The sequence below is a fragment of the Rhodococcus sp. MS13 genome (genome assembly GCF_013277835.1).
In the GTDB taxonomy this organism is placed as follows: Bacteria; Actinomycetota; Actinomycetes; order Mycobacteriales; family Mycobacteriaceae; genus Rhodococcus_F; species Rhodococcus_F erythropolis.
In genome coordinates this window covers 518,621-576,054 of record NZ_VBTL01000002.1, presented here as the reverse complement: position 1 = coordinate 576,054, position 57,434 = coordinate 518,621, and the positions used below count along the sequence as shown (strand labels likewise).

The 57,434-nt window shown below is 62.5% G+C and carries 52 protein-coding genes (2 of these 52 running past the window's edge); 25 read left to right on the top strand and 27 right to left on the bottom strand.

What is annotated here, in order from left to right:
- Positions 1-75: the 3' portion of an NYN domain-containing protein gene (locus FEZ59_RS05025; RefSeq protein ID WP_003945733.1), read on the top strand. 633 nt of this gene lie to the left of the window's left edge; only the last 75 of its 708 coding nucleotides appear in the window; the start codon falls outside the window, past its left edge; its stop codon occupies positions 73-75.
- 10 nt (positions 76-85) lie between these two features.
- Entirely contained in the window at positions 86-3,007 is a 2,922-nt protein-coding gene (locus FEZ59_RS05020; protein WP_172932316.1) for an MMPL family transporter, read from the top strand.
- On the opposite strand, the gene FEZ59_RS05015 is transcribed toward FEZ59_RS05020, so the two are convergent.
- Both FEZ59_RS05015 and FEZ59_RS05010 read right to left on the bottom strand, forming a co-directional pair.
- Positions 2,982-4,829 carry a DUF2339 domain-containing protein gene (locus tag FEZ59_RS05015; protein ID WP_172932315.1) on the bottom strand — a complete coding sequence of 616 codons (1,848 nt, stop codon included), beginning with the start codon at positions 4,827-4,829 and terminating at the stop codon, positions 2,982-2,984. The genes FEZ59_RS05020 and FEZ59_RS05015 overlap by 26 nt on opposite strands.
- Positions 4,830-4,982: 153 nt before the next feature.
- On the bottom strand, positions 4,983-5,555 hold the full coding sequence (locus tag FEZ59_RS05010; RefSeq protein ID WP_019747106.1) for a TetR/AcrR family transcriptional regulator: 573 nt from the start codon (positions 5,553-5,555) through the stop codon (positions 4,983-4,985).
- 150 nt (positions 5,556-5,705) lie between these two features.
- Here FEZ59_RS05010 and FEZ59_RS05005 point away from each other — a divergent pair, with 150 nt between their 5' ends.
- A complete protein-coding gene (locus FEZ59_RS05005; protein WP_021333132.1) occupies positions 5,706-6,233 on the top strand; it encodes a cupin domain-containing protein in 528 nt (175 codons plus the stop codon).
- A gap of 35 nt (positions 6,234-6,268) precedes the next feature.
- A complete protein-coding gene (locus FEZ59_RS05000) occupies positions 6,269-6,721 on the top strand; it encodes a MaoC family dehydratase (protein ID WP_019747104.1) in 453 nt (150 codons plus the stop codon).
- A gap of 4 nt (positions 6,722-6,725) precedes the next feature.
- Here the strand turns inward: FEZ59_RS05000 and FEZ59_RS04995 are convergent, their stop codons facing one another.
- Genes FEZ59_RS04995 through FEZ59_RS04980 form a run of 4 tightly spaced genes read right to left on the bottom strand, consistent with a single transcriptional unit; the run spans position 6,726 to position 10,518 of the window.
- On the bottom strand, positions 6,726-7,445 hold the full coding sequence (locus FEZ59_RS04995) for a DUF1707 domain-containing protein (protein ID WP_042950911.1): 720 nt from the start codon (positions 7,443-7,445) through the stop codon (positions 6,726-6,728).
- Positions 7,446-7,462: 17 nt separating this feature from the next.
- Entirely contained in the window at positions 7,463-8,095 is a 633-nt protein-coding gene (locus FEZ59_RS04990; RefSeq protein WP_047269712.1) for a response regulator transcription factor, read from the bottom strand.
- 28 nt (positions 8,096-8,123) lie between these two features.
- Entirely contained in the window at positions 8,124-9,347 is a 1,224-nt protein-coding gene (locus FEZ59_RS04985) for a DUF5931 domain-containing protein (protein ID WP_020906401.1), read from the bottom strand.
- Entirely contained in the window at positions 9,340-10,518 is a 1,179-nt protein-coding gene (locus FEZ59_RS04980) for an AI-2E family transporter (RefSeq protein ID WP_019747101.1), read from the bottom strand. Before FEZ59_RS04980 ends, FEZ59_RS04985 begins: the two co-directional genes overlap by 8 nt.
- 192 nt (positions 10,519-10,710) lie before the next feature.
- On the opposite strand from FEZ59_RS04980, the gene FEZ59_RS04975 reads away from it, so the two are divergent.
- Both FEZ59_RS04975 and FEZ59_RS04970 read left to right on the top strand, forming a co-directional pair.
- A complete protein-coding gene (locus tag FEZ59_RS04975) occupies positions 10,711-12,189 on the top strand; it encodes an adenylate/guanylate cyclase domain-containing protein (RefSeq protein ID WP_003945952.1) in 1,479 nt (492 codons plus the stop codon).
- Between the two features lie 9 nt (positions 12,190-12,198).
- Positions 12,199-13,305 (top strand): TIGR00374 family protein, encoded by a 1,107-nt coding sequence (locus tag FEZ59_RS04970; protein WP_069147045.1) that lies wholly within the window; start codon positions 12,199-12,201, stop codon positions 13,303-13,305.
- Here FEZ59_RS04970 and FEZ59_RS04965 read toward each other — a convergent pair.
- Complete coding sequence (locus FEZ59_RS04965) at positions 13,302-13,982, bottom strand: FadR/GntR family transcriptional regulator (protein WP_007734477.1); 681 nt, start codon at positions 13,980-13,982, stop codon at positions 13,302-13,304. The genes FEZ59_RS04970 and FEZ59_RS04965 overlap by 4 nt on opposite strands.
- Before the next feature lie 163 nt (positions 13,983-14,145).
- On the opposite strand from FEZ59_RS04965, the gene FEZ59_RS04960 reads away from it, so the two are divergent.
- From FEZ59_RS04960 to FEZ59_RS04945, 4 genes are all read left to right on the top strand, one after another.
- The gene (locus tag FEZ59_RS04960; RefSeq protein ID WP_172932314.1) at positions 14,146-15,882 is read left to right on the top strand and encodes a 2-isopropylmalate synthase; all 1,737 of its coding nucleotides are present in this window, start codon (positions 14,146-14,148) and stop codon (positions 15,880-15,882) included.
- A gap of 78 nt (positions 15,883-15,960) precedes the next feature.
- On the top strand, positions 15,961-16,509 hold the full coding sequence (locus tag FEZ59_RS04955; RefSeq protein WP_019747097.1) for a YceI family protein: 549 nt from the start codon (positions 15,961-15,963) through the stop codon (positions 16,507-16,509).
- Positions 16,510-16,573: 64 nt separating this feature from the next.
- Positions 16,574-16,951, top strand: a complete 378-nt coding sequence (locus tag FEZ59_RS04950; protein WP_172932313.1) for a DUF3054 family protein — start codon at positions 16,574-16,576, stop codon at positions 16,949-16,951.
- Between the two features lie 57 nt (positions 16,952-17,008).
- Positions 17,009-18,481 carry an oligopeptide:H+ symporter gene (locus FEZ59_RS04945; protein ID WP_019747095.1) on the top strand — a complete coding sequence of 491 codons (1,473 nt, stop codon included), beginning with the start codon at positions 17,009-17,011 and terminating at the stop codon, positions 18,479-18,481.
- Between the two features lie 6 nt (positions 18,482-18,487).
- Here FEZ59_RS04945 and FEZ59_RS04940 read toward each other — a convergent pair whose 3' ends face one another.
- From FEZ59_RS04940 to FEZ59_RS04930, 3 genes are all read right to left on the bottom strand, one after another.
- A complete protein-coding gene (locus FEZ59_RS04940) occupies positions 18,488-19,225 on the bottom strand; it encodes a sulfite exporter TauE/SafE family protein (protein WP_003945554.1) in 738 nt (245 codons plus the stop codon).
- A 30-nt stretch (positions 19,226-19,255) separates the two neighbouring features.
- A complete protein-coding gene (locus FEZ59_RS04935; protein WP_020968573.1) occupies positions 19,256-20,935 on the bottom strand; it encodes an NTF2-like N-terminal transpeptidase domain-containing protein in 1,680 nt (559 codons plus the stop codon).
- Positions 20,936-21,042: 107 nt separating this feature from the next.
- Positions 21,043-22,860 (bottom strand): penicillin-binding transpeptidase domain-containing protein, encoded by a 1,818-nt coding sequence (locus tag FEZ59_RS04930; RefSeq protein WP_181447622.1) that lies wholly within the window; start codon positions 22,858-22,860, stop codon positions 21,043-21,045.
- 96 nt (positions 22,861-22,956) lie between these two features.
- Between FEZ59_RS04930 and FEZ59_RS04925 the strand changes: the two genes are divergently transcribed.
- The 4 genes from FEZ59_RS04925 to FEZ59_RS04910 all read left to right on the top strand — a co-directional run bounded on the left by FEZ59_RS04925 (position 22,957) and on the right by FEZ59_RS04910 (position 26,836).
- Positions 22,957-23,511, top strand: coding sequence for a hypothetical protein (locus FEZ59_RS04925; protein WP_020968571.1), 555 nt, complete (start codon positions 22,957-22,959; stop codon positions 23,509-23,511).
- 218 nt (positions 23,512-23,729) lie between these two features.
- The gene (locus tag FEZ59_RS04920; RefSeq protein WP_019747087.1) at positions 23,730-25,331 is read left to right on the top strand and encodes an ABC-F family ATP-binding cassette domain-containing protein; all 1,602 of its coding nucleotides are present in this window, start codon (positions 23,730-23,732) and stop codon (positions 25,329-25,331) included.
- Between the two features lie 51 nt (positions 25,332-25,382).
- On the top strand, positions 25,383-25,922 hold the full coding sequence (locus tag FEZ59_RS04915) for a hypothetical protein (protein WP_172932312.1): 540 nt from the start codon (positions 25,383-25,385) through the stop codon (positions 25,920-25,922).
- A gap of 143 nt (positions 25,923-26,065) precedes the next feature.
- Positions 26,066-26,836 (top strand): alpha/beta fold hydrolase, encoded by a 771-nt coding sequence (locus tag FEZ59_RS04910; protein ID WP_084326971.1) that lies wholly within the window; start codon positions 26,066-26,068, stop codon positions 26,834-26,836.
- Between the two features lie 18 nt (positions 26,837-26,854).
- On the opposite strand, the gene FEZ59_RS04905 is transcribed toward FEZ59_RS04910, so the two are convergent.
- Together FEZ59_RS04905 and FEZ59_RS04900 are read right to left on the bottom strand one after the other, a co-directional pair.
- Complete coding sequence (locus tag FEZ59_RS04905; RefSeq protein ID WP_242459693.1) at positions 26,855-28,873, bottom strand: heavy metal translocating P-type ATPase; 2,019 nt, start codon at positions 28,871-28,873, stop codon at positions 26,855-26,857.
- 157 nt (positions 28,874-29,030) lie between these two features.
- Positions 29,031-29,681 carry a DUF305 domain-containing protein gene (locus tag FEZ59_RS04900; protein ID WP_172932310.1) on the bottom strand — a complete coding sequence of 217 codons (651 nt, stop codon included), beginning with the start codon at positions 29,679-29,681 and terminating at the stop codon, positions 29,031-29,033.
- 215 nt (positions 29,682-29,896) lie between these two features.
- Between FEZ59_RS04900 and FEZ59_RS04895 the strand changes: the two genes are divergently transcribed.
- Together FEZ59_RS04895 and FEZ59_RS04890 are read left to right on the top strand one after the other, a co-directional pair.
- Entirely contained in the window at positions 29,897-30,610 is a 714-nt protein-coding gene (locus tag FEZ59_RS04895; protein WP_172932309.1) for a response regulator transcription factor, read from the top strand.
- Positions 30,607-31,728, top strand: coding sequence for an ATP-binding protein (locus FEZ59_RS04890; RefSeq protein ID WP_172932308.1), 1,122 nt, complete (start codon positions 30,607-30,609; stop codon positions 31,726-31,728). Before FEZ59_RS04895 ends, FEZ59_RS04890 begins: the two co-directional genes overlap by 4 nt.
- Here FEZ59_RS04890 and FEZ59_RS04885 read toward each other — a convergent pair.
- On the bottom strand, positions 31,712-32,002 hold the full coding sequence (locus FEZ59_RS04885; RefSeq protein WP_003945505.1) for a YiaA/YiaB family inner membrane protein: 291 nt from the start codon (positions 32,000-32,002) through the stop codon (positions 31,712-31,714). The two genes, FEZ59_RS04890 and FEZ59_RS04885, sit on opposite strands and share 17 nt — an antisense overlap.
- Positions 32,003-32,182: 180 nt before the next feature.
- Between FEZ59_RS04885 and FEZ59_RS04880 the strand changes: the two genes are divergently transcribed.
- Positions 32,183-33,391, top strand: coding sequence for a macrolide family glycosyltransferase (locus FEZ59_RS04880; RefSeq protein WP_172932307.1), 1,209 nt, complete (start codon positions 32,183-32,185; stop codon positions 33,389-33,391).
- Positions 33,392-33,397: 6 nt separating this feature from the next.
- Here FEZ59_RS04880 and FEZ59_RS04875 read toward each other — a convergent pair whose 3' ends face one another.
- Together FEZ59_RS04875 and FEZ59_RS04870 are read right to left on the bottom strand one after the other, a co-directional pair.
- Entirely contained in the window at positions 33,398-33,844 is a 447-nt protein-coding gene (locus FEZ59_RS04875; RefSeq protein WP_172932306.1) for a hypothetical protein, read from the bottom strand.
- A 57-nt stretch (positions 33,845-33,901) separates the two neighbouring features.
- Positions 33,902-35,308, bottom strand: a complete 1,407-nt coding sequence (locus FEZ59_RS04870; protein ID WP_021342999.1) for a PLP-dependent aminotransferase family protein — start codon at positions 35,306-35,308, stop codon at positions 33,902-33,904.
- 138 nt (positions 35,309-35,446) lie between these two features.
- Between FEZ59_RS04870 and FEZ59_RS04865 the strand changes: the two genes are divergently transcribed.
- Complete coding sequence (locus FEZ59_RS04865) at positions 35,447-36,667, top strand: pyridoxal phosphate-dependent aminotransferase (RefSeq protein WP_020968561.1); 1,221 nt, start codon at positions 35,447-35,449, stop codon at positions 36,665-36,667.
- Between the two features lie 83 nt (positions 36,668-36,750).
- On the opposite strand, the gene purQ is transcribed toward FEZ59_RS04865, so the two are convergent.
- Both purQ and purS read right to left on the bottom strand, forming a co-directional pair.
- Positions 36,751-37,428 carry a phosphoribosylformylglycinamidine synthase subunit PurQ gene (purQ, locus tag FEZ59_RS04860; protein WP_019747077.1) on the bottom strand — a complete coding sequence of 226 codons (678 nt, stop codon included), beginning with the start codon at positions 37,426-37,428 and terminating at the stop codon, positions 36,751-36,753.
- Positions 37,425-37,664: a phosphoribosylformylglycinamidine synthase subunit PurS gene (purS, locus tag FEZ59_RS04855; protein WP_003945817.1), complete on the bottom strand. Its 240-nt coding sequence runs from the start codon at positions 37,662-37,664 to the stop codon at positions 37,425-37,427. Before purS ends, purQ begins: the two co-directional genes overlap by 4 nt.
- Positions 37,665-37,829: 165 nt before the next feature.
- Here purS and FEZ59_RS04850 point away from each other — a divergent pair, with 165 nt between their 5' ends.
- On the top strand, positions 37,830-38,477 hold the full coding sequence (locus FEZ59_RS04850; protein ID WP_029254557.1) for an MBL fold metallo-hydrolase: 648 nt from the start codon (positions 37,830-37,832) through the stop codon (positions 38,475-38,477).
- A gap of 8 nt (positions 38,478-38,485) precedes the next feature.
- Here the strand turns inward: FEZ59_RS04850 and FEZ59_RS04845 are convergent, their stop codons facing one another.
- From FEZ59_RS04845 to FEZ59_RS04830, 4 genes are all read right to left on the bottom strand, one after another.
- Positions 38,486-39,847, bottom strand: coding sequence for an Ig-like domain-containing protein (locus tag FEZ59_RS04845; protein WP_172932305.1), 1,362 nt, complete (start codon positions 39,845-39,847; stop codon positions 38,486-38,488).
- 226 nt (positions 39,848-40,073) lie between these two features.
- A complete protein-coding gene (locus tag FEZ59_RS04840; RefSeq protein ID WP_019747074.1) occupies positions 40,074-40,778 on the bottom strand; it encodes a DUF2334 domain-containing protein in 705 nt (234 codons plus the stop codon).
- A 100-nt stretch (positions 40,779-40,878) separates the two neighbouring features.
- Positions 40,879-41,376 (bottom strand): glutathione peroxidase, encoded by a 498-nt coding sequence (locus tag FEZ59_RS04835; RefSeq protein WP_003945816.1) that lies wholly within the window; start codon positions 41,374-41,376, stop codon positions 40,879-40,881.
- An 80-nt stretch (positions 41,377-41,456) separates the two neighbouring features.
- Positions 41,457-42,395 carry an iron-siderophore ABC transporter substrate-binding protein gene (locus FEZ59_RS04830; protein ID WP_020906375.1) on the bottom strand — a complete coding sequence of 313 codons (939 nt, stop codon included), beginning with the start codon at positions 42,393-42,395 and terminating at the stop codon, positions 41,457-41,459.
- Positions 42,396-42,517: 122 nt separating this feature from the next.
- Between FEZ59_RS04830 and FEZ59_RS04825 the strand changes: the two genes are divergently transcribed.
- The 3 genes from FEZ59_RS04825 to FEZ59_RS04815 all read left to right on the top strand — a co-directional run bounded on the left by FEZ59_RS04825 (position 42,518) and on the right by FEZ59_RS04815 (position 46,127).
- Entirely contained in the window at positions 42,518-43,504 is a 987-nt protein-coding gene (locus tag FEZ59_RS04825; RefSeq protein ID WP_242459692.1) for a sucrase ferredoxin, read from the top strand.
- 125 nt (positions 43,505-43,629) lie between these two features.
- Positions 43,630-44,907 carry an acyl-CoA dehydrogenase family protein gene (locus FEZ59_RS04820; protein WP_172932304.1) on the top strand — a complete coding sequence of 426 codons (1,278 nt, stop codon included), beginning with the start codon at positions 43,630-43,632 and terminating at the stop codon, positions 44,905-44,907.
- Entirely contained in the window at positions 44,904-46,127 is a 1,224-nt protein-coding gene (locus tag FEZ59_RS04815) for an acyl-CoA dehydrogenase family protein (protein ID WP_172932303.1), read from the top strand. The genes FEZ59_RS04820 and FEZ59_RS04815 overlap by 4 nt, the downstream gene beginning before the upstream one ends.
- Positions 46,128-46,258: 131 nt before the next feature.
- Here FEZ59_RS04815 and FEZ59_RS04810 read toward each other — a convergent pair whose 3' ends face one another.
- Entirely contained in the window at positions 46,259-47,671 is a 1,413-nt protein-coding gene (locus FEZ59_RS04810; RefSeq protein WP_003945501.1) for a C4-dicarboxylate transporter DctA, read from the bottom strand.
- A gap of 119 nt (positions 47,672-47,790) precedes the next feature.
- Here FEZ59_RS04810 and FEZ59_RS04805 point away from each other — a divergent pair, with 119 nt between their 5' ends.
- Complete coding sequence (locus FEZ59_RS04805) at positions 47,791-49,377, top strand: sensor histidine kinase (RefSeq protein ID WP_019747069.1); 1,587 nt, start codon at positions 47,791-47,793, stop codon at positions 49,375-49,377.
- Complete coding sequence (locus FEZ59_RS04800; protein ID WP_003945570.1) at positions 49,374-50,063, top strand: response regulator; 690 nt, start codon at positions 49,374-49,376, stop codon at positions 50,061-50,063. The genes FEZ59_RS04805 and FEZ59_RS04800 overlap by 4 nt, the downstream gene beginning before the upstream one ends.
- A 12-nt stretch (positions 50,064-50,075) precedes the next feature.
- Here FEZ59_RS04800 and FEZ59_RS04795 read toward each other — a convergent pair whose 3' ends face one another.
- From FEZ59_RS04795 to FEZ59_RS04785, 3 genes are all read right to left on the bottom strand, one after another.
- Positions 50,076-52,190 (bottom strand): S9 family peptidase, encoded by a 2,115-nt coding sequence (locus FEZ59_RS04795; RefSeq protein ID WP_019747068.1) that lies wholly within the window; start codon positions 52,188-52,190, stop codon positions 50,076-50,078.
- On the bottom strand, positions 52,187-53,080 hold the full coding sequence (locus FEZ59_RS04790) for a phosphoribosylaminoimidazolesuccinocarboxamide synthase (RefSeq protein ID WP_019747067.1): 894 nt from the start codon (positions 53,078-53,080) through the stop codon (positions 52,187-52,189). The genes FEZ59_RS04795 and FEZ59_RS04790 overlap by 4 nt, the downstream gene beginning before the upstream one ends.
- Positions 53,081-53,235: 155 nt before the next feature.
- Positions 53,236-54,270, bottom strand: a complete 1,035-nt coding sequence (locus FEZ59_RS04785; protein ID WP_172932302.1) for an ABC transporter substrate-binding protein — start codon at positions 54,268-54,270, stop codon at positions 53,236-53,238.
- A 250-nt stretch (positions 54,271-54,520) separates the two neighbouring features.
- On the opposite strand from FEZ59_RS04785, the gene FEZ59_RS04780 reads away from it, so the two are divergent.
- Entirely contained in the window at positions 54,521-55,453 is a 933-nt protein-coding gene (locus FEZ59_RS04780; RefSeq protein WP_020906368.1) for a tyrosine-protein phosphatase, read from the top strand.
- A gap of 97 nt (positions 55,454-55,550) precedes the next feature.
- On the opposite strand, the gene FEZ59_RS04775 is transcribed toward FEZ59_RS04780, so the two are convergent.
- Complete coding sequence (locus tag FEZ59_RS04775) at positions 55,551-56,213, bottom strand: response regulator transcription factor (protein ID WP_019747064.1); 663 nt, start codon at positions 56,211-56,213, stop codon at positions 55,551-55,553.
- A protein-coding gene (locus FEZ59_RS04770) for a histidine kinase (RefSeq protein WP_020906367.1) crosses the window boundary here: on the bottom strand, positions 56,210-57,434 show its 3' portion. 53 nt of this gene lie beyond the right edge of the window; 1,225 of the gene's 1,278 nt are visible here — the last part of the coding sequence; its start codon lies beyond the right edge, outside the window; it ends in the stop codon at positions 56,210-56,212. The genes FEZ59_RS04775 and FEZ59_RS04770 overlap by 4 nt, the downstream gene beginning before the upstream one ends.

Below are 57,434 nucleotides of genomic sequence, written 5' to 3'. Positions count from 1 at the left end.
GACGAGGGCGCCTGGTTGCAGCCGTTCCGACCGCTTTCTGCCCTGCTCATCGGGCGAAAAAGTGTTGCCGAGTAGGAGTTGATCAGTGTTCGCCAGCTGGGGAAGCATCGTCTATCGAGCCCGCTTCACCGTCATCGCTGTCATGGTGGCGGGGCTCCTCGGGCTCGCTGCGTACGGCCTGAGCCTGCAGGATCATCTAAGCCAGAGCGGCTGGGACGATCCGGGGTCGGAATCGGTAGAGGCTGCAAAACTCGCTGACGGCACGTTCGGACGCAGCACGACGGGTGACGTTCTGGCGCTGTACACGGCGCCGGAGGGCAAGACCGTCGACGACCCCGAGTTCCAAGCGAAGGTCATCGACAATCTGCAGCGGCTCGTCGCCGACAACCCCGACCAGATCATGAAGATCAACGGCTCGTACTTCAAGGTCGACAACGGTCTCTCGGTGGCGGCCCTGGCGGACAAGACCAAGCAACACGCGGTCACCAGCATCGCGATCGCCGGCGACAACGACACCGCGGTGTCCAACAACTTCCGCGACGTCGAGTCGCAGTTCTACATCGACGGCGTCGACGTGCAACTCGCCGGCCTGCAACCTGTCGCGAATTCGCTCAACGACACGATGGCCAACGACATCAAGCGCATGGAAATGCTCGCAATTCCCGCCGTCGGTGTCCTGCTGTTCTTCGTCTTCGGTGGCGTCGTCGCTGCGGCCCTCCCGTTGATCGTCGGCGGTCTGACCGTCATCGGCGCCAACGGCATCATTCGACTGATCACCAACTTCACCGAGGTCAACGCGTTTGTTGCGCCCGTGGTCTCTCTGGTCGGCCTGGGTCTCGCGATCGACTACGGACTGTTCATCGTCAGCCGTTTCCGAGAAGAGATAGCCGAGGGGTACGACACCCCGACCGCAGTACGCCGAACGGTCATGACGGCGGGTAGAACGGTCATGTTCTCGGCGACCATGGTTGCCGTCAGCCTCGGCGGTCTGCTGTTGTTCCCGCAGGGCTTCCTCAAATCGGTGGCCTACGGCGCCATTGCTGCCGTCATGCTTGCCGCGATCTCGTCCATCACGATTCTTCCCGCGATTCTCGGCATTCTCGGCAAACGGATCGACGCGCTGACCTTCAAGAAGCTGCGCCAGACCAAGACCAACGAGGAAATCGAGAACGGTTTCTGGGGCAAGCTCACCCGCTGGGTCATGCAGCATCCGCTCAAGGTCGCGGTCCCGATCGTCGCGGCTCTACTGCTGATGATCATTCCGCTGACGGGCATCAAGTTCGGCGGTATCAACGAGACGTACCTGCCCCCGGACAGCCCCACGCGTGTCGCGCAGGCGCAGTTCGACGAACTCTTCCCGGGCAATCGCACCGAGCCCGTTCGACTCGTCATCGAGGGAGCGGACAACACCACTCTCGGTCAGATTTCCAAGACCGCAAACGCTGCGCCGGGTCTGGTCGAGAAGTTCACCCCGGAGGTCGCGACCAAGGACGGGGTCAACGTCCTCAAAGCCGGTCTGACCGAGCGCAACGAGGCACGTCCCACCATCGACTATCTGCGATCCGCGGATTGGCCCGAGGGCACAACTGTGCTCGTCGGCGGCACTCCGGCCATCGAGCAGGACAGCGTCGATGCGTTGCTCGACCGTCTGCCGCTGATGGTCGTATCGGTCATCCTGTTGACGACGCTGCTGATGTTCTTGACGTTCGGTTCGCTCGTCCTGCCCATCAAGGCTGCGTTGATGAGCGCGCTCGGCCTGGGTTCGACGCTCGGAATTTTGACCTGGATCTTCATCGACGGGCACGGTTCCGGCCTCTTGAACTTCACGCCGGGACCGATCATGTCTCCCGTCCTGGTGTTGATCATCGCGATCGTCTACGGCCTGTCGACCGACTACGAAGTGTTCCTGCTCTCCCGCATGGTCGAAGCGCGAGCGCAGGGCGCGAGTACTACCGAATCCATCCGAATCGGCACGGCACATACCGGCCGGATCATCACCGCTGCCGCACTGATTCTGATCGTGGTCACCGGTGCATTCGGCCTGTCCGATCTGGTGATGATGAAGTACATCTCGTACGGCATGATCTCCGCGCTGATCATCGACGCCACGCTGATCCGAATGTTCCTGGTCCCCGCGACCATGAAACTGCTCGGCGACGACTGCTGGTGGGCCCCGGCCTGGATGAAGCGGATCCAGCAGAAGATCGGGCTGGGTGAGCCGATCCTCGACAACGAACTTGTGCTCGCAAACGTCCCGCAGATCGCGCCCGTCGGTGCGATCGCCGGACCGGGTCAGCCGCGCAAGATCGAAGCGGCCTCGCGGGTCATGCCGCCGCCTGCCCCGGCTGCACAGCCGGAAAGCGGACCTCGTGTTCCCGATCCTCTCACCGAGCCCATTCCGCTCAGCGAAATGACGATCAAGGCACCGAACACGGATACACCTGCCGCGGAGAAGCCGGCACCGCGACGTCGTCTCGATATCGGGAGTGCAGCCAGCGCGCCCCAGAACTTGATCGAGGCACCGGTCCCCAATCCTTCGTACCGACCGCAACCGAACACCACCGACAAGCGGAGAAACCCGACGCCCACTGCGCCGGCCGAGCGTCCCATCGAGAGTTGGTTGTCGGACCTGCGGGCTCGGGAACAGACTCCCCCGGCCTCACGGCCGCTGCCGGTGGTCCGGACGCCTTCGCGTACTAACGGTTCGGCAAGCAGCGGTTCAGGTACCAACGGCTCGAGCCGGAATGGCTCTGCAAACGGTGCTACCAACGGTTCTGCAACAAATGGCGCTGCAACAAACGGTTCTGCAACAAACGGCTCGGCCCCGACCTCGGTGGAGGCGACCCCCCAGTCGCCGCCTCCACCGATCGCTCCGGAGCGTCGTCCCACCGAGCCCCGAGTCTCGGATGCCTCTGACGGCGACGACAACGCCACCGGCAGGCACCGACCTGACGACGCAGGCGCCATCAGTGTCAGCGAGCTCATCGCTCGCCAGAAGCGGAGCTGACCTGCTCCTGCTTGGCGAAGGCTCGTGCATAACGAGTCCCGACCAGCAGGAGCAGCAAGCCGACCACCAGGAAGGCAGCGCTGCGCACCAGCCCACTGAGCGTGGCCAGGTCGAAGAGGAACAGCTTGGCCACTGCCGCGCTGGTGAGAGCAAGACCAGCTCCGAGCAAAACGCGAGCGTGCTGACGGTTGTTCAGGCCGAGCACCAGCGCTGACGTGGCGGCAAGCATCCAGACGATGGTTGCAACGCTGTGCCCGGCAACAAATCCGGTTGCACTGTCGAAGATTTCGACGCCGGATGAGACGAGCGCACACGTCACCGCGTAGAGGACACCAAACCCTGCGGCCGCCCATAGAACCGCTGCATTCGAATCGGCGATCAACTTCAGTCGGTGAATCGCCCACACCAGCATCACCAGTGCACCTATCGCCGTCAGGCTCGAGAGTGCCGTGATCGCACCGAGTTGCATGGATGCGGCACGGGCAGTCGTCAACGCTTCCGGCGGAACCGTCGTGAGGTATCCGATCGATCCGATTGCCGCAAAGGCGGTTCCGAGGGCGAAGACGAAGCGCGAACCTGCATACAGCGAGACTCCGAGGAAGATCATGCCGACGGTGAGGACCAGCGGTACGACCAGAGATTCCGTCGCCCCGGACAAGCAGCACAGCAACAATGCGAGAGCGCCGGTTGCGCCCAGTCCGAATCGCAGTTGCGTCGGCAAAGGCTTGGCTGCCGCTGCAGCGGAAAGTAGTAGTAGCGCAGCAATTCCGTACAGCACTGCGGATTCGGTGCGCCCGAGCACGGCCCCGACGCTCATCAGCGGAAGGGACGAGACAACAAAGGTAGCGGTGGACCACGCCCCTGCAACTCCGCCGCGCGAGGGCGAACCCGTCCACTGCATAGCCATCGCGCAGCCCGCGCCCACTATTGCAACCACGCCGGCACTGATCACCAATTGCACTGCACTGTTACCGGATTCGCTGAAGATGGACTCCGACGCTATCGCTACGAGCAGCGCGAGAACCACCGGTACTGTGCGCGCCATGCCCAGGTACTTCCAGTCACGACCGAGTTGGGCGGAGAACGTCGCCGACTGGATCGCGAAGAGGAAACCGATGAGAGTCAACGATATTCCCGACGTCAACACGGGAGCCAGCACCGCTGCGCCCAGAACGATCATGAGCGCCAGTGATTCGGAATCCCATTTCACCCCCAAAGCAACGCCGGCCGCGGCAATCCCGAAGGCAATAACCACCGCGAGCGGCGTCGTCACCCAACCGTAGAGAACCGAGGCAGCGACGACGTCGAGGTACATTCCCGCAAAACCGGTGGCAGCCAGAGCAATTGCCCCCACTTTGCCGCCTGGTCGTCCGTGGACCCGCACTCCGGCAAACACCAAGGCGCCGGAAAGGAGTGCGCCACCGAGCACCCGGAGCGGCGGCCCGAAGAATCCGGCCTGCGCTGCAAGTACCAGCAGCATCACGACGCCGATCAGTGTGACGGCTACACCGGCGGCGGCCAGGAGTCGACTGATGACACCGTCGCGTTGCCACCAGGGCTGGCGAGGTGCGGCAACCGGATACGTCGGCGGCTGCCAGGTGGGCACGTTCTGCTGAGGACGCATTGGCGGCATCTGTGGCGCCGGAGCTGCGGGTGCAGGAACTACCGGCATGGGCGGGGGCACAGTAGCCGAGGCCAGCTGAGTCTGCAGGATCGACAGGTTCTGGCCCATGTGGCGCAACTGCCGGCCGATGCTGTCGCACTCGGCCGAGAGGGCGGTCACCAGTCGCGGATCGACGGCGGGAGAGCTCGGTGTGGTCATGGCTACGAGCTTGCTGCGTGGCCGAGCCGATCAGATGAGTAGTACTACTCGATCAGCCTGGGGAGTTCTCGTATTCAACTGAGGACACCTTCGACTGACGGCACCATCGACCGACTGCATCATCGACCGACTGCATCATCGACCGACAGGGAACTATCGCCGAGGCGCTGCATTCCGCAATCGTTCGGAGAGCAACCGACCCGAAGTGTGAAGCGGAGCGGGATCCTGACGCGCCCGAGCGAGGACAAGCGCGCCCTCGAGTGCGGACAAAGCGAGAATTGCCTCGGACTCTGCGTCTTCGCGGGACCAACCGTCGGCTTCGAGGCGCTGAGCCAGCAGCCCCAGCCACGAGTTGTACCCGTCCGCACAAGCACCACGGATGACCTCGGATTCGGTTGCGGCATCCAGTGTTGCCGTAGCCAGGGCGCATCCACGTTCGTAGTCCGAATCCGACAAACGCGCAGCCAGTGCGGCAGCAAATGCCGAGATCGCGGTGGCGGCATCGGGTGAGCTCTCCAGGAGATGCCGGATGAAATCGGCCATTGCCTCACCGCGTCGCCTCAGAGCCTCGCCTGCGAGTTCTTCCTTGCCACCGGGAAAGTGAAAGTACAAGGACCCCTTGGTGGTCGCGCTCGCCGAGAGCACTTCCGACACACCCGTTCCCGCGTACCCCTTCCGCTGCAACAAGTCGGCAGCGGCATCGACCAACAAATCCCTCGTAGACATAAGTTCAACATACCGATCAGTACACATATCGACAACACTTGAAGTGCATAAATAGCCAAAACCTTGCATCACTAGACCGATTGGTACATGATTCGAGAATCGAAACCGGAGCGCAGCCAACGACGCTCACGACGGCAAAGGACCAAATCGATGTCACCGAATTCCGCAAACCACACCACGACGACCGTCCTCGGGCCGGACGTAGATCTTGCCGGGACTCTCGCTTCCACCGGCGTCCGGATGATGGTTCGAAGCAAACAAACCGAGGGAGGATTCTCTCTTGTACAACACCGCATCGCTCCGCATTCGATGACCTCACCGGTCCATCGCCACAGCCGCGAAGACGAGTACACGGTGGTTCAAAGTGGCCGCGTCGCAGCGATGGTCGGAGACGAGGTCGTCTACGCGGAGACTGGCGCCATGATCTTCAAACCGCGTGGCCAGTGGCACGCCGTGTGGAATCCCGACGACGCTCCAGCACGGATTCTCGAAATCATCACGCCCGGAGGGATGGAAGACCTGTTCGAACTGATGCCGAAACTACTGGCCGAAGCAGGTTCCGCCGCGGAATCGGTTGCAGCGCGGGTAGAAGCAGATTTCGGGATCGAATTCGATCTCGTTGCCACCGCCGAGATCGCACAGACGCACGGTGTGGGATTCGGCATCGAAAGTCACTGACCGACTGCCAGCACCTACCGATCAAAGGAAGATTCATGCTTGTACTCACCGGAGCAGAAGACCTCAGCGCCAACCTGAACCAAGAGTTGGGCGTCAGCGACTGGCACGATGTCACGCAGGAGTCCATCGACGAGTTCGCCCGGGTCACCGGCGACGATCAGTGGATTCACGTCGATGTGGATCGCGCGAAGGAGTCACCGTTCGGTGGAACGATCGCGCACGGCAACTACACGCTCTCACTCGGACCCATGTTCTCGTATGCGATGTTCTCGCTCGAGGGTTTTGCGTTTGCTCTCAACTGCGGATTCGACAAGGTCAGGTTGCCTGCTCCGCTTCCGGTTGGCTCTCGCGTCCGCATGCGTGCAACGTTGAGCAAAGTCGAACCGATCAATGGCGGCGTCCAGATCACGGTGACGCAGACATTCGAACGAGAACACGGTGACAAACCCGTGTGCGTCGCCGAGATGTTGACCCGCGCGTATCACTGAAAGGTCAGGAGCCGAACATCTTTCGGATCGTGGTACCGAAGGGATGCTTCGCGGTGACACTGCCGAATCGCACCTTGCCGTGCACCACCAGATGCAGCGGGCCCATCTGCGGGCCGGAACGAACCTTGTTCGACGCGCTTCCTCCGACTGCTTCGACACCGTTCATGTCCACCGTCGCCTCTTCGGGAACGATCAGTGAAATCGAACTGGCGTAGTCGTCGATCGAGATGTTCACGACCTGCGTCTGCATCACAGCGCGCGTGAAATCGATAGTCACACTGGACATTCTGGTATCGACCACGACAGAGGGAGGAACGATCCATGCGCCGTTTCGCGTCACCGTCGCCATTCGTCCACGGATTACGGCAGCATTTGCCGTTCCGTAGTTACCGACTACCGGAGCCCCGACGGGTGCGCGGTAAGGCAGGCTCGGGTGAACCGGCGGCGGTTGGGGTTGGTACGTCGGCGCAGGATACGGCTGGCCTTGGTACATCGGCTGACCTGCATTGGGATACGCGGGTGGGTCGTAGTCGGAGATCAGCGTGATGCCCGGAAGATCGGCGAGAACCGAGTTGAGCTCACCTCGCGTCTTTGCAGCCAAGGCAGTGTCCATGCGCTCGGTGAACTCACCGAGCGAGAGCATCCCTTGACCGACAGCTTTCTGCAGCAGCTCGCCGACGTGCTCTCGTTCGGCATCGGATACGCGTAAATTCCTGGCCTCCATGATTTCCAGGATAAACGTTATTCGAGACCTTGTTCTATTGCGTATCGCGTGAGCTCGACGCGATTGGCCAACTGAAGCTTCCGAAGCGTTGCCTGCACATGGTTTTCGACGGTCCGGTGGCTGAGCGAGAGCCTCGTGGCGATCTGTTTTGCGCTCAGCCCCTTGGCGACAAGACGGAGCACTTCGGTCTCACGGTCGGTGAGCCGAGGCAGCTCGGGTGCGCGATCGTCGGCCGGTGCCGTCGACATCCGGCGGTACTCGCCGAGCACCAATCCGGCGAGGCCGGGTGTGAAGACAGCTTGTCCGTCGAAAGTCGCTCGCACGGCCTCGAGTAGTTCCGCCACCGAAGCACTCTTGACCAGGTAACCCGACGCTCCGGCTTTGACCGCGTCGAGGACGTCGTCACGCTCGGCGGAGGCCGAAAGCACCAGTACCTTGCTCTTCGGCGAAACCTCGAGCACTGCGGTGGTGGCGTCGGCACCGTTTCCGTCCGGCAGGTTCATGTCCATCAGAACCACGGCCGGTTGCACGGCGGCGGCTCGGCGGCGCGCACTCTCGACGCCCTCCGCCGTGGCGCTCACGGTGAAGCCGGCGGCTTCGAGGTCCCGGGAGACACCGTCGCGCCACATCGGGTGATCGTCGACGACCATCACCGTCACCGGATTCTCGCCCTTTTCGTCAGCCACGCTCACTCTTCCCCTTCGGAACGTTGATCTCCCATTCGGTGCCCTCCCCCGGCCCGGTTTGCAGGACTGCAGTTCCGCCGAGCACCTGTACTCGACCGAGAATGGACTTCGATACTCCCATGCGGCCTTCGGCCTCGGCCTGCGCCAAGCGACCTTCGGGGATTCCGACGCCGTCGTCGCGGACACTGACGATCACCTCGTCCGGCAGATCTTCGAGCAATACGTACGCCTTCGCCGCAGGACCGGCGTGCAGCCCGACATTGGACAGGGCATTGTCGACGATGGCTGCCAGTTCGATGGCTCGATCGCGCTCGATCACGACCGGGTGCGCGGGCGTCGACACCGACACCGACGTGCTTGCCTGCGTGGTCAGCAGCGGACACAGATCCACTGTCTGTCCGCCGACATCTGCCGCGGCACCCGAAACCTGCTCGGAAATCAGCATTCTCAACGCGACCTCCTGCTCGCCGGCCAGCGCGGCCAGCTCAGCTGCCTCGCCGCCGAGTGCGGCTCCTCGCCGGCGCACCATCGCCAGCACCTGCAGAACGCCGTCGTGCACTTCGCGTGCCAAACGTTCGCGCTCTTCGGTAGCCGCCGCCAGACGTACGGCCTGCTCGAGTTGTCGATGCGAGCGCCGAGCGGTGGTGGTGGCCAAGCCCAACGCCAGGCCGACCGATACGAGCACGGGAGCCGTCGCATCGCGCCAGAGGTCCAGGTTGACCTGGTCGCGGATGATCGCGCTGGCCGCCGAGATGACAACTCCGGACGCCATACCGAGCCACGGCCCGCCGAGAATTGCCGCGGAGATGACCGCGTTGGTGGCCCACAGCGTGGTGGGGAGCGTCTGGTGATTCTGATACCACTCGTGGTCGGAGACCAGCCTCGTCGACGCCATCAGCAAGATGACGACCACCTGATCGGCGATCACCACCTGGTACCTCGGCAGCGTCTTACCGAACAGAGCACCGGAAGTTCCGAGCAACAGCGCCGACACCCCGGTCCACACGGCCATCAGAGCGACGAAGAACCAGCTGAGCCGGGAGTTGGTGTAGTCGGAGGCCGAAGCGAACTGGTAGCTGATCGCGTACACCAGCGTGACGAGGCGAAATGCCTGCGCCGCCCGCCACAGCGGGGCATCAGGGTCGGTGTCGACGCCCGACGCCTCGCGAACGGTCGGCTGATAGTGCAGCCGACGACGGCGGGTGGGCTCAGTCATCGGGAGGAGTGGGGTTCACGATGCGAGGCTCGGCGCGCGGCTCGTCGGGTTCGGCGGGGAACAGTGGGGTCTCCGGATCTTCGACGTGCAGTTCGGCGTACGCGATATCCGGGTCGTCGGCGAGGAGGGAACGAATGGCGGTATTCAGGACCGCGACGATCGGAACAGCCAAGAGCCCGCCGACGATTCCGGCGAGGACGATGCCCGTTGTAATGGCGAGAACGACTGCCAGCGGATGCAGGCGAACAGCGCGACCCAACAACAGCGGTTGCATCACGTGCGCTTCGAGCTGCATGACGCCGATGATGATGCCGAGGACGATCAGTGCCGTCAGGAAACCCTTCGTGACCAGAGCGACAAGCACCGCGAGAAAACCGGTCAGAAATGCACCGACGATCGGGATGAACGCGCCGATGAACACCAACGACGCCAGCGGCAGGGCGAGCGGCACCCCGAGGATCGCCAGGCCGGCACCGATACCGATCGCGTCGGCGGCGGCAACCGCGACCGTGGCGCGCACGTAACCGATCAGCGACCCAAAACCTGCAGAACCGGCGATCCGCACCCGACGACGCGCGTCGGTGGGAACGATCCGGGTGACGAACTGCCAGATCTGGTCGCCGCCGTAGAGGAAGAAGATGAGAGTGAACAGCGTCAGCAATGCCCCGGTGAAGATCTCGCCGATGACTGTCGCCGTGGTCAAGGCGCCGCTGGTCAGGGACTCACGATTGGATTGCACCGACTTGACGACCGAATCACCAGCCTGGCGGATCTGATCCTCGCTGAAGTGCAGCGGTCCGCTGGTGAGCCAGTTCTGAATCTGCGTGACGCTGGCCGTGAACTGGTCGGTGAGCTGGGGCAACCCGTCGATGAACTGCTCGACGACAAACGTCATGATTCCCGCGACCAGTCCGATCGAGGCAAGCAGAACGACGATCACAGCTGCCGAGCGAGGAACTCCCCACACCTGTAGCCGATCGACAACCGGAATCAACAGAGCCGATGCCAGTAGAGCCAGCCCCACCGGGATGAGCACGGTCTCGAGGCGCAGAACCACGTATCCGAGAACCAGTAGCCCGGCAAAGATCACGATGAGGCGCCACGACCATTCTGCCGCGATACGCACGCCCGGATGCACCGCCCGAGCGTCGGCGGAGATGGGTTTGTTCATCCTCGAAGCTCGCTCCGCACGCCCCCTGTTTGCGTTCACCTCGCGAGCCTAACCGGACCGGCCGACACAGGTGAGCGGACCAATAATCGGACGCGCGTACCAACACTTCGAGCTCTGCCAGCTAAATTGAACCCTGTGCGGGCCTCATACAGAGCAATAGCGGTGACCATCCGCAGCCGGTGGCCCCTCTATATGCTCTCCATGCTCGCGGCCAATCTGATCGGCGCGGTACTGGTCTTCGCTTTCGTGCGGTACGGCGTTCCGATCCAGGAGTCCGACGCGATAGTTGCCGACCGTGTCCGCAACTTCGCGATCTTCGGCGTTTACCTGGCATTCGCGGGTGCCGTCAGCCTCACCGCGGCGGCCATGATGTTGAAGTCGGTCATTCGTTGGCGGCTGCGCGGTGGTCCACCGACGAGGTCCGAGCAGATGGCGGCACTTCACGCGCCGCTTCGCCAGGCCATCGTTCACCTGGTGCTGTGGATTCTGGGCGGCATCATCTTCGTGTTCCTGACCATCACCGAGATGCCCGGACTCGCGATCGCCGTGATCGTGACGGTCTGCATGGCCGCGACCACGACCTTCGGGTTCACCTACATGCTCGGCGAGCGCATCTTGCGTCCGGTCGCCGCCCAGGCGTTGAGCGAGGGCGAATTCGATCGGACCATGGCGCCGGGCGTCGGAACCCGGCTGGCTATGACCTGGGGACTCGGCACGCTGATGCCCGTCGCAGGCATCATCTTGCTGTGCTCGACGCAGCTCACGACCGATCTCGAGTTCTCCCCCGACTCACTCGCGTGGGCGATCCTGCTCATCTCGATCATGGCGATCGTGCAGGCCTTTGCACTGTCGATGCTGACGGCTACTCAGATCTCCGATCCGATCCGACAACTGCGACGCGCCATCGAGCGAGTGCAGCGCGGCGCCACCGACGTACGCGTCGAGGTGTTCGACGGCAGTGAGATCGGCCGGCTACAGGTCGGATTCAACCGCATGATGAAAGAGTCCGACGAGCGGCGCCTGCTGCGTGAGCTGTTCGGTCAGCACGTCGGCGAGGACGTGGCCCGGCGCGCGCTGAAGTTCGGTACCGAACTGGGCGGCGAAACTCGATTCGTGGCAGTTCTGTTCGTCGACATGGTCGGGTCAACCGGTGCCGCGGCCGAGCGCCCGCCGGGCGAAGTGGTCGAGCTGCTCAACGAGTTCTTCCGTGTGGTCGTCGACGTCATCGATCGCCACCACGGTTTTGTCAACAAGTTCATGGGTGATGCGGCGCTCGCCATCTTCGGTGCACCACTCGATCGACCCGACGCTCCGACGGCAGCCCTCGCGGCGGCTCGCGAGCTGCGGTTCAAGCTCAACGACATCACAGGCTTGGACGTCGGTATCGGCGTGAGCGCGGGACTCGCGGTCGCCGGCAACATCGGTGCTGCCGAACGTTTCGAGTACACCGTGATCGGCGATCCGGTCAACGAAGCATCACGGCTCACCGAGCTCGCGAAACTTCGGCCCAGCCGAGTGCTGGCGTCGACGAGCGCGCTGTATTTCGCCGACGAAGAGGAACAGGCCGAGTGGGAACTCGGCGAGCAAGTCCAACTGCGTGGGCGCCGACGACTGACGCATCTGGCGTGGCCCGAAAAGTATCCAGAGGTCGATCCGGATCAAATTGGTTAGGGTGAGTCGATGGCTCAGCCTGGAAACACCCCACGGCGACTGAGACGACCACGCTCGCCCGTGGCCGAGACCAGTCGGGCCAGAGGGCGCTACTGGTGGCTGAAGTGGGTGCTCGGGATAGCGCTCATCGCCCTCCTGATAGCCGAAGGCGCATATCTCTGGCCCAGGCTAAGTGAGGCCTGGCGGGTCCTGACCGAAATCCATTGGGGTTGGGTGGCCGCGTGCGTCGCGGCCCAACTCATTTCACTCAGCGGTTACGCGTCCGTTCAACAACGTCTGCTCAACGCCGCTGGTGTAGTTGCCGGTCACCTCAAGAACCTCTCGGTCATCTATGCCAGTACGGCAATGGCGCTGACGTTGCCTGCCGGCCAGGTCTTCTCCACTGCATTCACGTACAAACAGACTCGAAAGTGGGGGGCGACGCCGGTTGTCGCGTCCTGGCAGTTGGCAATGTGCGGTGTCATCGCCGCCGCGACGCTGGCACTACTCGGCGCTACCGGCGCAGCGGCGTTCGGCACCAAGGTCAGCCCGGTGACGCTCACAATTTCGATCGTGGGCATGGCAGCACTGTTTCTGGCGTTGCGATACATAGCCCAGAATCCCGGCAGCATCGAGCGCATCGGACACCGAGTTCTGGCGCTGTACAACCGTTCTCGCAATAACCCGACCGGACGCGGTATGCACCGTTGGTCCGAAATCCTCAAGCAACTGGATTCGGTCGAGCTCAGCCGCACCGACTCGGTCATCGCATTCGGGTGGTCGGCCATCCATCGTGTCGCCGATGTCGCTTGTTTGGGTTTCGCATGCTGGGCGGTGGGCGCGGAACCCTCCTTCGCGGGGCTCCTGATTGCCTTTACCGCCGCCAAAGCAGTCGGCAGCATTCCGCTGCTTCCCGGCGGGCTGGGCTACGTGGACACCGCACTGATCACCGCGCTGACGATCGCCGGTGCCAGTGGACCGCAGGCGATTGCGGCATGGCTTGTATATCGGTTGGTCAGCTTCATCATGGTCGCTGTCGCCGGTTGGATCGTCTTCTTGATCACGTTCCGTGCAACCCACCACGAAGACCTCGAGATGGACCTCGAGTTCGAACGCCGCGAACAACCCGGCGTCTAGCGTCGCAACGCTGCCGCCATGTCGTCGAGGTGTGCCCGGCTGATCCGTACCGCTGCCTCCGCGTCGCCGGCTTCGATGGCGTCCACCAACATTCGATGCTCGTCCGCATCCGGCTGACTGTGTGGATGCAGGTCCAGAACCGCGATCAACTCGATCAACGCGGCCCGCAGACGCGGCACAAAAGTCTCGAAGAGTTCCGACAGCACGGGATTGTGTGCCGCATCCACCACTGCCCGGTGGACGGCGATATCGGCGTCGACAAACGCTGCGTCCCCAGAGTGCGCGGCAGCAGTTCTACCGTCGAGCGCCTGCCGCAGAGCCGCGACGTCAACGGCATCGCGGCGCTGCGCTGCGAGGCGAGCCGCTTCGATCTCGACCGCATTTCGCACCTCGACGACATGAAGAATCGCCTCGGCTTCGAGCACGCGCGGCCACTGATCCGGAGGCGTCGTACTCCGTAGGAAGACGCCGGCACCCTGTCTCGATTCGAGCATGCCGAGGCCCGCGAGGGTCCGCACCGCTTCCCTGATGGTGGACCGACCGATACCCAACTGCGCAGCCAAAGTGGTTTCACCTGGAAGTTTGGCGCCGACTTCCCATTCACCGCTCACGATCCGCGCTCGCAGCAACTCCGCAGCCTGGTCGGTGAGCAGCCGACGCTCGACGATCGGTGACACGTGAACTCCTCAGGTTGTCTGATAAGTGATTTCGTTCTAGTGTAGCCCGCATGGCTACAGGAGCACTCCTTCTCGACTGCCGCGGCGGGGCCTGACAGACCGGCACCCCTCCGCGGGGTTTCGCCATGCCGGTCTCTCGACTCGACCGCAGGAGAAACCGAAGATGAGTACTACCCGCGCCAACCGCTGGAACAACCAGAAGCCGTCACCCATGCCGTCCGAGCGCTATCGCGCCGCGTGGGATCGCGTCGACATTCCGACCTTCGACCGAACGTGGCCGTCCAATCGCACCACCGCGGCGCCCCTGTGGGTGCCCGTCGATCTGCGTGACGGTAATCAAGCCCTCGCAGAACCGATGGACCCGGAACGCAAGCGCCGAATGTTCGAACTGATGGTGGCGATCGGCTACAAGGAAATCGAGGTCGGCTATCCCTCTGCGAGTCAGACCGATTTCGATTTCGTTCGCGACCTGGTGCGGTTCGATCTCGTTCCCGACGACGTCACCATCGTCGTATTCACCGCCGCGCGTACGGATTTGATCGAACGGACGTACCAGTCGATCGAGGGACTGCCGAACGCGGTCGTCCACATGTACACCGCGACTGCGCCGACGTGGCGAAACGTGGTTCTCGGCAAAGAGCGAGAAGAGTTGCACGACATGATTTTCCGCGCGGCGCAGGACGTGGCCCGTGGCGGCGAAGGCCACGACGGGTGGCGATTCGAGTTCTCCCCCGAGGTCTTCAACCTCACCGAACCCGATTACATCCTGCAGGTCTGCAACAGCCTCACCGAACTCTGGGACGCCAGTCCCGACCGCCCGGTCATCCACAACCTGCCTGCCACAGTCGAAATCGCCACCCCCAACATCTATGCCGACCAGATCGAATACATGCACCAGAACCTGGCCCGACGCGATTCGGTGATTCTCTCGGTCCACCCGCACAACGACCGCGGCACCGGGGTTGCATGTGCCGAACTGGCAGTACTGGCCGGCGCGCAGCGCGTCGAGGGATGCCTGTTCGGCAACGGCGAGCGCACGGGCAACGTCGACCTGGTCACGCTGGGGCTGAATCTGCATGCACAGGGCGTCGATCCGGAAATCGACTTCTCCGACATCGACAAGATCCGTCGAACGGTGGAGTACTGCAACCGAATTCCCGTCCACGAGCGCCACCCGTACGGCGGCGATCTCGTGTACACGGCATTTTCCGGAACCCACCAGGATGCGATCAAGAAGGGCTTCGCCCATCACTACGAGAGTGCGGAGGCTGCCGGCGTCGATCCGGGATCGGCGCCGTGGGCAGTCCCCTATCTGCCGATCGACCCCGCCGACGTCGGCCGCGATTACCAGGCGGTGATTCGTGTGAACAGCCAGTCGGGCAAAGGCGGAATCGCTTATCTGTTGCAGACCGAGTACGGGGTCGAACTCCCCCGGCGCCTGCAAATCGACTTCGCCTCGCGGGTGCAGCTCGAGACCGACGACTCGGGCACCGAAATGACTGCCGACCAGCTGTGGAAACTGCTACTGCGCGAGTACGGGTACAACGGAGGAGTGCGTCGGTACTCACTGGAACACACCGCCGACGGTGATCAGTTGTTCGTCGCCATTGATCGCGACGGACGCGAGGTCACCGCCGCCGCGAGTGCGTCCGGGCCGGTCGAGGCATTGAGCAAGATCCTCACGGAACAGGGCTCGGCCGTCGAGGTCGTCTCGCTCACCCAGCATTCACTGCCCCGCAACCCGGAGTCTTCCGGTAGTGCGAATTCGGCAGTCACCATCGCAGAATGCGTCGTGAACGGCGAAGGGCGCTGGGGCATTGCTGTGCATCAGTCAGTGACAGCGTCGGCGCTTCACGCCGTCTATGCCGCAAGCACAAACACTGTGATGCAGCTCACATGATCTTGCGGAAGGATTTCCTGGGGTCCATAGTTGAAGCTACAAGAACTTGAACATTCAACTACTTATTCAGGAGCTTCCATGACCACCGCAACCTTGCCCACATTGACCGCCGGAACCTGGGTCATCGACACCGTCCACTCCACTGTCGGATTCTCGGTTCGCCACCTCATGGTTTCCAAGGTTCGTGGAACGTTCGACGAGTTCTCGGGAACGATCACCGTTGCCGAAGACGGAACCCCCGCCGTCGAGGCCGAGATCTCCGTGGACTCCATCAACACCAAGAACGAGCAGCGCGACGGCCACATCAAGTCCGCTGACTTCTTCGACGTCGAGAAGTTCCCGAAGGCCACCTTCAAGTCCACCGCAGTGCGCTCCAAGGGCAGCGACTTCGTCCTCGCCGGCGACTTCACGCTCCACGGCGTCACCCGCGAGGTCGAGCTGAACCTCGAGTTCAACGGCGTCAACCCGGGCATGGGCCAGGGCCCCGTCGCCGGATTCGAAGCCACCACCGTCATCAACCGCAAGGACTTCGACATCTCCATCGAGATGCCCCTCGAAGGCGGCGGAGCAGTTGTCGGCGACAAGATCACGATCACCCTCGAGATCGAAGCCGGCCTCCAGGCTTAACAGCACTGTGCGCCTTTATTAACCGCCCGCGGTTAATAAAGGCGCACAGTCGTATGGTGTGAGCGTGAAGAAGTACGCACCATTCCTGCTGATCGACGCCATTCTTGTCATAATCTTCTGCGCGATAGGGCGCCGTACCCACGAAGAAGCCAATGCGCTCGCCGGTCTGGCGAAGACATCGTGGCCCTTCCTGACCGGCCTGGTGATCGGATGGGCTGCCACGTTCGCGCTGTACCGCGACAAGTTCAATGCCGTTCTCCTTCTTCCCACCGGCATTGTCGTTTGGCTCGGCGCCGTCGTCATCGGCATGATCCTGCGAGTGTTGAGCGGCCAGGGCACCCAGTTCAGCTTCATCGTCGTCGCGACGCTGGTCCTCGGCGCGTTCCTTCTCGGTTGGCGCGCACTCGCTCCGCTGGTAGTGAAAATCCGCGCCAAGTCGTAACCAAACTCCACGGCTCGGAACCACCCGAAATGCCCGAGCACGTAGGACACTTTTCGAATGAGCAACACTACGGAGCCCGTCGAACGTAGCGAGAAAGAAGACCGGGGGTTCTTCGGCCAACCCTTTGCGCTGGCGAACCTGTTCGGCGTCGAGATGTGGGAGAGATTCTCCTTCTACGGGATGCAAGGCATCCTCATCTACTACCTGTACTACAGCGTCAGCGACGGCGGCCTCGGAATCAGTCAGGCGGCAGCGACCAGCATCGTCGGCGCATACGGCGGCACCGTCTATCTGTCGACGATTCTCGGCGCGTGGGTGGCCGACCGACTTCTCGGCTCCGAGCGCACGCTCTTCTACAGCGCTTCGCTGGTGATGGCCGGCCACATCGCCTTGTCGGTTCTTCCTGGCATGTGGGGTGTGGGTGTCGGCCTGGTCATGGTCGCCTTCGGCAGCGGCGGCTTGAAGGCCAATGCGACCTCTCTGGTCGGAGACCTATATTCCGAACAGGACAATCGCCGCGACGCCGGATTCTCCATCTTCTACATGGGCATCAACATCGGCGGTCTTGTCGGTCCACTGCTCACCGGAGCCGTCCAGGACGCCTGGGGATTCCACGCCGGTTTTGCTCTCGCCGCCGTCGGCATGGCTCTCGGCCTGATCCAGTACACGCTGGGTCGGAAGCATCTTCACGGAATCGGAGCCGAGCCCGGCAACCCGTTGCCTGCAGACAAGCGCGCGCTCTACATCGGGATCGGCATTGCCGCGATCGTCGTCGTCGCGGTCGCCTCGATCACCGGTTTGATCACCGCGGACAACATGTCCGACGTCGTTGTCGGACTCACGATCGTCGCGTCGGTCGGTTACTTCCTCCTCATGCTCACCAGCAAGAAGGTGACCAAGGTCGAACGCAGTCGAGTCTTTGCGTTCATCCCGATGTTCATTGCGAGCGCGGCCTTCTGGTCGCTGTTTCAGCAGCAGTTCACCACCGTGCCGGTGATCTCCGACAAACTCCTGGACCGCAATCTCTTCGGTTGGGACTTCCCGCCGACGTGGGTGCAGTCGATCAATCCGGTGTTCATCATCATCTTTGCCGGTGTGTTTGCAGCGATGTGGACAAAACTCGGTGACCGTCAGCCGTCGTCGCCGATCAAGTTCGCGCTCGGTACCGGCACGATGGGTCTGGCGTTCCTGGCATTCATCCCGATCACCGGTGGCGGACCGAACAGTGCACCGCTCCTCGGCCTTGCCGGAGTGCTTCTGCTATTCACCTTCGCGGAACTCTTCCTGTCCCCCGTCGGCCTTTCCCTTGCAACCAAACTCGCGCCCGAGCATTTCCACACCCAGATGGTGGCGTTGTTCTTCTTGTCCGTTGCATTGGGTTCTTCGATGGCGGGAACCTTGGCCGGTTACTTCGACATCGACGACAGTCGTCCGTTCTTCCTGATCATCGGTTTCTCGTCAATCGGAATCGGAGTACTTCTTGCTCTTGCCTCACCCTGGATCAAGAAGCTGATGCAGGGCGTGAAGTAGGCGGTCTCACTTCACCCACAACCACAGAGCCAGCACGAATCCCGCTATCGCTACTGCCACACGCAGTACCGATGGCGGGATTTTCTTGACTACGGGCGGGCCACACCAACCTCCGGCCAACGCTCCGAGCGCCATCGCCAACGCGGCCACCCAATGCACCTGTCCGGAGAAGGCGAAGATGAGTGCAGCCACAAGATTGGCAATGCCGAGAAAGAAGCTCTTCAGGATCGTTGCACGCCACACCGTTTCGGAAGTGAGGATGAGCGTCGCGGCCAGGAAGATGACGCCGGCACCGGCACCGAAATAGCCGCCGTAGACCGCGACGGCAAACAGTGCGGCCGAGTAGATTCCGGGACGGTCACCGCCGCCGGACAACTCACGAATCTTCGGTTGCAGTAGCAGCGCGAGCGAGGCGAACACAACCATCGCCGGCACAACGGATTCGAACGAACCTTCCGGTGCCAGCCACAGAATCAGGGCACCGATGATGCCACCGGCAGCCGAATAGAGAGACCAGCGAACAAGTTTCGGACCGGTGTCGGCAACTTCACGGGACGAGTTCGCCAATGCGCCGACGCCGACGGCCACCAACGCGACGGTATTGGTCATGTTCGCGCTGACCGGCGAAAGCCCGACGCTCAGCAGCGCCGGATACGAAACAATCGATGCGAGACCGGTGACAAAACCGACTAGACCGCTGAAGAATCCCGCTACGACGAGGAAAAGGAAATCGAGCAGGTTCACGAACCAGGAATCTACCCGCGGTGCCTGGTACTACTTGTCGGCAGGCTTGCCGAGTTCCTGGAAGAGCTTGTCCGTCATCTGCATTGCTCGATCGCCGCCGTCGGCGTCTGCGACGAACACTGCAAACGCGAAGTCTCCGCGCGATCCGTAGAACCAACGATCGTCACCGCTCGCTGCACCGGCCGCCATCATGTCCGGGTACCCGGCCAGTCCGCCGGCCCCTCGCATGGCGTCGCGCAGACGATTGTTGACGTCGCCGGGCAATGCCGTCGGCGTGACGTCGGCGGTAGCCGGTTGTCCGAAGACCATCATCGGCAGCGGGGCACTGCCGCGGGCGATCGATGCCGCGAGCATCGCCATTCCGAACGGAGTCACTGTCGGCGCGTCCGCGTCGTTGGACGTCTTGTTGGCCATGACGTTGTTCATCGCCTGGTCCACGCCGGGGCGGTTTGCGGCAAGTACTGCCGTCTGCTGATCGAGTCCCTGAATGTGGAAGCCGTTGCCGAGTCCGAGTTGCTGCCCGGTGTCGGCCAACTGTTCGGGTGACACAGATCCGGGGTCGACGCCGTTCTGCATCGACGATGCGAGGCGGACCAGATCGAGGGCGCCGCCGGCCGGGCGCAACCCGGTGAATGCGATCGGGCCCTGTTCGATGGCCTGATTGTTCTGTGCTGCAGCCAGAATGGCGCCGTCCGACGGGCGGATCGCGACGATGGCGGCGGGAGTACCTGCACTGACGACGGCTTCGATCGCAGCGAGTTGAGCGTGCGAGTCGAGGGTTGCGGCGACGTCGGGGCCGGGAGGTCCTTGGAAGCCGGCTTGTTTGATCGGGAATCCGTTGGACTCCACCAGGTTGACCGCCCAACCGGCGGTGGCGTCGCGATTGGCCTGCCACACGGTCCGCAGCGGGTCCAGGAGCGGCGAGTTGATACGACGATCGGAGGCGATCAGCTTGGGTGTCTTGACCACGACGACGCCGGGGATTGCAAAATCGCTTTCCAGGTACGCGTAGTCGGGATCGCGGAGCAGTACGGCGGTGACGGGCTTGCCCGGGTTGGCCGCGAGGTCGGCCAGCATCGACTCCGAGGTCACCAACGGTGCGACGGGTTCGAGAACTGCGGCGAGGCGACGAGTGGTGTCGACGGGGTCCGGCATGGTCGCCGGGTCGAGAGTGATCGCGTTGATGGTCTGCTCGTTCATGAGCAGGGTGCCCGTGCTGTCGACGACCTTCGGCGGCGCAGCGTCGGTGCGGGTGTACGAGACGGTGCGCCCGTTTCCGAGGTCGGGAACCAGGACTGACGGGTCCCAGGACACCCGCCAACCGACGGAAAGATCGCGAACCTCGCCCTGCGACTGGTAGCTCCAGTCCTTGCCTTCGCCGAAGTTCCAGGACGCGTCGAGTGTGAAGAGTCCGGAGTCGCTACCCAGATCCATGACCTGAGCGACGTCGAAGTCGGTGGACTTGGCGGCCAGTCCGTCGAACATCTGCTGGATCGAGGGCCGGGCTGCGTTGGGGTACGACGTGAGCGCCGCAGCAGCTTCGGCGTCGTGGTTGTTGAGGGCGGTGACGAAGTCTTCCACCACCGAAGCGGCGTCGGTTTTCTTCTCCCCACCGATGACACATGACGCGAGCGCCACTGTCAGAACGACAGCAGTTATCGAAGCAACGACATATTTTCCACGACGGTTGTGCTGTCCTCCGGGCCCCATGCATGTAACTCTTTACTTCTGTCACACGAGTAACAAGCACGGGATGCCTACGAACGTGTCACGGTTGAGCTACGACGGCGTGATCCAACTGCAACGGAAAACAGGTTTCAGCGCAGAAAAGTGCCCGCTACCTGCACCGCAGGCGAAGAGCTGTCCGCGCCGGCAATGAACACCGCAAATGCGAGATCTCCCTTGATTCCGACAAACCACCCGTGTGCTGGACCACCTTCGGTTTCGGCCGTACCGGTCTTGCCCAGAAGCCCCGGAATGTCCTGCAACGACGTTGCCGTACCGCCTGTGACGGTCTCGCGCATCATCACCCGCAACTGTTCGGTCACCTCGGTGGGCGCGGGTGCCACGGTCTGATCTGCCACGCCGGGCTGTCCCTTGACCAACATCGGCGCGGGTGTCGTCCCGTTGGCGATCGAGGCCGCCACGAGAGCCATCCCGAAAGGCGTGGCGGTCACCGTGCCCTGTCCGATCGCGGACTCGACGCGTTCGGCGGGTGTGTTCGCATCGGGGACGTTGCCCGTCACCGTCGTGAGGCCCGGAGTGACGTAGTCGACGCCAAGCCCGAACTGCAGAGCCGCGTTGTGTAGAGCATCGGCAGGCAGACCGACGGCCATCCTGGCCATGGTGGTGTTGCACGACTTCGCGAACGCGGTGTGCAGCGGAACCGATCCGAGGTCGAACTCGTCGTCGTTGGGGATCTGACGGCCCTCGATGTTCTCGGTACCCGGGCACGCCAGAACGGTGTCCGGTGTAGCGACGCCGGCTTGCAGCGCCGCGGAGGTCGTCACGGTCTTGAACGTGGACCCCGGCGGGTACAGGCCGGTCAACGCAATGGGGCCCTGTGCGTCGGCGGGGGCATTCTGGGCCACCGCCAACACCGCTCCGGTCGACGGCTGTAGCGCTACGATCGCCGCCTGTTGCGTCACCCCGGCGAGCGCGTTCTCGGCGGCGAGCTGCAGTGGTCGGTCGATGGTGGTCGCGATGTTCGGAGCAACCGGCCCGTCTTGGCCGGCGACGGTGGTGACGGTTCCGTTCTGCTTCACCTGCTGCACCGCCCAGCCTGCGGATTTGTCCTGCCCCTCCTGCCACAGATCGGACAGCCCACTGAACGTCGGCGACGCCAAAGTTTTGTCCACCGAGAGCAACCGCGCTTGCGGCGCCAAGCTCACTCCGGGAATCGCCGCCAACCGCTCTTCGATCGGTGCAAGATCCTCGGCACGCAAAGTGATTGCGGTGACCGGCTTCCCGTTCGCCGACGCAAGGTCGCCGCTGAGCGATGCCGCCGTGATCGTCGGTGCGACGGGCGAGAGCAGGGCGGCCACGGCTGCCGTGTCCACCGGAGGAACCGCAGCGGAATCCAGATTGACCAGCGTCACCACCTGTTGCTCCATGATCGGCTGACCCGCCGCGTCCAGCACGGACGGCGGCGCACCGGTCGTGGGCGTGTAGCGCAGAGTGGTCGAGGAGGTCAGGTCCGGGGCCAGCAGCGCCGGGTCCCACTGGATCAGCCAGTTGTCCCCGCTTTTCGACGCGCTTCCCTGCGTCGAGTAGTTCCAGTCCTGACCTTCACCGAACTTCCACGCCGCATCGAGTGTGAACGTCCCCGCAGAATCACCGGACTCGGTGGCGTCGGAGACGGTGAATGTTCCCTCGTCCTTGCCCAGCCCGTCGATCAGAGCCGAAATCGCAGTCGAGGCCGCCGCCGGATCGGTGGTCAGGGCTGCCGCCGCTTGTACGTCATCCGACGTGAGCGCGGAGGCGAACTCCTCTGCCACTGATTTCGGCTGATCAGGGCCAGAACTGCAGGCAACTACCGATCCTGCGGCCAATACCCCCAGAGCCACGGCAGCCACGGGACGACGGAAAGTTCGGAAGCTCTGACGAGCGTGTGAAAGGCGCACGACTCCGATCATGCCCGAATTTGTGGCGCCGGTTCGACTATCGGTGTAATCATGTAATCAGTGCAATAAACGCACGTCATGCTCCACCAGCTTTCCGAGGAGAACGCCATGAAGAACTCACAAAGCTCCGGCGACCGCAGGTTCGGCCGTCCCGGAGGTTGGCAACAAGCATCGGTTCCCGACGCGAGTGATGCGTCCGACTGGTTTGCCGGTCGACTTCCAGATGACTGGTTCACCGGGACCGCCGACGTCCAGGTCGACCGCGAAGAAATCGTCGTGATCGGTGAACTCCCGTCAGTCGACGGTGGCGAGGCCGCCGCGGACGGAAGGATCTCGCGCTTTCGTGAAACCACGCGCGCCGACCGGATGCGCATCGCCGACGAAGCCGAGGCTCGCTACGGACGCAAGGTCGCCTGGGGTGTACGCCTGGACGAAAAGACCGTCCTGTTCACACATCTCGCAGTTCCGGTGATGACACGACTACGTCAGCCCGAACGCAAGGTTCTCGACACCTTGGTGGACGCGGGAGTTGCTCGCTCGCGAGCGGACGCTCTCATGTGGACAGTCCGGCTGGCGGGCAAGCACAGCGAACAATGGCTCACGGAACTCCGCGAAGCAATGTCGAAGGTCGACGATCTTCGGTCCGAAGGCCCGAAAATCTGAGGACCAGAAAATCTCAGCACCGAACACTGACGAGACCGACAGCACAAATTAATTCGATTGCAGGGGACCACTCGAGTGTTCTAACCTGGAACACGAATCATTCCCGACAGAACAGGAAACGGGCCGTTGCTCCTCTAGAGGTTCATCACGCGAAGGCACTCGCACCCATCAGCAATTGCTGAGCCGGGCGCACAGTCCAAGCACCCTCTGGAGTACTCATGACCCAATCCCATCCTTCTCTGTCGCTCTCGGATCTCACCTTCATCTGGCCGGACGGCGAATCAGTCTTTTCCCGCACTAATTTTGTATTCCCCAGTGGCCGTGTCGGTCTCGTGGGACTTAACGGATCGGGAAAGTCGACTCTGCTGCGATTGATCGCGGGAGAGCTCTCACCGGAATCCGGATCAGTAACCGCTTCCGGCGAGGTCGGCTACCTCCGCCAAGACATCACACTCGATCCGAGTGTTCGGGTGGACGGCATCCTCGGTATCCACGAACTACGAAACGCATTGCACCGCATCGAAACCGGTGACGGATCCGAGTCCGACTTTGCACTCGTGGACAACAACTGGGATATCGAGGAGAGCGCTCTCTCCACCTTGCATCGACTCGGCCTCGCGAAGGTAGTTCCGGATACGGCGGCACTGAGCCGAACCGTGGGCACCCTCTCCGGCGGAGAGACCGTCCTACTCGGCCTGACCGCAACGCTGCTGAAGAATCCGCAGGTGCTGCTCCTCGACGAGCCGACCAACAACCTGGACCGCGACGCTCGATCACGAGTTCATGCTGCAGTCCAACAGTTTCCGGGAACCGTACTGATCGTCAGCCACGACCGGGAACTGCTCGACACCGCGGAGTACACGGTCGAACTACGTCGGGGGGATCTACGCGTGTTCGGCGGCAACTACTCGCACTACCAGGAGGTCGTGACCGCTGAGCAGGAAAACGCACTCGCCACTGTTCGCGACGCCAAGGCCGATCTGGCGAAGCAGAGCCGCGAGCTGATCGACGCTCGAACAAAACTGGACCGACGTAAGCGCTATGGGCAGAAGATGTTCGAGAACAAGCGGGTGCCACTGATTATCGCGCAGGAACGAAAACGCCAAGCCCAAGTTTCGGCCGGAAAGCTGGCCCTCAACCATATCGGGAAGGTGGACGAGGCCAAGTCCGCCCTGTCGGAGGCAGAGGAACTCCTTCGAGACGATCGCGAGATTCGCCTGGACCTTCCTGCTACAGAGGTTCATCCGGGGCAGCAGGTTGCGCGGCTCGCCGAGGTTACGTTGCGGAGCGGCCAAGGGGTATCGCTCCAGATCACCGGGCCGGAGCGGATTGCGCTACTGGGACGCAACGGAATCGGCAAGACAACATTGCTCGATGCACTCGCTGCGTCGACTCCGTTCGTAGCCTCTCGTGCGCTCCCCCAACGTCTCGACGTGTTCGACGAGAATCTCTCGGTGGCGGACAACGTCGCTTTGGCCGCGCCACACGCGACAGCCGAGGAAATTCGTGGGCAGTTGGCACGGTTCCTTTTCCGGGGAACGGATTCCGATGTGTTGGCTTCTGCGCTCTCCGGCGGTGAACGATTGCGCGCGGCGTTAGCGACGATCCTTCTGGCCGAACCCGCGCCCCAGCTGCTTCTTCTCGACGAGCCGACAAACAACCTGGACCTACCGAGTCTCGCTCACCTCACGCAGGCACTTTCCGATTTCCGCGGTGCCATGGTGGTGGTGAGTCACGATCTGCCGTTCCTGCGCGACATCGGCATAACGCGATGGATCAGCATGGACGAGAATGGTATTCAGGACATCGATCCCGAGTAGGCCGACGGTTGACGCTATCGGTGCGAGACGGTCTGGCCTTACTGTGGGGCGATGTGCCTTCACCTCGACGCAACCGCCGCGCTGTCGATCGCAGGTTGGGTTCGCGAAGAACCTACTCGATCGGCCTCTGCCCCAGTTCCGCAACCGCTGGTCGGCGTTTGTGATCAACTCCTCGTGTGGGCGAGTTCGTTCTCCGTACTTGCCAGTTCCGACGACCAGGTGTGGTTTCTCTCGGCGGAGAACTATGCCGGTGGAGTCGGCGTCAGCGATGAGGTGTTTCCCTGGAATGCGTTCCGGCACGAGAGCCTGGCGGTCGCTTCCGGGCCGGCTGAGCGCGCGGCGATCAACGCCTTCTGGTCCACTCACCTCCCGATTCTGCTGTCGGTACGCAATGGGTACGAGTACCTGGCGCTCGCACCGGACGGTCAGGTTGTCCGTGGAGGAGAGCCTGAGTTCGAGGAGGTCACCGTCGTTGCCACTGATTTCGAGGCTCTGCTTCGGGGCATAGCCGCAGGCGTCAGCACGGCAGACCCCTTCACCGATGCATTGCTTGGAACAGTGGGTACTGCCCGGCCGGGCAGTGACCGGTAGCTCTGAGGGAGGCCGAGTTGATTGCTCGACTGGTCGTGAAAGTTCACGGCATCCGTCGGAATGGCTCCGGACGACTACTCGAGTTCGTGTGCGCAGTAGCTGGCACCCATACTGGACGGGTGTTGCACGACGTGAGAAATCCGGTGGACGGTGCGCGGATCGCCTATCAGATCGTGGGCGATGGCCCACCCCTGTTGATGGTGCACGGCACAGCGTTGTCGCGCTCCATCTGGCGTGGCTTCGGGTACGTCAAGGCGCTCCAGGAACAGTATCGTCTGATCCTCGTCGACATGCGGGGTCACGGACGCAGTGACAAACCACACGACTCCGATTCGTATGCAATGGATCTGGTGGTCGGCGATCTCCTGGAGATCCTCGACACGGAGTCTCCGTTCGAACCGGCGCACGTCCTCGGATACTCGTTCGGCGGGCGCTCGGTGATGTCGCTGACTGTCGAGCACTCCGAACGGGTGCGATCGCTGACCGTCGGGGGCGGTAGTAGCCGGCCGATGACGGGGGCGTTCGACGCATTGTTCTTCCCAGGCTGCATCGACGCACTCGAAAGCGGCGGTATCGAGGGGTTTCTGAGCGGTTGGGGCGCGAGGCGCGGCAAACCGGTGGATCCACAGACTGCGACTGCCTTTCGAATCAACGATGCCCTCGCACTCGCGGCCTACATGCGCCGGGCCGAGAAGGAGCAGGGCATCGACGACGCCGAGCTTCAACGGATCACCACACCGGCGTTGTTGTTCGTCGGATCGAGAGATCGCGAGCGCCTGCCGGATACCGAGCATCTCGCGTCGCTGATCCCGGACAGTGCCTTGACTGTGATCGAGGGGGCTGATCACGCGAGCGCAGTCGCGGACTCCGAAGCTGTGCTGCGTGCGCTCGTTCCGTTCCTGAGCCGACAGTAGTCCGCCTTCATCCGCTCACTACTGCGGTGTGAGCACTCTCGACTCGAACGCGGTCACCGGTGGTTGCCGCAAGTCCAAGCGTCGCAGCAACTGGGCATTCGCGGCAACGACCACAGTGGATACCGACATCAGGATTGCTCCGACCTCCATCGGCAGCACAAACCCGACGGGCGCCAGTACTCCCGCAGCGAGGGGAACCGAGATCGCGTTGTATCCCGCTGCCCACCAGAGGTTCTGAACCATCTTGCGGTAGGTGGCGCGGGACAGCTCGATGACCGAGCTCACCGAACGCGGATCATCGCTGGCCAGAACAACTCCCGCCGATGCGATCGCCACGTCGGTTCCGGCACCGATCGCGATACCCACATCCGCCTGGGCGAGTGCCGGCGCATCGTTGACCCCGTCACCGACCATCGCCACGCGGTGGCCCGCAGCCTGAAGCCGAGATACCTGCGCGCCCTTGTCCTGAGGAAGCACTTCGGCGAAAACTTCGTCGATCCCGAGCCTGCGAGCCACCGAATGGGCCACGGCCTCCGCGTCTCCGGTGACCATGGCCACTCGAACACCGCGAGCATGGAGGGCGTCGACGGCCAATGCTGATTCCGGGCGAATCTCGTCGGCCAATGCCAATGCGCCGATTACCTTCTCGTCACGCACTACATGCAGGACCGTCGACCCGTCACTGAGCCACTCTTCGGTCCCCGGGATCGCTGTGGCCCCGACCGATCTCAACATCCCCGGTCCGCCGACACCGACGCGTGCGCCGCCGACGTCCGCAGCAACCCCGATTCCGTTGTGCGCCTGAAAGTCGGAACCCGAAGTGAATTCGAGCGACAAGTCCCGCGCTGCTGCGACGACGGCGCGCCCGAGTGGATGTTCGCTGTCGAATTCGACGGCAGCTGCTGCGCTGAGAACTTCGTCGTCGGAGTACCCGTCGACGCCGCGCACACCGACCACTGCGGGCTCCCCCTTGGTGAGAGTGCCGGTCTTGTCGAAGAGAACGGTGTCTACGTTGCGCATCGCCTCGAGGGCCATGCGGTCGGTGATCAGAATCCCAGCCCGAGCTGCTCGTTCCGTCGCGATGGAGACGACCAGCGGAATCGCCAACCCGAGCGCGTGCGGGCAGGCGATCACCAGAACGGTGATCGTCCTGGTGACTGCGCTCTCCGGTGTGCCCCAGATACTCCAGGCGATCGCGGTCAGCACTGCCGCGCCCAGTGCGTACCAGAACAGCAGAGCAGCGGCCTTGTCCGCCAACACCTGAGCACGACTCGACGAGTTCTGCGCCTGTTCGACCAGGCGCCGAATACCGGCGAGCGCAGTGTCTTCTCCCACCGCTGTTACTCGAAGCCGAAGTGCCGAGTCGGTGGCTACGGTACCGGCCACCACCTGATCTCCGACAGTCCGGCGGACGGTCTTCGACTCACCCGTAATCATGGATTCGTCCATGTCGGCACTGCCCTCGACGACCGTTCCGTCCGAGGGAACGCGGGCGCCGGGACGAACTATCACCAGGTCGCCGGTGGCCAGAGCTGCGGTGGGCACGGTTTCCACCGACTCCCCCATCACCCGTTCGGCCTCGTCGGGCAGCAAAGCGGCAAGCGAATCCAAGGCGCTCGATGTCTGACTGAGCGAACGCATCTCGATCCAGTGACCCAACAACATGATCACGATCAGAAGCGCGAGCTCCCACCAGAAATCAAGAGTGTGATCCACCCAGTGCAGACTTGCAGCCCAAGAAGCGAAGAAGGCAACGGTGATGGCAAGTGCAATCAGAAGCATCATTCCGGGTTGCCGAGAACGTATTTCGGCGACAGCGCCGGTGAGGAACGGCTTGCCTCCCCAGAGGTACATCACGGTGCCGAGCACCGGTGAGATCCATTCCACCAGAGAGTTTTCCGGCAATGTGTACCCGACCAGATCAGCGAACATCGCATCTGCCGCAACAACCGGAACTGCGATTACCAGCATGACTGCGAACAACGTCCGGAACTGTGCGACGTGATCCGCGTGACCACCGTGTGCACCGTGCTTCATCTGGCTATGGTCCATCGCGCTATGGTCCATCTGACTGTGATCCATGTGGCGGTCATCCCCTCGCGTGTGATTTCGACACTGCAGCGGTCAAACCATCAGCCTCGAACGTATGCCCGACTCGGTCACCGAGCAAGGTCACGCGGCCGAGGTCAACCGTTCATTTCCCCTTCAACATCGCCTCCATCTGAGTGATTTCCGCCTGCTGACCGGCAATGATCGCTTCTGCCATCTTTTCCGCCGATGGATCGAGCCCGTTGTCGAGTTCGGTCTGGGACATGGTGATGGCACCCTTGTGGTGCTCGATCATCATCGTCAGCCACAACTTGTCGAACTCCGCGCCACTGGCGTCGGTGAGGGCGGTCATGTCGTCGGCCGACATCATGCCCGGCATCTCGGCCATCCCGACGCCGTGTCCCGCATGCGCCGAATCATCCATGCCCTCCATCGAACTCGACGAAGGATCGGGGCGTCCCCACTTCGTCAGCAATTCCGTCATCTGAGCCATTTCCGGGCCTTGCGCTGCCTCTATCTGCGCTGCAAGAGAGAGAAGTTCGGCATTGTCGGTTCGACCGTCGACCATTCTGGCCATGTCCAATGCCTGCGCGTGATGCGGGTACATCCCTTCGAGAAACTCGATGTCGTCAGCATTGACACCCGCAGGAATCTCCGACTGTGCTGCGACGCTAGTTGTTTCGGAAGAATGGTTGACGCTCTCCCCGGAGTTGTCCGAGCATCCGGCAATCAACAGTGCTGCCGCTGCCACAACCGGTACGAACCGTGCGGCGCTCTTCCTGACCGTCAAAGACATGTTTCACTCCCGAGAATTGATTCTGTTCGATATGCACTGCACCACAATTGATTTGACAACAATGCTGCACTTGCACAGTTCCCACGTTACCGGCGAAAATCCGCCTCGAAGCCCGATAACCGGCCCAAACAGGCTTCCTTCATCGAATCTTCACAGTCGAGCGGAAACCACCACACGACAGCAATGCAGACACGCAGTCGACTAACCTCGGTTTGATGAGCGCCGAACTACGACCTGGTGAGGAACCGGGGCGTGTACTTGTCGTCGACGACGAGACTGCCCTCGCGAAGGTTGTCGCCAACTATCTGACACGCGAAGGATTCACCGTTCGCCTCGCCCACGACGGGCCGAGCGCAGTACGCTCGGTGCGCGAATTCGAGCCCGCGCTGATCGTGCTCGATCTGATGCTCCCGGGCTTCGACGGCATGGAAGTCTGCCGACGAATCCGCACCTTCTCGGACGCGTACATCCTGATGCTCTCCGCCCTCGGTGAAGAGTCGGACAAAGTGACGGGTCTGGCGGCCGGCGCGGATGACTACGTGGTCAAACCCTTCGGCCCCCGCGAGTTGGTTGCGCGAGTGAAAGCTCTGCTCAGACGGCCACGCGCGTCGAGTTTGCTGCCGAAAGTGCTGCCAACGCCTCCCGGACTCGACATCGACGTCCTGGCCCGCACGGTCCGTGTCGACGACAACCTGGTCGATCTGACCCCCACCGAGTTCACCCTGTTGTCCGCGCTCGCATCCCGACCCGACGCAGCCTGGAGTCGGGCCGAGATCATCGCCTCGGTGTGGGGGTCGTCCTGGTTCGGGGACCAGCACATCGTCGACGTCCATGTCCGTGCATTACGCCGCAAACTCGGCGACGACGCGACCGATCCGCGGTTCATCAGAACCGTCAGGGGCGTCGGATACTCCCTGAGGTCGTCATGAACACGGTCGTCATGAACGCGGTCGTCATGAAAAGACTCGGGCTACGCGGAAAACTACTGCTCGCGCAGCTTGTCGTCCTGTTCGTCGCCTGCCTCGTCATCGCCGCCGTTGCCATCGCCGTCGCTGCCCCGCTCTTTCACAACCACCTCATGATGGCCGGCATCGAAGACTCGAATGTCCGTACCCACACCGAAGAAGCATTCGCTCAGACCATGGCCATTGCACTGTTGTGCGGGATCGTGGTCGCGCTGGTGGGCGCAGGCATCGCCGCGGTCTACATCGTCCGACGCGTCACGGCACCGATCACCATGCTGGCAGAGGCGGCGCAAAGCGTCGCCGACGGGAACTTCGACGTGACTATCGGCAGGTCCGACGTAGATGCCGATTTCACGCGTCTCGAAACGGCATTCGCCGACATGGCTGCACGCCTTGATCATTCGGATCGGGTCCGCAAACGACTGCTTGCCGACCTTGCCCACGAATTGCGCACTCCGGTATCGACTTTGGCTGCGTACGTGGACGGTATCGAGGACGGAGTTGTGCCGACAGATCCTTCGTCGTGGTCGGTGATGCGCGATCAACTCGAACGTCTGCGTCGGCTGTCGTGCGATCTGGCGGACGTCTCCGCTGCCGACGAACACGCTCTCGAACTCGATCGCCGGACCGAGAATCTCGACGACGTCGTCTGCAGCGCAACGGCAGCAGCGGGGCCACGTTTTGCCGATCGTGGAGTCGAATTGACAACCGCCCTGCCTCCGCAACCGGTCACGGCCGAGGTCGATCGCCAACGAATCGAACAGATCCTCGCCAACCTGCTCGAAAACGCGTTGCGGCACACTCCAACCGGAGGTTCGGTGAAGGTGACACTCGCACGGGAAGGTGATCACCTCACGGTGTCCGTCACCGATACCGGTGACGGAATTCCCGCAGACCAACTCGAATCCGTCTTCGACCGTTTCCATCGCGGTGATCGATCCGACGGCTCCGGTTTGGGACTCACCATTGCGAGGAGCCTCGCGCTGGCGCATGGCGGCAACCTGACGGCCCGCCGCAACGAGCAGCCGCTCGGCAGCACGCTCGTCCTCACTTTGCCGATGGGACTCAGGCAGCTGCCTTGAACGGATCGTGCTCGGCGATCAACTTCTCGAGTCGAGCCTCGTCCACTCGAACCCTGACGGTAGACGCCTCCTGCTGATCACGAATCACCTTGGCCAACGTGAACGTACTGGTGACCAAGAACAGCAAGGACATTCCGAGAAATCCGCGTTGCCACGCATCGATCGGAAGATACGCAATTCCGAGGAGGGTGCCGACAAAACTGACGGCAAAGGCTATTCCGGCCTGCAGATAGAAGGCTGCAGTGGTCTTCGAAGGTGTTGTCGGTGTGCTCATGCTTCGAAGTCTGCTCGCCCATCCCGGCACTCGGATGCGTAGTCCTACTCGAGTGCGCACGGTACTTCCCCGGCAAAAATCAGATGCCGTTACCCATCCTGGTGGATAGTCTCGGTCCGGTATCCGGAGTTGTTCCAGAACAGTTGTTGTTCGACAACAGTCAGACGGCAGGAGTGATCGATGACCCGCAGACATATCGCCATGGTGAGCATTCCGGCACCTGGCCACGTCAATCCGAGCCTGGCGATCATCGCGCGTCTCGTCGCCGCCGGTCACCGCGTCACCTACGCCAACGACGAGTCGATGCGCGAGGTCATCGAGGCGACCGGGGCCGAATTCGCACCGTACGTCTCCACGCTGCCCAGCCTCGTTCCTTCCCCTGACGGCGCCGAACCGGAGAAGAGTTGGGATGGGGATCTGATCGATCAGTTGACGATTTTCCAGGACGACTACGAGGCGATGCTGCCGCAGCTGCGCCAAATCTACGACGACGACCGTCCCGACCTCTTTCTCTACGACATCGCCGGGATCCCCGCGCGAATACTGGCTCAGCAGTGGAACGTTCCCATCATCCAGTTGTCGCCGACGTATGTTGCCTGGGACGGCTACGAAGCCGACGCCGCACCGATGTACGACGAGATTCGTTCCGATCCGAGAGGCGTCGACCTGCTCGATCGGGAGGCCCGGTTCTTCCGCGCCGAAGGCGTCGAGGTCGATCCGCGTGAGTTCACCGGACGCCCACCCCGTGCAATCGTGCTGATCGCAGAATCGATGCAGCCCAACGCCGATCGAGTGAACCGCGACGTCTACACGTTTGTCGGCCCCGCACTCGAACCGAGCAACCAACCCTGGGTGAACCCGGATCCCGAACGCAAGCTTGTGTTGATTTCGCTGGGTTCAGCCTTCACCGATCATCCGGATTTCTATCGCACCTGCGTCGAGGCTTTCGGCCAGACGGACGGCTGGCACGTCGTCCTCCAGATCGGAAAGCAGGTGCAGATCTCGGATCTCGGACCACTGCCCGCCAACGTCGAAATACACCGCTGGGTACCGCAGTTCGCGATTCTGCAGCAGGCCGACGCATTCGTGACCCACGCGGGTATGGGCGGATCCAGCGAGGGGCTCGTGACCGGCACGCCCATGATCGCGGTGCCGCAAGCCGTCGATCAGTTCGGCAACGCCGACTCACTCGTCGACGCCGGTGTCGCAGTACGCGTCGACGGCGCTACCGTCACGCCAGTAGAGCTTCGTGAGGCGCTGACCCGGGTGAGCTCGGACGAGTTCCGCCGACGCAGTGCAGAGTTGGCAAAAGAACTCGCAGCGGCGGGCGGTGTATCTCGTGCCGTCGAGTTGATCGAGGCCGCCCTGCCAGACAGCGGGCGGCGGTAGTGGTGGCTACCAGTGCCAGGCGTCGCCGCCCACGTTCTTGACGGTTCGCTGCAGAACCGTGATGGTGGTGACGAATTCTTCTTCGCTGATTCCCTGCATCCGCTCTTCCTGCAGCATCTGCTGTACCCGCGCGGCGCGATCGAACTGCTGGGAGCCCGCATCAGTAGGGAGAAGGACAGACTCGTCTTCACGCGCCCAGCCCAGGTCGAGAGCAGAGTCGACGGCCGCGTCGATCACGTCGGTTGATTCGTTCGGACCGATCGTTCGCAGGAGGACAGCTCGCTCCACCCCTTCCGGGTGCAGCGAAAGTTGGTGCAGGACCCACCACCCCGGCTGGGTCACGCCGATTGCTTCGAGCGCTCCGCGCGTGCGCGCGCGAATCGCTTCACCGGCGCGCGCTGTCCAGAATCCGATCGGCTGATTGGCCGGTGGCTGCATCGCTTGTTTGTTCATGGACACGACGATAAAACCTCAACGGAAGTTCAGGTCAACCACCAGCGAGGTGAAGTTCTACATATGTTGTGTGATTGCTCGGCCGATGATGCGGGCGGCGTCGGGGAACTCACCCGGGTTCGGTCCGGCGTAGTTGAGCCGCAAGAACTTTCCGGTCGGTTCTGCCGGGAACCAATCGTCACCGGCCCCGACGATGACGCCGGCCGACCGGCAGTCCTGCACGACACGTTCGAGATTCGTGGTGTCCGGGAGCCGAAGCCAGAGGTTGAGTCCGCCTTGCGGTACAGCGTCGAGGTGAGCGTCCGGCGCATGCTCGCGCAGACTCGACACGAGCAGGTCGCGTCTGGCCTCGAGTTGGTGACGAAGCCGGCGCAAGTGCGTGCGCCAGGCCGGCTGGGTCACGACGTCGAGCGCTACCGCTTGCAGCATCCCACTGACATACATCGAATCTGCCTGTGTATCAGCAAGAATCCGCTCGTAGGCCGGGCCTCGGGCGATCAATCCGGCAACTCGCACCGATGGCGACACGCTCTTGGTCAGTGCACGAAGGTAGACGACGTGTCCGCTGTCGTCGCGTGCAGCGATGGGGCTGGGATCTGCGGTGATTCCGAAGTCGAGCGCCGAACTGTCCTCGATGAGGAAGGCGCCGTGCCGACGGACGGTGTCGAGAACCTTGTCAGCCAACGACGGCGACCACAGCGCTCCCGTCGGGCTCGCGAAGCTCGGTTGTGCGTAGAACGCACGGGCACCGGTCTGTTCGAATGCACGCGAAAGCTCGTCGGGATCAGGACCGTTGGCACCACTGGAGATCGGAATGACCGTGACTCCGGCCTGGGCGGCAGCCAGGATCGCACCCCAGTAGGTCGGCGATTCCATGAGCAACGGACGCCCCTCCCCCACCAACGCGCGGAAGGACGTCGCAAGCCCACCCTGACTGCCGGGAAGTACAACCACGTCGTTCGGCCCCGGCGGAGTGATGCCGGCAGGAGTTGCGGAACCCAATTCGGAGGCAAACCAGGACTGCAGTTCCGGAAGCCCGGCGGCGAGGGGCCGATTGAACACGGCGTCGGTTCGCGTCGCTCTGGTGAATGCTGCACGAACCAGCCCTTCGGGCAACAGCTCTCGGGCCGGATAGCCGGAATGCAGTGCGATCACGTCGTTGGAGGTGGACTGCAGCGCAATAGGCAGCTGCAGACGATAGTTCGGCGATCCGAGCGCCGCGGTCTGCCACCCGTAATCGTTGGGTCGCACGACGCGTGCGGCGCGTACGAAGGTCCCCACACCGGGACGAGCCTCCACCACCCCCTGAGATACCAGCGTTCGCAGCGCCTTCTGCACGGTGACCGGGCTCGCCCCGTGCAGGCTCACGAGCGACCGAGTGGACGGAAGCTTCGCGCCTGGAGGTGCCGTCGCGATCCATTCGCGCAAGGCTGCGACAATCCTCGAACTGCTATCATTGGACATGTCGAATCATAGTAGCGCTACTCTCCTCTCGCCGCTAGCGCTATCGCGAATCAATGTCCGTTTCCAGACCGAACCCTGAGGCGCCCTTCTCATCTGAAACACAACTCGCCCACCCGAACCGGAGAGGTACGTAACCGCGTGAACACACCCATCGATCAGGCCCGCAAGCTCGAGAATGTCAGGTACGACATCAGAGGGCGAATTCTCGACAAGACCGAAGAACTCGAGGATCAGGGACACACGATCCTGCGACTCAACGTCGGTAATCCGGCCCCCTTCGGATTCGAAGCACCGGACGAAATCATGATGGCCATGATCCGCAATCTCCCTACCGCCCAAGGATATTGCGATTCTCGCGGACTGTATTCGGCGCGCACCGCGGTGGTCCAGTACTACCAGACGCGGGGTATCACCGACGTCACCGTCGACGAGATCTATCTCGGAAACGGCGTCTCCGAACTGATCACGCTGACGATGCAGGCGCTCTGCAATCCCGAGGACGAGATCCTGATTCCCGCTCCCGACTACCCCTTGTGGACGGCTTCGGTTTCACTTGCCGGCGGCACGCCGGTTCACTACCTCACCGATGAAAGCCAGGGCTGGGCACCGGACTTCGACGATCTGGAAGCCCGGATCTCTCCGCGCACCCGAGGGATTGTCGTCATCAATCCCAACAATCCGACGGGCGCCGTCTACTCGACGGAGGTGCTGCAACGCTTCGTCGACATTGCCCGCAAGCATGACCTGATGCTCTTCGCCGACGAGATCTACGAGAAGATCGTCTACGACGGCCGATCCATGACAAACCTTGCGTCGATGACCGGGCGAGACGTTTTGTGTCTGACGTACTCGGGGCTGTCCAAGGCCTACCGCGTCTGCGGGTTCCGAGCCGGATGGCTGGCCATCACCGGACCACTCGAGCGGGCGTCGAGTTTCATCGAAGGCATCAAACTGCTGGCCAACATGCGAATGTGTGCCAATGTGCCGGCGCAGCACGCGATCCAGACCGCACTCGGCGGACGCCAATCCATCGAGGACCTCCTGCTCCCGCAAGGTCGACTGACAGCGCAGCGCGATCTCGCGCACAGCACGCTCAACAGCATCGACGGGATCAGCTGTCAGCAGGCCGACGGCGCGCTGTATCTGTTCCCGAAGCTCGACGTCGACAAGTTCGGCATCGTCGACGACGAGAGGTTCGTTCTCGATCTACTGGAATCGGAGAAGATTCTGGTCAGTCACGGCCGCGCGTTCAACTGGATCGAACCCGACCACTTTCGGTTGGTGACCCTGCCGAACACCGACGACCTCGCGACCGCCCTCGAGCGTCTCGGCAACTTCCTCAGTTCCTACAACCAGTAACCCGAGAACCCGGACGCCCCCACAAACGACTGAACGCCGACCGGATTTCCGGTCGGCGTTCAGTGGTGAAAATCAGCAGGCGATCAGGCAGTGACGATCGCGTCGAGTGCCGAGTAAAACAAGCCGAGTCCGTCGTCACTCGGTCCGGTGAGAGCCTCGGTGGCGTGCTCGGGGTGCGGCATCAAACCGACGACGCGGCCGTTGGCCGAAGAGATACCGGCGATACGACGCTGCGAACCGTTGGGGTTCTCCTCCGAGTAGCGGAAGACGACGCGGCCTTCACCCTCGAGTTCGTCGAGAACATTTTCGGAAGCCTGGAAGCGACCTTCACCCGACTTGAGCGGGATGAGGATCTGGGCGCCGGCCTCGTAACGCGAGGACCAAGCCGTGTTGTTGGCTTCGACCGTCAACCACTCGTCGCGGCAGATGAAGTGCAGACCCTGGTTACGGGTCAGGGCACCGGGGAGCAAACCTGCTTCGCAGAGGATCTGGAAACCGTTGCAGATGCCCAGGACCGGCATGCCGCCCTTGGCTGCTTCGACAACCTTGCCCATCGCGGGAGCAAAACGTGCGATCGCGCCGCAACGAAGGTAGTCGCCGTAGGAGAATCCGCCGGGAACGACAACCGCGTCGACACCCTTGAGGTCTGCGTCGCCGTGCCAGAGTTCGACAGCTTCACCGCCGGCCAGGTTGATGGCCCGAGCAGCATCGATGTCGTCGAGCGTGCCCGGGAACGTGATAACCCCGATACGTGCGCTCATGCCTCGACTCGCCTGACGGTCCAATCCTCGATCACCGTGTTGGCCAGCAGGCCTTCGGCGATCTTCTCGAGTTCGGCGTCTTCGACACTGCCGTCGATCTCCAACTCGAACCGCTTGCCCTGACGGACATCGGATACTCCTGCAAAGCCCAGGCGAGACAGTGCCCCGACAATTGCCTGTCCCTGGGGGTCGAGAATCTCGGCCTTGGGCATGACTTCGACGACGACACGGGCCACGTGCTGCTCCTCGGTACTAGTGCGCGAACCCGGAGTGAAACGCCCGGGTGATGGCCAGTTTACCGGGCGCACCCGAGATGGTTCGCATCGAGTGATCGGGGCGTGACGGCCAACACCCGCGAAACCCGCCTGCGAGTCCCTTCGGGGCGGCGCATACTCGAAATCATGCGACTGACACATTTTGGCCATTCCTGTGTGCTCGTGGAGTTGAACGGATCGAAAATCCTCTTCGATCCCGGCAACTTCTCGCACGGATTCGAAGGCATCACCGGCCTCGACGCCATCCTCGTGACACATCAACACCCCGATCACGCCGACCCGGCGCGGCTGCCCGAACTGGCCGAAGCAAACCCCGACGCGGTGCTGTACAGCGATCCGCAGACGGCTGAGAAGCTCGGTGGGCGCTGGACGGGAGTCCGGCCGGGCGACCGGTTCAGCATCGGCGACGTCGAGGTGACTGGGACCGGCGGAGAGCACGCGATCATCCATCCGGACCTACCGATGATCGACAACACCGCGTTCCTCCTCGGCGACGCCACCAACCCGGCGCAGTTCATGCATCCCGGCGATTCCCTCTACGTCCCCGAACAGAAGGTCGACGTTCTTGCCCTTCCCGCCGCCGCACCGTGGCTCAAGATCTCGGAGGCCATCGACTACCTCCGCGCGGTAGCGCCGCGCGTCGCGGTTCCCATCCATCAAGCGATCATCCGCGACGAAGCCACAGGCATCTTCTACGGTCGCTACTCGGAAATGGCTGCCGACGGTACCGAGTTCCGAGTTCTCGGCGAGGAGTCGAGCGTCGAAGTCGCCTGATTCAGTCCTCACGCACTCACATCGACGATGATCCAGCCGGTGCTCGTCCCACCGGCTGCGTCGGTGAGTGTGTAGAGAATCCTGTCGGTGCCTGTCTTCGTTCCGGCCTCGAACACCACTTCGCCGTTTTCGAGCTTTACGGTGCCACCGAGAAGTGACGTCGCCTCGACCCCGGTTACCTTGATCGAATCTCCGTTGCTGTCATGATCATTCGCGACGGCGTCGACGGTGACTGTGCCACCTGAGCGGACCTGCGCGGTGTCGAGTGCGGCGTACGGCGGGATCGGGCTTGCCGTGTACCGACCGACGTCGTCGAGTCGATCCGAGGCCACGTCCGCGGCATCGACGATGGCAGCAAATTCGGTGCCGTCGAAGCGCGAGAGGTCGTTGCCGTTCATGATGGTCGATCCCTCGGCGCCGCCGCCGTGATAGTCGTCGGCGTAGAAGTTGTGGCCCAACTCGTGGCGGAGAACGCGGCTGAAGTTGCCATCGGGCTCGGCCCCGACCTGTGCGTAGCTGTGATCGAGTTCGAACGTCGAGTAGTAGGCATTGCCGCCACCGGAAGCGCAGACGACAGTCGCCTGATCGACGCTCGTCCCGACCTGATCGGACCACAGACCTTCCAACTGGTCGAGGTTTTCACAACTGCTCGAATACGGGTCACTCGCGGCATCGGCCCGAAGGACAACCCGACCCAGGATCGGCCGAATTCCGACGTCTCTGATCCAGATGGCAGCGGTTCGGGCCATTGATTCCTCGGCCCGATCCAGAGCGACGGCGGGACTGCCTGCGCCGTGCGCGGAGTACCACTCGCCACTCAGATCCAATCCCACCACGAACTGCTTCACCGTCTTGCCGACGCTTGCGGCCGAGGCCGACGCGATAGAGGCGGTCAGCCACTTGGGTTTTGCGTCGATCGGCGCCGTGCTGCGACCGACCACGTCGGATCCCACGAACTCGATCGAAGCACCACGATCGAAAATCACCTGCCCGCGCAGTGTTCCGGCGGAGTCGACGATGGCCGAGACGATTGCGTCCGGATGCCCTTCCACACTGCCGATGTACGAACGGGGCGCCGGGATCACCACATCGGTCAGCTCGCCGCCGCTTTCCTGTACGGCCATCGAGAAGTCGGATCCCCGCAGATTCATCTTGTGAAGCCGCAGTGTGAGTTGCTCACCTTCGTCGTCGACAGTTGCGGTGCGGGTGCCTTCGCTCGCACCGCCGTCGACACCGCCCGTCGGCAGCGTGTGAACCACGCCGGTCGGAGCGGCAGACGCAACTGCCGGGACGATTGCAGCACAGACGACTGCGCCCACAGCCAGAGCGACAAGACCCTCGGCCGACTTGGAGAACCCTCGTGCGCGCATGGTGAACCTCAACTTCGTCTACTAGCGGCAGATTAACTGCCCGCACTGTAGCAGCGAAAAGGTTGGGCGACGCCATACTCGAATTCAACGTCCACTTTATGCGACTTTGACCTAATCGGCCCTACTGCCTGCAAGGAACGGGATAAATGCGAAGAGTCTGCCTGCTCGGGCAACCCGGACACACGACACCATCTCGCAGCTATCGAATAGTTGCCAATGACCGAATTCAGGCAGCGCCGAGTTCCTGCGACGGGGAGTTCCATCGGTATACCTGCGAGGTGGCCTCATGAAAAAGCGCGAGGTCCACAGCGTCGAGAACAGCCTGACGTGGGCCCTCGTTTCCCAACTGCTTGGCAGTAATCGACAATCTGACCAGTCCTCCACGCTTGGCGGCGCGCCCGGCTCCGAGAACCAATGCGCGACACCACCACGGCTCGGCCTTGAAGCCCTCGCCGATACCGAAAACCCTTCCCCGCTGCAAGGTTCCACGGGTCAGATCGTGTACTGCGCCGAGGCCTGCCATCGTCCGAAAGCCGGTCTCCGGCAACACCGACATGGCACCAGGCGACGCCACCCAGCGCGGCGGTGCGAACACCCGGGTCCTAAGACCTGCATGCTCGAGAACCCGATCCGCAGCGAGTAGTCGCAGTTTTGCTTCGTGCTTCGACAGAGTGGCGAACTCGGCTCGACGACGCTTGGTCGCGGCCTGGTCGTAGCCGTGCAGAACGATGGCGTCGCCGTGCTCACGACGCTCACGCAGCCAGGCGGTCGTCACCGCGTCGTCGGCCAGTCGGTATTTGTCCTTCAGTCGCGGCGCCACCAGGAGCGACAGGCGGACACCTCGAGCGTCCATCTCGTCTGCGAATCCGGCAGCGAGATAACATGTCTCGTCTCTGATTCCGGATACCGACACGATCAGTTCTGCGGACATACTCCGATACTGGCAGCTGTGGGTGAACAGCACACTGCCGCCGGATGATCATCCGGCGGCAGTTTTCAGCACAGCTACTAATTCTTCGGAAGCGCAGCTACTAATTCTTGGGAAGCGCGGCTTCGATGGCGGCGACAACCTCGGGAGCGTCAGGTTCGGTCCGCGGACGGAAGCGGTTGACGACGGTGCCGTCCGGTCCGATCAAGAACTTCTCGAAGTTCCACTGGATGTCGCCCGCAGCGCCTTCGGCGTCGGCAGCCTTGGTGAGTTCGGCGTACAGCGGATGCTGGTTCTCGCCGTTCACCTCGATCTTCTCGAGGAGCGGGAACGTGACGCCGTAGGTAGTGGAGCAGAACGTCTCGATCTCTTCGGCGGTACCCGGTTCCTGCCCCATGAACTGGTTGCACGGGATGCCGATCACGGTCAGACCGCGATCGGCGTACTCGCTGGCCAGCTTCTCGAGCGCCGAGTACTGCGGGGTCAGTCCACACTTGGATGCCACGTTGACCACGAGCACGGCACGGCCGTCGTATTCACCCAACGAGGTGGGCACGCCACCGAGGGTGTTGATCGCGATGTTCTGTACTGGAGTTGTCATAGGTCCAACTTAGCGACTCTTGCCGACTGCCAGTTCTCGCCCACTACTTGTTCTCACCTACTGCTTGTTCTCACCTACTGCTACTTCGATGCTCCGAGAATGCGATCGAGGTCGTCCAGAACGGTGAGGCCGCCGAGCGGTCCGACGCCCGTGATCCAGTAGGACATGTCGACCAGATGTGGGTTCGGGAAGAATCCGGCGTTGTCCGCCACGGCCTTCGGCATCGTGCTGGCATCTGCCGGCTTCGCGGAGGTGACCAGGATGAGGTCGGCGTTGGCTCCGGAGACGAATTCCGGGGAGAGGTCGACGGAGATCGAGTTCTCCCAGTCGCGTGCGGGAATCGTGAGTCCCGCGCATTCGAGAGTGCTTCCGGCAAACGACGTTGGTCCGTACAGCGTCAGAACGTCGTCGCGTGGACGGATGAGCTGAGCGGTCTTGCCCTCGGTGCTGTGCTTGCTCGCCACTTCCTCGCAGCGTGCCGTGTAGTCACCGAGCAGTTCGCCTGCCTGATCGGTCTTGTTCAACGCCTCTGCGACGAACTGGACGTTGTCCTGCCACGGATCGGTCTGGGTCGCCATGTAGACGGTCGGCGCGATGGCAGCGAGTTGCTCGTACAGATCACCGTGCCGCGATTCCGTTCCGATGATCAGGTCCGGGCTCAGTGCGACGATCTTCTCGAGGTTCGGCGCCGCGACGGTGCCGACCATCTCGATCTCCGCGGCCTTCTCACCGAGGTACGCCGGAACACCGGTCGTCTCGCTGAGGACCGCGGTGCCCACGGGAATCACGCCCAGCGCTACCGACGTGTCGAGCTGAACCGGCTCGAGCACGACAACTCTCTGCGGATCCATCGGTACGTCCGTGGTTCCGCGGGCATGGGTGACCGCGTGCACGGTGTCGGCGGATTGACTGTCGGTATCCGTCTTGTCGTCACTGCCACACGCCGTTGTCGTTGCCACGATGGCGGCGAGGACAAAACCACCCAGCACGTACTTCGCCCGCGAGTTACTGCGTTTCATTCCCAACACTCCTGTTACCGACTGCTTTCGACCGTCACAGCCACGCGCATTCACCACGGCTGAGCAAAGGATTCACCATCCAATAGTCTGGTGAGCCTAACCTACGAGACTGGAGCCTCATCATGTCTTCCCTTCCCTGCCACACCTGCAGCGACGGTGTCCTGGGGAAGGCATCTACGCAGTGCTTTCCGGAATTTGTCGCCAATCCGCAAACCAGTCGACGCCCTCACGCCTGTACACGGCAGTCGTCGACCGCCGGCGAACCGATGGTCGGTCGCGCCGGAATGACACATCTGTGGGTGTTGATCGAGCACCCCGGCCCCTGGCCGGCGTCCGCTCCTGACGACGTTCTCCCCGTCGCACTCACCGAAAAAATCTACGCAGCGCAGGGTCGTATCCGCCTCGTGGTGATCCGGCGGCCCCGCAACCGCCGAGTCCTCACCCCGATGTGCGTACTCGCCTGGACGGACGGCACACGTCAGTGGATGCGGGAAGGGTCGGTCGACCGATACGAGGACCTGTCGGTACTGCCGTCCGAATCGATGGCCACCGGTGTGGAACCCGACTTCGGCCGCTCCCGCACGGAACCGCTCTTCGCAGTCTGCACACATGGAAAGAAGGATGCGTGCTGCGCGGAACTCGGTCGCCCGGTCGTGTCGGCGCTGAACGCGGCACAGATCGCAGATGTGTGGGAATGCAGTCACATCGGCGGAGATCGATTCGCGGCCAACATGATTGCGTGGCCCGCCGCAGTCTATTTCAGCCGACTGGACGGCAACTCCGCGATCGATGCAGCCGAAAAATACCAAGCCGGAGAATTGGAGCTGCTGCACCTGCGCGGCCGAGCGGCACTGTCACAGGCCGCTCAGTCCGCCGAACACGCAGTCCGACGCGTTACCGGCATCGTCGCGACGGACGCACTCGAGAGTGTCGCCGAGAGCGTCGACGGAGAACACACGACTGTCGATCTTCGATTGGAGGCGAGAGACTTTCGCGTGGTCGTTCGACCCGGCTCTCCAGGGCAGCCGTTCCGACACGATTGCGGTTCCGGAGGAACTGTCGAATGGAACGGATGGATCGTAGAACACCTTCACGAGCAATCGCACTGACCATTCGATTCCGGTACAACTGCCCGGCAGGCCATCGAACCGAGATTTGCGCGGACTGACAACACTTCGAATCAGGTCGCGATGAAGGATCGACGCCCCTGGTGATTACAGCTTGCATTCTTCCCATGACCACCGCACTGACGCCGAATGCCGTTTCCCGGTCTGCAGATCCGATCAAGAGTGAGGTCGACTACGAAACACTGGCAGCAAAATTCCGTCCGATCTTCGCGGACATCGCACAAGCCGTCGTCGAACGCGAACGCGATCACGTGCTTCCCTTCCAACAGATCGACGCACTCAAGAAAGCAGGCTTCGGCGCCGTTCGGGTGCCGACAACACACGGTGGATCCGGCGCGAGCATCCCGCAATTGATCCGGTTACTAGTCGAGTTGTCGAGCGCCGATTCCAACATCACCCAGGCACTGCGCGGTCATTTCGCGTTTGTCGAAGACCGACTGGTCGCCGACCCCGGACCTGAGCGCGACACCTGGCTCCGACGCTTCGCGGAGGGACAGTTGGTCGGCAACGCGTGGACCGAAATCGGCGACGTTGCATTGGGCGAAGCCAACACCAAGGTCTCGCCCGCACCCGATTCCGACCATTTCCTGGCGAACGGGGCAAAGTTCTACAGCACGGGTTCCATTTTCGCCGACTGGATCGACCTGTACTCGCAGCGCACCGACACCGGCGCATTCGTGATCGCCGCAGTCGAAGCGAGACAACCCGGTGTCACACACAGTGACGACTGGAACGGGTTCGGCCAGCAGACGACTGGCTCCGGCTCGTCCGTCTACGAGAACGCAATAGTCCAGCCGGAGAACATCTTCGACTTCTCGACGCGATTCAAATACCAGACCGCGTTCTACCAACTGTTCCATCTCGCCACTCTCGCCGGCATCGCCAAGGCTGCGACAACCGAGATCTCTCGTCGAGTCGCCGCTCGCACTCGAACCTTCAGTCACGGCAACGCTCCGAGATACGCGCAGGATTCGCAGATCCAGCAAGTTGTCGGCGAGGTGTCCTCTGCTGCCTTTGCAGCCGAGGCCGTGGCGCTGCACGCAGCACAGTCGTCCCAATGGGCATACGAAGCCGCATTCTCCGGCTCGCCGGAGGAAGAGAAAGCCGCCAACATCGCAGCCGAAATCGATTCGGGGCGAGGGCAAGTCGCCTCGATCGGACTCGTCGTTCCGGCCACGGCCAAGATCTTCGACGCACTCGGCGCTTCCGGAGTGAGCCGCGACCTCGATCTCGATCGGTTCTGGCGCAACGCGCGCACCGTGGCCAGTCATAATCCGGTCGTCTTCAAATCCAAAGTTGTCGGCGACTACGAAATCAACGGAACCGAACCGATTTACGTGTGGGCCATCGGGACTGCACCGACCGAAAAGGATGTACAGGCATGACCGTGACCAGTGAAACCGAAGTCTTCGTCGGCGTTCCCGACACATCCGAAGGCTGGATCGACCGCGCTCGCGAGGTGAGCAACGTCCTTGCCGCCGACGTGCTCGCCCGCGACCGAGCCGGCGAACCACCGTTCCGAGAAGTCCAGCTGCTCAAGGACAGTGGTCTGGTGACACTGCTGGGTCCGATCGAGTTCGGCGGCGGTGGGCAGCGATGGGAGACCGCCTACAAGGTGGTTCGGGAGATCGCGCGCGCCGACGGCTCGATCGGGCAACTGCTCGGGTATCACTACCTGTGGGCATGGGCAGCCAGATTGGTCGGAACCGATCCGCAGATCTCCGCTGTCGAGGAGCTGTACACGAGCAACCGATTCTTCTTCGGCGGCGCGGTGAACCCTCGAGACACCGACCTCACCGTCGTGGATCGCGGAGACACCCTCGTATTCAACGGTGTGAAGTCGTTTTCCACCGGCGGACGAGTCACCGACCTCACGGTGCTCGAAGGAATCATCGACGGAACTGCGACGCATGTGTTCGCTATCGTGCCGACTGCTCAGGACGGCATAGTCTTCCGCGGCGATTGGGACAACCTCGGGCAGCGCCTCACCGATTCGGGCAGTGTCGAGATCAACGACGTCGAGGTCGACTGGGCAAGTGCGGCAGGCTTTGTCGACAAGGAATTCCAACCTCTGGTCTACAACACCCTGAACTTCCCCGCGATCGAGATCGTGTTCGCGAACTTCTACCTCGGGATCGCCCGTGGCGCACTGGACACTGCGGCCGAGTACACCCGAACCCGTACGCGTCCATGGCCGTACGGCGGTGACAACCGCGAAATCGCAACCGACGAGTGGTACCTCCGTGAGGGCTACGGCGACTTGCAATCGAAGCTGTGGGCAGCGGAGGCCTTCGTGGATCAGGTCAGCCGTGAGGCCGACGCCGTGCTCCACGACGCTCGCGAAAACCTCACCGAGCAGGCTCGCGGCGACCTCGCCGTACGCATTGCGGCCGCAAAACTTCGCGCCGCCGACGTCTCCTTGGAGATCAGCAACAAGATCTTCGAACTGACCGGTGCCAGAGCCACGTCCAACGATGTCGGCCTGGATATCTACTGGCGCAACATCCGGACGCATACCCTTCACGATCCGCTCGCGTACAAGCGCCGTGAAGTCGGTAGTCGTTTTCTGACCGGCGAGATTCCCGAACCCACCTGGTACACATAGCACCCACGAACAGAAAGAGACCGTCGCACGGTTAGTGCGGCGGTCTCTTTCATCGTTACGACCAGGATCACTGATCGTAGATCGGGTTCCGCGCCTGCTGTGCGGTCAAACGTTCAGCAGAGCGGAAGTATCTAGTGATGGCTCACAAATGACTGCTTGGTGCCGGTCGGAGCCGTTTCGAGTTTGTGCTGCTCTTCTTCGTCCTCGTCGTCGAGCATCGTGGCTTCGTTGAACGGAATCTTCCCGTCGAGCACCTCGATGACGCGTTCCTTGTCGATCGTCTTGGTCCACGCGCCGACCAGGAGAGTCGCGACCGCATTGCCCGAGAAGTTGGTGATCGCTCGCGCTTCCGACATGAAGCGGTCGATTCCGACGATGAGTCCGACGCCGTCGAGAAGCTCGGGGCGATGACTCTGCAGTCCACCGGCCAGCGTGGCCAGACCGGCGCCGCTGACTCCCGCAGCGCCCTTGGAGGCGATGATCATGAACACCAGCAGCGAGAGCTGTTCACCGAATGCGAGCGGCTGTCCCATGGCGTCGGCGATGAAGATCGAGGCCATCGTCAGGTAGATCGCGGTGCCGTCGAGGTTGAACGAGTAGCCGGTGGGAACGACGATGCCCACCGTGGTGCGCTCGACGCCTACGTGCTCCATCTTGGCGATCAGACGCGGCAGTGCCGATTCGGAGGACGACGTGGCGAAGATGAGCAGGTACTCACGGGCCAAGTACTTGACCAGCTTGAAGATGTTGAATCCGGTGACCGCGCGCAGCAGCGTTCCGAGAACACCGAAGACGAAGATCAGGCAGGTCAGGTAGAAGCCGATCATCAGGGTTCCGAGCTGGACGACGGCGTTCAAACCGGTCTGGCCGACGACGCTGGCGATGGCGCCGAAAGCACCGATCGGGGCGAGCCAGAGAATCATCGTCAGGATCTTGAACACGAGCTTCTGGATGTATCCGACGGCCTTGAGAATCGGCTCACCCGACTTGCCGAGCGACTGGATCGCGAAGCCGACCAGAAGGGCGACGAACAGAGTCTGCAGCACGCTGCCGGCGGTGAGGGAGGACAGCATCGACGTCGGAATGATGGACGCGATGAAGTCCCAGGTACCGCCCGCGCTGTGGGCCTGATCTGCAAGCTTGGCCACGGAGGCCGCGTTGGGCGTGATGTTCAGGCCGCTGCCCGGGTTGAGCAGGTTGCCGACGCCCAGGCCGATCGCGAGTGCGATGGTGGACATCCCGATGAAGTAGGCGAGTGCGAGGCCGCCGACCTTGCCGACCTTGGCCGCAGCTCGAACCGAGCCGATGCCGAGCACGATGGTGCAGAAGATGACCGGGCTGATCATCATCTTGATCAGGCTGACGAACAACGTGCCGAGTACACCGACGGACTTACCGAACTCGGGTGCGAGCCAACCGACGAGGATGCCGCCGATAACCGCGACAATGACGCTCATGTAGAGCCAATGCGTCTTGTCGCGCTTTGCCTTGGTGCCCTCGGGCTGTGGGGAACCGTCTACTGTCCCTGTTGCCGTGCTGCTCATGGGGTGTCCTTTGGATCGGATATCTGTGAAGTGATCGGGATCACTTCGAGTCGTGGAGAATTCTTGTTGCAAACAGGTGGGCCCGGAAGTTTGTGTTCATTACGTTCAGGAGGCGCTCGATGGTCGAACGAAAGACCGGCCGACGTATGAGCGTCGCCAGGCAGATCCTGCTCCTGCAATTGGCGTTGTTGGCGCTGGTCATCGGCGTGGGGGCCGCGCTCGCAGTTGTCGACGAACGCCGAGACAGCGACGACGCGATCCGCAGGCAGGTGAGCTCGATAGCGCAGACTCTCGCCCTGTCGGATTCGACGGCGGCCGCCCTGACGAGTCCGGACCCGACCGCGATTCTGCAACCACAGACCGAGAAGATCCGACAGGCAACCGGCGTCGATTTCATCGTGGTGATGGCGCCGGATCGCACTCGGTTCACCCACACGAGCCCGGAGCTGATCGGTCAACTGTTCAACGGAAACATTGACCGCGCACTCGCCGGCGTGACCTTCACGGAGACGTACGCCGGGTCGCTGGGGCCGTCGATCCGCGCAGTCACTCCTGTCTACGATTCCGGCGGAACCCTGGTCGGTCTGGTTTCTGCCGGTGTCACCCGCGAGCAGATCAGCAAGCAGTTCGCCCAAAGTGTTCCGGTCATCCTGTTCGTTGCCGGCGGCGGTCTTCTTGCCGCCCTCCTGAGTTCACTTCTGGTGAGCCGACGCATCAGGCGACAGACCCTGGGAATGGCTCCGGACGAACTGCGCACCATGTACGAGCACCACGACGCCGTACTGCACAGCATCGGTGAGGGTTTGGTGGTGATCGGGCAAGGCCGAAGCAAAGACGCGAGAGTGGACATCGTCAACGACGAAGCACGTCGCCTCCTCGATCTACCGGACGGGCCCGTGCCACTTTCATCCATCCCCGAGACCATGCGGGTCGACGACGCCTCTCCCGCGAAGGATCAAGTGCACCTCACCGACAAGCGTGTGCTGGTGGTCAACCAACACCCGGTTGAGTGGGAGGGCAACAGAATTGGCACCGTGCTGACAATTCGCGATCACACCGAACTTCAGAACGTACTCGGGGAATTGGATTCGGTACGTAGTTTTGCCGAGTCGCTTCGATCGCAAGCCCACGAGAGTGCAAATCGTCTGCACACGATCATCACGATGGTCGAGTTGGGGCGAAACGAGGACGCAGTGGCCTTCGCCACCAACGAATTGCGGGTGTCCCAACAGCTGATCGATCGTCTGATGAATGCGGTCCACGAGCCGGCGCTGGCCGCACTACTGCTCGGGAAAATGAGCGAAGCGACCGAACGCGGGGTCGACCTGACCATCACGGAAGACACCGCGCTCGGTCCGGTTCCTTCGCTCAATGCACGCGAGTTGGTCACGCTGGTCGGCAATCTCGTGGACAATGCTATTGACGCATCGCGCGCGAGCGAGTCTCCGTGGGTGGAAGTGACGGTAATGGAAGAGGATTCGATGATGGTTGTTGCCGTCGCCGACAGCGGCCCGGGAATGACACCCGAAGCACTCGAAAAGGCCAAGGGCCGTGGCTACTCCACAAAATCCGGCTCTCGCGGACTCGGTCTCGCACTGGTCTCTCAAGTTGTGAAACGGCACGGCGGCACGCTCACCAGCGAGCCGGCGATGGGCTCAATGCTGGTTGTCCGTATCCCGCTGCGCGAGGCGGAAGCACCGCGATGATCCGTGTACTGATAGTCGACGACGAACCGTTGATCGCCCAGGCGCACCGTTCGTACGTCGAGCGTGTGCCGGAATTCGTGGTCCACGGCGTGGTTCATTCCGGGAACGCCGCCGTGCGTGCAGTTACGGCGGCCAATGCCACCGACCAGCCCATCGACCTGGTCCTGCTCGACATCGGGTTGCCCGACGCCAGCGGTCTCGACGTGGCTTCCGCCCTCGGCGGGTTGCGGCCCAGTCCGGACATCATCGCGGTTACCTCGGCGCGCGATCTGGAGGTGGTCCGAAGCGCCGTGGCTCGCGGGATCGTCCTCTATCTTCTCAAGCCGTTCACTTTCGCAGCATTCCGCGACAAGCTCGAGCGCTACCTCGAATATCGTGCAGCACTTCCCGCTGGAGAGTCTGCGGTCAGTCAACACGACATCGACCGCGCGATGTCCGCACTACGAACGTCCGACGATCGCGCAGCGGCACCGAAAGGCTTTGCGTCTCAAACACTCGGACTCGTCGCAGCGTCTGTCCGGGATTCTGAAGGACCGGTGACCGCTGCAGAGGTGGCAGCATCGGTCGGCGTGTCCCGGGTGACGGCCTGGCGCTACCTGGAAAAGCTGGCAGACGACGGCATGCTCACCCGGGAGACCGAGTACGGGCGCGCTGGGCGCCCTCAGGTTCGTTACCGCAGAACCTGATTGACACAGAAGCTAGTTTGCGCCGACCGTGTCGAGAACCCAGGCGAACTCGAATGCGACCTCTTTCCACTTCTCGTACCGACCGCTGACACCGCCGTGTCCGGCGCTCATCTCGGTCTTGAGAAGTAGCGGAGCATCACCGGTCTTGGTGGCGCGCAGTTTTGCGACCCACTTGGCCGGCTCCACGTACAGAACACGGGTGTCATTGATGCTCGTGATCGCAAGAATGGCGGGATAGTCCTTGGCTTCCACGTTCTCGTACGGGCTGTACGAGCGCATGTAGTCGTAGACGTCCTTGTTGTGCAGCGGATCTCCCCATTCGTCCCACTCGATGACCGTCAACGGCAGCGACGGATCGAGAATCGACGTCAGCGGGTCGACAAACGGAACATTGGCGAGAATGCCGGCAAACAGTTCCGGGGCGAGGTTGGCGACAGCCCCCATCAGCAATCCACCCGCACTACCGCCGTCGGCAACCATCCGATCAGCGGCTGTGACACCGGTGTCGATCAAATGCTTTGCGCATGAGACAAAATCGGTGAAAGTGTTCTTCTTCGTGAGCGTCTTGCCGTTTTCGTACCAGTGACGACCCATCTCGCCGCCGCCGCGCACGTGTGCGACCACGAAGACGACGCCGCGATCGAGCAACGACAAGCGGGCAACCGAGAACGACGGGTCGATGCTCGCCTCGTAGGAACCGTAGCCGTACAACAGCAGCGGCGCGGGACCTTCCGGCGCACCTACGCGCCTCACGATCGAGAGCGGAATGCGGGTTCCGTCGTCGGCCACTGCCCAGTCGCGACGCTGCTCGTAATTACTCGCATCGAAGTCACCGAGAACAGGCTGCGACTTGCGCAGTGCCAGTTCACCACTGGCGACGTAGTAGTCGTACACCTGCCCGGGAGTGATGAACGACGTGAAGCCGAGTCGGATGGTGGGCTGCGCCCATTCCGGGTTGGACCCCATACCGATGCTGAAGAGTTCTTCGTCGAAGTCGATTTCGTGACGCTCGCCGTAGCCGTCATCCGTCAACGGCCACACGGCAACCCGAGTGAGCGCCTCGCGGCGGTAGCTCAGGACGAGGTGTCCGGCAAAAGCTTCGGCTTCTTCCAGACGAACGTCTGCGCTGTGCTCGATCAGCGTCGTCATGTTTGTCGGATCCGACACGGGAGCTTCCACCAACACGAAGTTCTCGGCCTTGACTCCGTCCACGACGTCGTTGTGGAGGATCAGGAAGCGGTCCTCTCCCCCGATCACCGCGTGTTCAGCGCCGTACTCGACGCCCTCGCGACGCGGGATGATGACGCGGAAGTCGCCTTCCGGGTTCGCCGATTCCAGCATCCAGCCTTCGCTGGTCACCTTGGAACCGACCCAGATCATCAGGTACTTCTCACTGCGGGTAGACCCCACCGAAACCCAGTACCGCTCGTCGGGCTCGTGGAACACCGAAACATCTTGACTCTGCGGCGTTCCCAGCTTGTGACGCCACACGGTGTCCGGACGCCAGGAATCGTCGACCGTCATGTAGAAGACGTGACTGTGGTCGATCGCCCAGGTGGCGCCAGGCGCGGTATCGGGAATCTCGTCGGCGAGCATCTCACCGGTCTCGAGGTTCTTGAACCGCAAGGTGTACCGCTCGTCGCCGACGATGTCCACCGAGTACGCAAGCAACGTGCCGTCCTCGCTGATGGAGAACGCGCCGAGCGAAAAGAACTCGTGCCCTTCGGCTTCGACGTTGCCGTCCATGAGGATCTGCTCGCCGGCCAGCTCGACGCCGGGCGTCAGGTTGGGCGGAGTCCAGTCGTCTTCACCGGCGATGGGGCACCGGCACTGGACGGTGTACGACTTGCCTTCCACGCTGCGCGAGTAGTACCACCACTTACCCATGCGAGTGGGCACCGACATGTCGGTTTCCTGCGTCCGCGACTTGATCTCCTGGAAGATCTTCTCGCGCAACGGCTCGAGCGCGGCCGTCTGCTCGTCGGTGTACGCGTTTTCGGCTTCGAGGTATGCGACTACCTCGGCGTTGTCCTTGTCCCGCAGCCACTCGTAGTCATCGACGAACGTGTGTCCGTGATGGGTACGTTCGGCGGGGACCTTTTTTGCGACCGGCGGGATCAGGCTCATGCGCTGGGACCGACCCAATCGTCGAAGGACAGACCGGAAATGCGCTCGTACGCCTCGATGTAGCGTGCCCGAGTCGCGTCGACGATCTCCTGCGGCAACGGCGGCGGTGTCGTGTCCGAGCTACGGTCCCAGCCGGATTCGGGGCTCGTGAGCCAGTCGCGCACGAACTGCTTGTCGAAACTGGGCTGCACCTTGCCCGCTTCGTAGCCTTCGAGAGGCCAGTAGCGCGACGAGTCGGGGGTGAGCACCTCGTCGGCGAGCACGAGGTTTCCACCGGAGTCGAGACCGAATTCGAGCTTGGTGTCGGCAAGGATGATTCCGCGATCGGCCGCGAAGTTGGAGGCGCGGGCATAAACGTCGAGAGTGTCCTCGCGAAGCTGCACTGCCAGCTTCTGGCCGACCTTCTCCACTACCTGATCGAAGCTGATGTTCTCGTCGTGATCCCCGAGAGCTGCCTTGGACGCCGGGGTGAAGATCGGGTCGGGCAGCCGCGACGCCTCGACGAGGCCCTCGGGCAACGCGACACCGCACACTGCGCCGGTGTTGTTGTAGTCGACCAGGCCGGAGCCGGTGAGGAAGCCACGAACGACGCATTCGACGGGAACCATGTCGAGGGAGCGCACCACGAGAGCGCGGCCGAGAACCTCTTCCGGGATGCGATCGTCGTCGGGCTCGCCGGCCAGGTGGTTGGTGCCACCGAGGACGTTGAAGAAGAACACGCTCATCGCGGTGAGCACGCGACCCTTGTCCGGGATCGGCGTGCTGAGCACGTGGTCGTAGGCCGAGATCCGATCACTCGCGACAAGCAGCAGATGCTCGTCGTCGATCGTGTAAAGGTCACGGACCTTGCCACCGGCCAGATGAGTGTAGGAATCAAGTGTAGGACGCACCCGGTCACCCTATCGGGCGTTCGCAGTTCGTACAGAACCCCGGTAGCCGGGACAGGTAAGCGTCCTCGCCGTTCGGAGAGCTGTCCGCCCTGCTCATCCGGATATGCAGGTGGCCCCTCGCCAGCAGGCGAGAGGCCACCGTCACAGTCGATGAACTACTGGTTTGCGGGCAGCTTCGACAGGCCCTCGTCGATCGAATCCAGCGTCAGAAGAGCCGTCTGATAGGTCGCGGCCAGCGAATGCTGGACCTGGACGACGTTGCCGGCCTTCACTGCGGGCAATTCCTTCCACAGCTCGGAATTGACCAGCTCCTGCAACTGCGGAGACATCGAGCCGTCGGCGTTGAGGCCGTAGACGATCACGTCGACATTTCCGAGATTTTCGCCGATCTTCTCGATGGATACCTGTTCGACGTGGATGTCGGCGGGGTCTGCGGGGGTGCCGGGGAACTGCAGTCCGAGTCCGTCGAAGAGATTGGTCGTGTACGAAGACGCGTACTCGCGTGAGAAGGTGCCGGCCTCGGGCTTGCAGACGTTGCACACGCCGCCGAAGGTCAGCGAGCCGAGCTTGTCCTTGTACTTCGCGGCCAGTTCGGCGGTTTTGGCGTCGTAGTCGTCCTTGAACTCGCCGTAGGTGTTGGAGACATTCGCGGCATCGGCGAACTGCTCGCCCAGCACTCGCCAATCAGCAGGAACCGTCGGTCCCAGGAAGACGACGGGAGCGGCCGCCTTGAGCTGCGCCATGTCCAGCTGGCTTTCGACACGAGCGGGAACACCCATGATGATCAGATCGGGCTCGGCAGCGACGATTCCCTCGTAGTTGAGCTGGGAGACGTTGCCGTCGGGCGCGACCTTCGGCAGAGCTTCGTAAGCGGCCTTGGTCTTGTCGTCCATGTTGCCGAGTTCACGGGTCCACTCACATACTGCTGCCAGGTTCGCTCCCGCCTGAATCAGCGGCAGAACTGCGTATCCGCAGGCCACGATCCGCTGCGGGTCGCTCGGGATCTCGATGGATCCGTTCTGTGCCTCGAAGACACGGGTCTGCGAGCTCGCGGCTGTCGTCGACGATTCGGACGACGCCTCCTCGGAGTTGCTGCAGCCGGCGACGCCGACCGCCAGCGCAGCTGCTGCGCCGATCACCACTGCGCGGCGAAACCACGACAGACCTTGAACCCGCATGTTGAACTCCATCTGAACGCACCGGACTGCTCCGGAATTGATTTGGTGAGGCTAACCAATATCAGGGCACTGGACCTTTACACAAACACAGGTCTCGAGGAATGAACTGCGCCTCCCGAGTCACTCACGCTCACAGCAGCACGCCTCCCACTGAGAGGGAGCAAAGCAAGATTCCTCTCGAATCGGACACGCGAACTCGCTACCTTGCCTTCGCGATACCTCATCGACCAGCCACTCTCTCCGCTCGACGAAGGGCTCACACATGTCCCGATCCACGCGCACGTGCTCGCTACGGTCTGCCGCGGCCATTGCGTTGACCAGCAGCTTTCTCATCACCGGTTTCGGCGCCTCGATCGCGCACGCCGAACCTGCCCCCTCGGCTCCACAGTTCGGCTCACTGGATTTCGGATCCAGCAACTTCGGCAGTGCCGAGCAAACCCCAGATGCTCCGCGGCTGACCGGGATCGACAATTTCCGCGACGTCGCAGGCACCGGCGCCGGATACTCGGGAACTCTCGGTCTGCCCGTGAACAAGGGAGTCTTCTACCGCGCGAACGCGATCACGCCCAAGGGCGATGACATGAGCATTCTCGAAAAGCTGGGACTGACAAAGGTTTACGATCTGCGCACGGAACCCGAGATCGCCAGCAAGCCGGATGTCCTGCCCGACGGGGTTGCGTACGAGAACATTCCGATCCTGTCCGGGAACATCGCCGAGATGGTCGCGAAGATCAAGTCCCCCGAGGACTCACGATCGATGATGCAGGACATGAACCGCGCCTTCGTCACCGGAGCGACGGAGCGAGCCGGGTTCGCACAGTTGCTCACGGGCCTCGCGGAAACCGAAGGCGCACAGGTCTTCCATTGCACTGCAGGTAAAGACCGCACCGGCTGGACGTCGTTTCTGCTGCTGAGCATCGCCGGTGTCGACCGCTCGGTGATCATGAACGACTACTTGCTGACCAACGAATACACAGCCGAAGGCATGAAGGCCACGCGCGCGGGCATCGCGGCGAGCCTGGGCGAACAGATGGCCGTCAACATGGAGCCCCTGTTGGGTGTCGAGGCAAGCTATCTCGATGCCGGCCTCGCCCAGTTGGACCAGACCTACGGGTCGGTCGATCGTTACCTGACCGAGGGCTTGGGTCTGAGTCCGGCGACCGTCATGACGCTCAAAGCCAAACTGCTGGGCTGAGCGACCCAGCTGCCCCGGGTTCGACGAGGGGTCGAACCCGGGGCACGTGGAATTTCTCTGCCCGTGCCGTGCCGGATGCGCCGCAGCGTCCCGTGCGTCAGCGCGATACGGCGATCACGTTGTTTCGGTACGCCCAGATGACGATCTGCACACGGGTGCGCACCTGCAGCTTCTTGCAGATGTTGCTGATGTGCGACTTCACCGTGCTCTGCTCGAGGCTGAGGGAATCTGCGATGTCGTTGTTTCCCAAGCCTTGTGACAGCAACTGCACCACATCCATTTCACGCGCGCTGAGACCGTGATCCGATCCGGAGCGCGCCGTGGACATCGGTGCCGGTTTGCGCCTCGCGAACTCCACGATCAGTCTCGACGTCAATCTCGGAGAGAGCACCGAACCACCCTCGGCCACGGTCAGCACTGCCGACGAGAGCTCCTCGGGATCGGCGTCTTTGAGCAGGAACCCTGCGGCGCCACTGTCGAGCGCCTCGAAAACGTACTCGTCGAGATCGAACGTGGTGATCACGACGACGCGGGTCGCCGGAAACTCGGCAAGGACCTCCCTGGTCGCGGTCAATCCGTCACCGTGAGGCATTCGGATATCCATCAGTACGACGTCCGGACGCAGTGCACGCACCTGCTCGTACGCCTCGACTCCCGTCTTGGCATGCCCGACGACGCGAATCTCGGGGTGACCGGAGAGAAACAGTTCGAACCCCTGCCGTACCACCTGCTGGTCGTCTGCAATAAGGACGTCGATCATGCGTTGATCCTCCCGTTCACCGGCACCAGTGCCTGCACAGCCCACTCACCTTCCGAATTCGGTCCGGCGTCCAGTTGACCACCCATGAGCGTCGCGCGTTCGCGCATTCCCACAATTCCGAGGTTTTGCCCGTCGGAGGACGGACGAGCATTCCCGAGCGTATTGATCACCCGGACTCTCACCGCACCGGCTTCTCGGCTCAGACATACCTTGGACTCGCTACCCGGCGCATGGCGAAGGACGTTCGACAACGCCTCCTGGACGATGCGGTAGCACGTCAACTGGACTCCGCTGTCCAGGTCGTCGAAGCGGCCGACCTTCTCGAGCGAGATCGACGAGATGGTGCGCCTGCAGTCGTCCACCAACTCGTCGATGTCGGAGACCATGGGCGTCGGGAAATCGGGGTCTTCCTCACCCAGACGAAGGATCCCCACGATCTGCCGCAAGCTGTTGAGGGCCCGCTGCCCCTGCTCGATGACGCCGCCCAGAAGGGCTTGCGCTTGTTCGGGATTGCTCGAGAAGAACTTGTCGGCGGCACGGGCCTGGATGATCATGCCGGTCATGTGGTGAGCCGCGACGTCGTGCAACTCACGTGCCATGTCCTGCCGTTCGGCGACAACGGCATTCGCGATCTTCCGTTCGCGGTCCCGGTGCAGATCCGCTACCGCCTGACTGTTCTCCACTGCTTGCTTTCGCAGACGCGCGACGATCTTTCCCATGGCGGCGACGACCAGAAAACTCGTGACGGTGTTTGCCGCCGGCTCGAGGAACAGGTGGGGCAACTCCCCCACCTGAACCTCTGCGACCGTCAGCCCGTCCCGCTCGGTGAGATACATCGCCAAGATCACGTCCATCGCCATTCCGAGGACCAGCAGTCCGACCAGGCGCATGCCGCTCACCCGGATGGACACTGCCATGATCGCGAACCAGAAAAGCGGCGTGGCCCCCAGCGATCGACTGCCGAGGAAGAGCATCAATCCGCCGGATCCTGCCAACGTCAGGAGGTAGTACGCGATCGGGTACCGCCGGCGCGCACACGCCACAACGGTCAACACCGTCAGGAAACCCATGATGCCGACGACGGTTCCCGGATCGCTCAGCACTCGATTGCTCGTCTCGGGTTCAGTCTTGAGACTGGCGAGACCGAACACCCACGGCACACTCAGCAGGCCGACGATCACGGCCGCCGTGGCCGGGTTGTTCAGGTTGAAACGTCCCCAC

Bases quoted from the DNA above. Each gene is read 5' to 3' on its own strand.
- FEZ59_RS05015 (WP_172932315.1), bottom strand. From the start codon at position 4,829: ATGACCACACCGAGCTCTCCCGCCGTCGATCCGCGACTGGTGACCGCC.
- FEZ59_RS05010 (WP_019747106.1), bottom strand. From the start codon at position 5,555: ATGTCTACGAGGGATTTGTTGGTCGATGCCGCTGCCGACTTGTTGCAG.
- FEZ59_RS05005 (WP_021333132.1), top strand. From the start codon at position 5,706: ATGTCACCGAATTCCGCAAACCACACCACGACGACCGTCCTCGGGCCG.
- FEZ59_RS05000 (WP_019747104.1), top strand. From the start codon at position 6,269: ATGCTTGTACTCACCGGAGCAGAAGACCTCAGCGCCAACCTGAACCAA.
- FEZ59_RS04995 (WP_042950911.1), bottom strand. From the start codon at position 7,445: ATGGAGGCCAGGAATTTACGCGTATCCGATGCCGAACGAGAGCACGTC.
- FEZ59_RS04990 (WP_047269712.1), bottom strand. From the start codon at position 8,095: ATGGTCGTCGACGATCACCCGATGTGGCGCGACGGTGTCTCCCGGGAC.
- FEZ59_RS04985 (WP_020906401.1), bottom strand. From the start codon at position 9,347: ATGACTGAGCCCACCCGCCGTCGTCGGCTGCACTATCAGCCGACCGTT.
- FEZ59_RS04980 (WP_019747101.1), bottom strand. From the start codon at position 10,518: ATGAACAAACCCATCTCCGCCGACGCTCGGGCGGTGCATCCGGGCGTG.
- FEZ59_RS04975 (WP_003945952.1), top strand. From the start codon at position 10,711: ATGCTCTCCATGCTCGCGGCCAATCTGATCGGCGCGGTACTGGTCTTC.
- FEZ59_RS04970 (WP_069147045.1), top strand. From the start codon at position 12,199: ATGGCTCAGCCTGGAAACACCCCACGGCGACTGAGACGACCACGCTCG.
- FEZ59_RS04960 (WP_172932314.1), top strand. From the start codon at position 14,146: ATGAGTACTACCCGCGCCAACCGCTGGAACAACCAGAAGCCGTCACCC.
- FEZ59_RS04955 (WP_019747097.1), top strand. From the start codon at position 15,961: ATGACCACCGCAACCTTGCCCACATTGACCGCCGGAACCTGGGTCATC.
- FEZ59_RS04945 (WP_019747095.1), top strand. From the start codon at position 17,009: ATGAGCAACACTACGGAGCCCGTCGAACGTAGCGAGAAAGAAGACCGG.
- FEZ59_RS04935 (WP_020968573.1), bottom strand. From the start codon at position 20,935: ATGGGGCCCGGAGGACAGCACAACCGTCGTGGAAAATATGTCGTTGCT.
- FEZ59_RS04930 (WP_181447622.1), bottom strand. From the start codon at position 22,860: ATGATCGGAGTCGTGCGCCTTTCACACGCTCGTCAGAGCTTCCGAACT.
- FEZ59_RS04925 (WP_020968571.1), top strand. From the start codon at position 22,957: ATGAAGAACTCACAAAGCTCCGGCGACCGCAGGTTCGGCCGTCCCGGA.
- FEZ59_RS04920 (WP_019747087.1), top strand. From the start codon at position 23,730: ATGACCCAATCCCATCCTTCTCTGTCGCTCTCGGATCTCACCTTCATC.
- FEZ59_RS04915 (WP_172932312.1), top strand. From the start codon at position 25,383: ATGTGCCTTCACCTCGACGCAACCGCCGCGCTGTCGATCGCAGGTTGG.
- FEZ59_RS04905 (WP_242459693.1), bottom strand. From the start codon at position 28,873: ATGAAGCACGGTGCACACGGTGGTCACGCGGATCACGTCGCACAGTTC.
- FEZ59_RS04900 (WP_172932310.1), bottom strand. From the start codon at position 29,681: ATGTCTTTGACGGTCAGGAAGAGCGCCGCACGGTTCGTACCGGTTGTG.
- FEZ59_RS04895 (WP_172932309.1), top strand. From the start codon at position 29,897: ATGAGCGCCGAACTACGACCTGGTGAGGAACCGGGGCGTGTACTTGTC.
- FEZ59_RS04890 (WP_172932308.1), top strand. From the start codon at position 30,607: ATGAACACGGTCGTCATGAACGCGGTCGTCATGAAAAGACTCGGGCTA.
- FEZ59_RS04885 (WP_003945505.1), bottom strand. From the start codon at position 32,002: ATGAGCACACCGACAACACCTTCGAAGACCACTGCAGCCTTCTATCTG.
- FEZ59_RS04880 (WP_172932307.1), top strand. From the start codon at position 32,183: ATGACCCGCAGACATATCGCCATGGTGAGCATTCCGGCACCTGGCCAC.
- FEZ59_RS04875 (WP_172932306.1), bottom strand. From the start codon at position 33,844: ATGAACAAACAAGCGATGCAGCCACCGGCCAATCAGCCGATCGGATTC.
- FEZ59_RS04870 (WP_021342999.1), bottom strand. From the start codon at position 35,308: ATGTCCAATGATAGCAGTTCGAGGATTGTCGCAGCCTTGCGCGAATGG.
- purQ (WP_019747077.1), bottom strand. From the start codon at position 37,428: ATGAGCGCACGTATCGGGGTTATCACGTTCCCGGGCACGCTCGACGAC.
- FEZ59_RS04850 (WP_029254557.1), top strand. From the start codon at position 37,830: ATGCGACTGACACATTTTGGCCATTCCTGTGTGCTCGTGGAGTTGAAC.
- FEZ59_RS04845 (WP_172932305.1), bottom strand. From the start codon at position 39,847: ATGCGCGCACGAGGGTTCTCCAAGTCGGCCGAGGGTCTTGTCGCTCTG.
- FEZ59_RS04840 (WP_019747074.1), bottom strand. From the start codon at position 40,778: ATGTCCGCAGAACTGATCGTGTCGGTATCCGGAATCAGAGACGAGACA.
- FEZ59_RS04835 (WP_003945816.1), bottom strand. From the start codon at position 41,376: ATGACAACTCCAGTACAGAACATCGCGATCAACACCCTCGGTGGCGTG.
- FEZ59_RS04830 (WP_020906375.1), bottom strand. From the start codon at position 42,395: ATGAAACGCAGTAACTCGCGGGCGAAGTACGTGCTGGGTGGTTTTGTC.
- FEZ59_RS04825 (WP_242459692.1), top strand. From the start codon at position 42,518: ATGTCTTCCCTTCCCTGCCACACCTGCAGCGACGGTGTCCTGGGGAAG.
- FEZ59_RS04820 (WP_172932304.1), top strand. From the start codon at position 43,630: ATGACCACCGCACTGACGCCGAATGCCGTTTCCCGGTCTGCAGATCCG.
- FEZ59_RS04815 (WP_172932303.1), top strand. From the start codon at position 44,904: ATGACCGTGACCAGTGAAACCGAAGTCTTCGTCGGCGTTCCCGACACA.
- FEZ59_RS04810 (WP_003945501.1), bottom strand. From the start codon at position 47,671: ATGAGCAGCACGGCAACAGGGACAGTAGACGGTTCCCCACAGCCCGAG.
- FEZ59_RS04805 (WP_019747069.1), top strand. From the start codon at position 47,791: ATGGTCGAACGAAAGACCGGCCGACGTATGAGCGTCGCCAGGCAGATC.
- FEZ59_RS04800 (WP_003945570.1), top strand. From the start codon at position 49,374: ATGATCCGTGTACTGATAGTCGACGACGAACCGTTGATCGCCCAGGCG.
- FEZ59_RS04795 (WP_019747068.1), bottom strand. From the start codon at position 52,190: ATGAGCCTGATCCCGCCGGTCGCAAAAAAGGTCCCCGCCGAACGTACC.
- FEZ59_RS04785 (WP_172932302.1), bottom strand. From the start codon at position 54,270: ATGGAGTTCAACATGCGGGTTCAAGGTCTGTCGTGGTTTCGCCGCGCA.
- FEZ59_RS04780 (WP_020906368.1), top strand. From the start codon at position 54,521: ATGTCCCGATCCACGCGCACGTGCTCGCTACGGTCTGCCGCGGCCATT.
- FEZ59_RS04775 (WP_019747064.1), bottom strand. From the start codon at position 56,213: ATGATCGACGTCCTTATTGCAGACGACCAGCAGGTGGTACGGCAGGGG.